Consider the following 57,671-nt stretch of genomic DNA (forward strand, 5'->3'; position numbering starts at 1 on the left):
CGCGTCGGCAATACCCACAGCCTGGAACGGAGCTTGAAGCGGTGCGGCCTATCGCCGGTGATTACGTCCGATCCTGCCGTGATCGAGCAGGCGGACGGGGTGCTGATGCCCGGCGTCGGCGCCTTTGGGCCCGCCATGGAATCGCTGATGGAAACCGGGGCATCGGCGGCGATCCGGCGGTTTGTCGACTCTGGCCGCCCGGTTCTTGCGATATGCCTCGGCATGCAATTGTTGGCCGATGAAGGCGAGGAAGGCGGACATCACCGCGGATTGAGCATTATTCCCGGCCGGGTCCGACGGTTGGCACCGCCCCAGGAACATTCGAAGATTCCGCAAATCGCCTGGAACGAAATCATGCCGGTCGCGGATGATTGGCGGGAAACCGTGTTGGACGGTTTGCAAGGACGTCAAATGTATTTCTTGCATTCCTACGTAGTCGACCCGGCCCGCCCGGAAGACCGGGTCGCCGAAACCGATTATATGGGCGATTGCTTTTGTGCGGCGTATCGCTCCGCCAATGTTCACGGCGTGCAGTTCCACCCGGAACTCAGCGCGGAAGCGGGGCAAGCGGTGTTCCGCAATTTCGTTCGGTTGATCGACGAAACCGCACAAAAGAACGATATCTGAGGAGCCGAAGAAATGGCATTGAACCTCGACAAACAAATGCCCGACCTGCCGAAGGAGGTCGTGTATTGCAAGAATTGTGTGACGTCGAACCAAAGACCGCGCATCCGCTTCAACGAACAGGGTGTGTGCTCCGCTTGCGAATACGCCTATGAGAAAGACCATGTCATAGACTGGGCGGCGCGCGAACGTGAACTTCAGGAACTTTGCGACCGTCATCGCAGTAAGGACGGCTCCTACGATGTCGTCGTTCCGGGCAGCGGTGGGAAAGACAGCGCTTTCGTCGCCCACCAGCTCAAAACGCGGTATGGGATGCACCCGCTGTGTGTGACCTGGGCCCCGTTCGAACATACCGATATCGGATGGTACAATCTTCAGGCCTTCGTGCGCACCGGGTTCCCGAACATCATGGCCATGCCGGACGGTGCCGTGCACAGAAAGCTCTGCCGTTTGGCTTTCGAACTGATCGGCGATCCGTTTCTGCCGTTTATCTTCGGCCAAAAGGCTTACGCCTATCACGTCGCCCTTCAGCATGACATCAAGCTGATGTTCTACGGCGAAAACGGTGAAGTCGAATATGGCGGTTCGGAAAAGTACAAATACGTACCCAAAGAGGGCCCCGACGACTGGGAGGCGCAGTATTTCAAAGGAACTTCCGTCGACGAATTGATGAAAGTCGGTATTGAGCGGGGTATCTTCTCGCCGGACGAAGTCTCCCCGAAGTCATTGTGGTGGTATAAGCCGCCGCATCCGGACTTGATTAAGGACGCCGGTTTGGAAATGCACTGGATGTCCTATTATCAAAAATGGATTCCGCAGGAAAATTTCTACTACGCCTCTACGCATACCGGGTTCGTGCCGAACAATGTCGGGCGTTCGGAAGGAACGTATACGCGGCATTCCAGCCTCGACGATAAGGTCGACGGGTTCCACTATTACCTGGCTTTCATCAAATTCGGACTTGGACGGACGACCCGCGACTGCATGACCGATATCTATCGCGGACATTTGACGCGCGACGAGGCCGTGTCCCTTGTGCACCGTTTCGACGGTGAGTTCCCGGCAGAGCATTACGAACACTTCAAAGAATATCTGGGCATCACGGACGAGCAGTTCTGGGAAGTGATCAATGCCTATCGCGCGATCTCCAACGTTTGGGAAGAGGTCGACGGCGAATGGAAGCTGAAGGTTCAGGTATCCTGACCGTGACGACCAAAAACGGCAGTCTCGGCGTCATCGTGGCGCGCGGCGGCTCGAAGCGGGTACCGCGTAAGATTCTGCGTGAGGTCGCCGGCCATCCAGTCATCGCATGGATGGTTCGGGCGGCTTTGAACAGTCGCCTCGACCGCGTGATCGTGTCGACCGAGGATGCCGAGATCGCTGAGATTGCCCGCCGATACGGGGCGGAGGTTCCGTTTTTACGGCCGGTCGAATTGGCCGAGGATACGGTGCGGAACGACGCGGTTTTGCTGCATGCGCTGGGTAGGGCGGAGGAAGTCGGGGGGCGTTACGATACGGTGGTCCTGTTGCAATCCGCCGCGCCGTTTACCCAGCCGGAAGACATTGACCGATGTGTCGAGACCTTGGCGTCGTCGGACGCGAACTGCGTGTTTGCGGTCAGGCCGGTAAAGGAGCAGCCGACATGGATGTTTCGGCGCGGTCCGGACGGGGCGGCGGTTCGGTTCTTGGGCGGGGATTTGATCGGCAAGGAACAGCTTACCCAAGGGAACGAGGCGCTGTTCCTTCCGGCGGGTTCTGTTTGGGCCATTCGGACGGCCGCGCTACGGGCGCACCAAGCCGTCTATGCCGCGCCAGTTCAAATTGTAGAAGTGCCGTTCGAACATGCTGTCGATCTGGACGATGAGATAGATTTTGACGTCGCGACCGCCGTTGCGGCGCGGCACTCCATCGCGTTATGGCCGCTTCCCGGCGCGCGCGGTGACGATCAGGACTAATGGGAGAAGTGTGTGAAACGCGTCAATGATTGCGCCTTTTTGATCTGCGCGGCGGACAGCACGATCCGAGATGCAATTCGGCGGGTCGACGGATCGACGCCGCTGCTGTTCCAAATTGTCGTCGATACGGGCGGCAAAGTCGTTGGGTCCATTACCGATGGCGATATTCGCCGCGGCTTCGCCCGGGGTTTGCGACTGGAGGATTCCGTTCGGAAATGCATGCATACCCCGCCGGTGGTAGGACGTATCGGCGATACGGTTCGGAATGCGGAATTACTGCATGGTCGCCGGTTTCTACCCATATGCGACGCGCGTGGCGTGCTTGACCATGTCATTGTGGAACATATCGGCCCACGCCGTGTCGAGCGGGCGCTTATCATGGCGGGCGGGTTTGGTACGCGTCTCGGCGAGCGCACAAAAACGACGCCGAAGCCGCTTCTGCCTGTCGGGGGAAAGCCCATCCTGGAACATATCCTCGCCCGCCTGGAGGAATATGGAATCCAGAAGGTGGAAATTTCCGTTCACTACTTGGCGGAGCAGATTCAGGATTTCGTCACGAAGCGGAACAACAATTGCGATATCGAACTGGTTCGCGAAACCGAACCGCTGGGCACGGCGGGCAGCCTTTCCCTGATTGGTAAACCGACGATAGAACCGATCCTCGTGATGAATGCGGACGTCCTGACCGACGTTGATTTCGGCGCGATGGTGGAACATCACGCGCGTGTCGATTGTGACGGCACCATCGCGGCGCATCGCTTCGAATATCAGGTTCCTTACGGCGTCCTGCGGTTCGACGACTCCGATATTCTCCAAGGGATCGACGAAAAGCCGACCTACTACCATCTGGTCTCTGCCGGAATCTATTATCTGGACCCGGTGATCGTGGGGATGGTTCCGAAAGGGCGGCGCATGGATGTCCCGGAACTACTGGAACTGGCGACGGCGAGCGGCTGTCGTCTGTCGGTGTTTCCGGTCCACGAATATTGGTCGGATGTAGGCCAACCGAAGGACCTGGATGCCGCCGGCGATCGTCTTCGGCGTCAGGCGGAAGGGACCAAATCCTGATCGCGGTCTATCGGGTGTCGCGCGGACGGATGTTTGCCGGATTATTGAACTAAGTCGGTTCCGTAGGTCTGACATGGACCAGTTTGCGGAGGACGGTCGCGCCCAAAATCAAAATAAAATACGAAGCCTGAAAAAACGTTCAGCAAAATCGTCGAAAGTTACGTTGAGATATGTCCCATAAGCTTTTCGTTCTGTTTAACCGGTCGGAAAGATGGCGCGTTGTCGTCTTGTCGCTGCTGACCCTTATGTTCGCCTGCCTCGAGTTGGCGGGGATCGGTGGCGTTGGGGTGGTGGTCGATCTTGCGATCAATCGGGACAAGATCGATACGATGCCTTATCTGGACACAGTTACCGGTTTGTTCGGTATTGAGGATGCACAGACTAAATTCTTGTTCGTTCTCGTTTCCTTTTTAGCTTTCATTTTGCTGCGAAATTTCTTCGGGGCGATCATTCTTTGGTATCGATTGCGGTTTCTGCACCAAACGAAACGGGATTTGTCCGCCCGTCTGATCAAGGCCGCGATGTCTCAGCCTTACACGTATTTTATTTCCAACAATTCCGCGATGATGTCGAAAACGATTCTCAGCGAAACCAATGAGTTTGTCAGCGGTTACGTGTTTTCGTGGATCATGCTGATCACGGATGCAATCCTGATCAGCGGAATCTTCGCCGTTCTGCTTTACGTCGACATTTGGGTAACCATGGTGGTGACCGCGATGTTTGGCGGCTTCGGTGCCTTGACGTTCCTTTTGTTCAAAAAGCGGTTCCGGGCAATGGGGGCCTTATCGCGTGCGGAACTCGAAAAAATGTACCGCATCACAAACGAAGCATTTTCCGGCATCAAGGAAATCAAGGTTCTCGGATGCGAAAACGTTTTCGTGAACATGTTCTATGGCGCGGCGTCCAAATACGCGCATCTCGTGATCCGATTCATGATTTTGAAGGACATCCCGCGGTTCTTTCTTGAATCCCTTGCGATACTGGTGATCGGATTGGTCGCGTTGGCCTATACTACGGATTCTTTCAATTATCCTATTTCCGTCGGGGTCCTTGGGTCCTTCGTCTTTGCGACCTATCGCCTGCTGCCGATTGTCCACCGTCTCGTCTCGTCGCTTGGTGGGATCAACTTCAATCAGGCCGTTCTCGCGAGTATGATCGAGACGTTGGAATCCGTGAAATCGCTGCCGGACGTGGCCGACACGACGGATGTCAAAGCCATCGACTTCCAGCGGGAGGTGGCGTTACGCGACGTATCCGTGATCTATGAAGAGGCGCATGTTCCGGCCTTGAATTCGGTTTCCCTGACCATTGTAAAAGGTGAATGCCTGGGTATCGTCGGGGCGTCGGGTGCCGGCAAGAGCACCTTGATCGATTGCCTGTTGGGGTTGCTTCCGATGCAGTCTGGGCGGCTGGAAGTCGACGGCAAGCCGGTCGACGATAAGGATATCCCGCGTTGGCAGCGTCATATCGCCTACGTTCCGCAAAGCATCTATCTGATGGACAGCACGATCCGTCAGAATATCGCGCTCGGCGTACCGAAGCGGCAAATTGACGACGATCGTATCGCCGATGCGGTGCAAAATGCGCAGCTGGGCTCCTTCGTCGCATCTCTTCCGAACGGCTTGGAGACGATGGTAGGGGAAGGCGGGGTGCGTGTTTCCGGCGGTCAGAAACAGCGCATTGCCATTGCGCGCGCCTTATACCGCCAAGCCGCTATGCTGGTCTTGGACGAAGCGACATCGGCCTTGGACAATAAAACCGAAGCGGCGGTGCGCGATTCAATTGAGGAGTTGAAGGGGAAGATTACGCAAATCATCGTGGCGCATCGGCTGTCCACCATTCGTGCCTGCGACAGGATCATTGTGATGGATGCCGGTAAAATCGTTGCCGAAGGCACATACGATGCTCTATCCGCCACATCGCCGGAATTTGCGGCAATGCTAAAGGCGGCCGGCGATGCTTGATCGCTCGATAACGTCCTGCGCTGTCGTTTTTGATCGCAGTGACGTCGATGCATTGCGGTCCTTGTCGGAACAATCCGCCGGTGCGTCCTTTTCGGTATTGCCGCTGACGCCGACTGCGGCGCTACAGGCGCGGGGCGACGGTTATGACATTCTGTCCGCGACCGACTATTTCGGCGATGCGGAGCAGCGCCTCGTCGTTCCGAAACTGGTGGAAATTCGGCAAAGCACTGAAGAAGCACTCCAGTCTCTGCCGCAAAGCGAACGCGAAATCGTTCGGGCCCAGTTCGACAGGATGATCTTCAGCCAATTGCGATTGCATGCCACATTGGCATCATTCGAAACATGCACCGTTCGCCATAACGGCACTTGGCACACTCTGCCTGCCGCAGAGGCCGCCGCACTTTTGGAACGGGAATTGATTGCACGACGATGCCCGAATTGGATCGGTTCGATACAGTCTTTCTCGCCACCGCCTTTTCCTGGTCTTTTCCGTATGGTTCAGCGGGCCCTAGCCCGTGTCGTCCGATGGCGAAGCCCCAAAGGGCGTGTGGTGCTGGGCGCATATAAGGATGTCATGGGCGCCGTCCAAGCGATCGAATCTGCAGGCGGTCGTGTCGTCGTCGTGGAGGGAAGCCACGGGTCATTGGGCGACTATTCCGATCTGTTCAAACAATTCTTGAAGGTTCTCCGTAAGCAGTCGCCTATCGTCTTTCGTGTCTTCGGTCGGCAGACCGAAGAGGAAATGGACATGCATAAACGCGTGGCCACGGCGACTGGATATTCGGAAATGCAGGTGGCTGCCGATGGTGCAGACGCCGCTTTCCGGAAAAGTCTGTCAGGGATATCCGGTGCCAAGAGGCAATTGGATACCCTGTTTGGTATTCTCGATCCCACTGCCTTTCTATCCGCGGAAGTATCGCGTGGATCGGACTATCTGGCGGCGGAATGCATCGGTCGACGGGGGGGGCAACGGGTTGTGCTCGGTCGAAACGCACAGGGACCGACATCCGACCCGATGGCTGTGGATTTCAAGCGGCAGTATCTGTTAAGCCGATATCCAGCCGGTATGACCGATGTTGCGTTGTTTTGGGATGCGCGCGGCGTCGAAGCAGGACGCCAGTTCCTGGATGACGGCGTCAGCATCGGGCGTGTCGCCACGGCATCTTCCCTGCCGGGCGATAGCAAAGGAAAGCCGGTGCGCGCCGACGGAAAGCGTGCGGTATTGGTCGCTGATTCCTTCGGCTCCTGGTGGACCCGTCACTGGTGGGCGCTGCAAACGTCGGACGAGTATGTCGACGGTCTGACTGAACTCGTAAACGCGTTGAAATCCGTTCCCAACGTTCATCTGACTATCCGGGGCAAGGAAAAAAGCGAGTTGAGGGTCGCGGAACTGGCCGAACTTTTCGCCGATGAACCGCATGTTACCGTCGAAGGTCGCGAACGCCCGTTTAGTGAAACGCTGTTGGAGGCGGATCTATTGGTTAGCTTCTTTTCGACCACCATTCAGGAAGCGCGGCAGGTCGGTTGTCCGGTTCTGGTCTATGGCGGTACGCAGCGTCATATGTATGCCGAGGAGGCGCAGCGCACTCTTGCAGAGTCGAAGGACGAGGCGGCCATTTTCGGGTATGATGGCTCGGTAAACCTGTCCGACCTGATCGAATCTGTCTTGAACGCAAAGAAGGCAGCATTTGACGATATTACACAGCCTCGAATCCCCCAATTGTCGATTGCAGAGCTCGGTACGCGCCTAGCGCGAGGGGTGCCGGTAATCGATACGATCGGCACTTGAGCACAATATTCGCGACCTCCATACAGCAGGAACAAACCTTATGGCCAAGAATGCTGCAGCGAAGCCCGTACCGAAGGAAACGTCCTACGAATACGGCGCGAAATCCCAGGAAAAGATGCTGAAAAAGTATCTCAATCGGGCGAACAATCATTGGAGTGAGCGCATTCAATGCGCAAAGGATTTGTTGGAAAGCTATGCGCGGCCGCATTTGGGTGGACGCGAAAACGCTGACATTTTCGTCGTTGACGTCGGATGTAGCGTCGGGACATTCGCGCTGGAATTCTCTCGAGACGGGTTCAGGACCGTTGGTGTCGATTTCGATAAAGCCGCCGTTGCGATCGCCGAGGACCTCGCAAAGCAGGACTCTCTCGGGGCGACGTTCCGTTGTATGGATCTGGCCGATTGGCAGGGTAACGATCTTCCGGCCATCGATGTCGCCGTTTGCTTCGATATCTTCGAACATTTGCACGATGACGAGATCGGCGCGTTAATGCTGTCGCTGCGTCGCGCGATGGCGCCAAACGGACGGATGATCTTTTCGACAACCCCGACGCAGTACAGCTATCTGTGGTCCGGCGCGGGCATGCGCGTGAAGGTCACTCGTTTCCTAGCGTACAGTATGCGGTGGCTGTCTCGCGGTGCATATGAAAAGTGGATCATGTTGCTGGATGCCTTGGTGAATATCGCGATGATCCTGAAATATGGAAAGACACGGACGCAGCTTCTCAAGCGCGATAAGCATTGTAATACGCTTACGCTAGAACGGGTCCGGGACATCCTGTTACGGGCGAATTGGCAGGTCGACGCCATTGAGACATGCAACCTGCATCGGGAACGGTTCCACCATTTGAAAAAGCTCGAACGTCATCCGATCACCCACACCCATATCCTGGGAGCTGCGACCCCGAAATGAACGCAAAGAGTCACAGCGCATCCGGCGCCGTGAGCCACGGCATTTCGGTCGAAGCGGCGCAATGGGCGTCTGTTGTGAAACAGGCGGTTCGATCTGTGATCGGCGATCCGTCAGGAGCCCCGATCGCCTTGCACGAGCCGGAATTCGGCGAGGCGGAGCGTCGATATGTCGATGATTGTGTGACCAGCGGTTGGGTGTCGTCCGTCGGCTCCTATGTCGATCGGTTCGAGGCGATGCTGCGCGAGATGACCGGGGCGGCGGGCGCTGTGGCCGTCGTCAACGGGACCGCGGCATTGCATGTCTGTCTTCGCTTGGTCGGCGTGCAAGCGGGGGACGAGGTATTGGTGCCGTCCCTGACCTTCATCGCCACGGCGAATGCCGTTGCCTACCAAGGCGCGATTCCACATTTCGTCGATTCCGATCCCGAACGGTTGGCGGTCGACCCGGTCAAACTGTCTGCGCATCTGGCGCGGGTCGGGGTCCGGAAACCGGACGGCCTGTACAACCGCGAAACGGGCCGTCGCGTCGCGGCATTGATGGTAATGCATGTCTTCGGTCTGCCCGCGGATATGGATGCGCTACAGGCGGTTGCGGACGATTTCGGAATTCCGTTGGTAGAAGATGCGGCGGAATCGCTGGGGTCGACGTATAAAGGCCGGGATTGTGGAACCTTCGGTCGAATTGCGGGATTGAGCTTCAACGGCAATAAGATCGCGACGACCGGCGGCGGTGGCGCGATCCTGACCATGGACTCCGACCTCGCGGCGCGGGCAAAGCATCTGACGACGACGGCACGGGTGCCTGCGGGTTGGGACTTCGTCCATGACGAGATCGGCTACAATTACCGCATGCCCAATCTGAATGCCGCGCTCGGTTGTGCGCAAATGGAACGCGTTCCGGGCTTTGTCGAAGAAAAGAGGCGGCTTGCCGAGAACTATCGGCGGGCCTTCGCGGATACCGGCGTTCAGGTTTTGTGGGAACCTTCGGATGCGACAAGCAATTATTGGCTCAACACGATATTCCTGCCGGATCGGGAAAGTCGCGATGCGGTGCTGACAGCGACGAACGATGCCGGTTTCATGACGCGCCCCTGTTGGACTCCGATGCATCGACTTCCCATGTTTGCGGATTGCCCGCGGGACGATTTGTCGGTGGTGGAGGATGCCGTGGCACGGATCGTCAATCTGCCGAGTTCTCCGAAGCTGGCCCGGATTTAACCGGGACGAAGGCGTATGACTGTTCGGGTTCGATATGGCGGCGAACTGCCCGAAGGCGCGGACCCCCTTGCACGCGAGACGCGCTCTTGGGACTCGCGCGACCTTGGCTTTTCACATGGACGTGCGGCGTTTGCCTGGATTCTTGCCCAGGAACCGGAAATCGCTTGGGTCGCGCATTGCGCCTATACCTGCCCCACCGTTCCGGCATTTTTCGATTCGCTCGGCGTGGCCTCGGTCGCTTTCGATGTGGGGGCATCGGCGGCGTCGATCCTGAACGGGATTAGGGATCGATCCGGGCGCGGCCTTGTCCTGATACCCGCCCTGTTCGGGCGCATGCCGTGGCTGAGCGATGCCGACATCGCACTGTTATCGGATGCAGGTCATACAGTTGTGATCGATGCGGCACAAACGGGCTTCGGCCATGAGGATATAGCGGTTCCCACAAGTGGTGCCGTTCTGTCCTGCCCGCGGAAGGCCTGCGCCTTGGGGGGTGGGGCAATTTTACGGTTGGGCGGTCCGATGTCCGGCGAGGAAATTGAGAAATTCATGGCGCTACCCGTCGAATTGGACGCGAGTACCGCGAAAAGAAGGGCGCGGCATTTGTTCGCATTGGGAAAAGAAGCGCCGGAAATGGAAGCGCTGACCTTTGTGCGGCAGTCTGAGGCCGGATGGCCCGCCCATGCCTGCCGTATGGACGACACCGACTGCAAGGCATTCCTGGCGCTGGACGCTGTCGAACACCGCCGCAGACGAATTGCGAATGCTGCACATCTGTCGGATCGCCTGAAGGACAGCGGCTTCGTCTTTCCGGATCGGCGAGCGGGGCAGGGCGGCGTGCCGTTCAATTTCCCGCTGTTGATGCCGTCCGGGACAAACCGGGCGGCTTTATTGGGCCGGTTGCGCGATCGGCGTGTCTTTGCAACGGCTCTTTGGTCGGATGCGGTAATCGATCGGCGGCGGCATCCCTTGGCCGATGCCTATAAGACAGATCTGGTGGCGCTTCCGTTGGACCAGCGTTTCGGGCCGGAGGATATGGACGAGATCGCGGACAGGTTCCTGGCATGCATATAGGTTTAACGCTCTATGGTGCGACCCCTGAAGACGTCATGCAGGACGTCTATTTCCGGGAAGACTTCGCTGCGTTGCATGCCTATCCCGACGGAATCGATTCCTTGACCGTGGACGGCTTCCGATGCGTATCCGCGGTGCGGAGTATCGAAGGCACACCGTATGAGGATATGGAAACGCCATGGGGATATGGCGGGCCGGTCGCGACCTCGGAAGGGGCGTTTTGGCGGGGTCTCGGCATGTGGCGGCAGCGTCAGGCGGATCATGGACGGGTTGCGGAATTCGTCCGGCTGCATCCGTTTTTAAATCCGGCGGCGCTGCGGGGATCGTTGGATCAAATCCGTTTTGACCGGCTGACGGTGCTGGTGGATCTGACCGAACCGGCGGAACAGCGCCGCGCCCGGTACAACAAGGGGACACGCTATTCGTTGCGCAAGGCGGAACGGCAGCTTGAAATCCGTCAGATGGGCGCCGAAGACGGATCGCTTTTTCGCCGTCTGTATGATGTGGGCCTGACGCGGAATGCGGCGCTCGACGGATATTACTTCTCGGACGATTATTTTACCCGCCTTCTTTCCGCGGATTGGGCGACGACATGGGTCGCCAGTCTGGACGGCGAACCGTGTGCGGTTGCCTGTTTCCTGCGCGGCGGGCCGTTTGCGCATTATCACCTGTCCGGTGGTACCGATGCCGCGCGTGACAGTTTCGCGCATTATCTCTTGCTCGAAACGGCGTTCCGGCATTTCGCGGAGCGCGGTTGTCGTTGGATGCATCTGGGCGGCGGTCGGACCGCCGCACCGGACGACCAATTGCTTCATTTCAAGTCGAAGTTCTCTCCGATCCTGATCCCTTTCTATACCGGCGGGATCGTCTTCGATCGCGCGACCTATACCGCCTTGTCGACCGGTGCGACCGAGCGGTTCTTGAGTTATCGGTTCACAAAACCGCAGGCGGCGCCGGAATTGCAGCCCAGCCTGCGGGTCGCCCGTCCCGAGGACTTTCAGGACTTCTTCCGGCTGAAATGCGATGTCGACAATGTCGTATGGTCGGGTGCCGTGAAACCGCCGGACTATACATTCATGGCGGATTGGTTCGCCCATGCGGTCGGCCCGGACAACAACCGCACGATCCTGATCGCGGAAAGTCGTGGATCGGTCGTGGGATATGCCTATGTCGACGACACGGAAGACGGGGTCGTCGTCACGGTCGGCCTCGCGGCATCGGAAGCACAGCGCCAGGCGTTTCGACCGATCCTACGGCTGGTACTGGATTGGGTGTCGACGGAACGCGCCGGCCAGGATGTTCTTACTTGGCTTTACGATTCGAACCGGTTCCTGACCTCCGCTTTCGAAGCGGAGGGTTTTCAAGTCGATGCCGGTGTTCCAAAGCTGGACGTCTTCACGGCGGCCACGGGCGATAACGAAAGTCAGCGGCGTTGGCGGCGTCCCGCCGAAGTAAGCTGATCGTGGGGAGAGTATGGCAATGCATGTTTGTTTCGTGACGGGAACGCGCGCGGATTACGGGCTATTGCAGCCTGTGATCGAAGCGACGCATCGTGATCCTTTCTTCCGCACATCCATCGTCGCGTCTTGCATGCATCTTTCCCCTGAATTCGGAATGACGGTTCAGGAGATCGAAGCGGACGGGTATACGGTTGATGCCCGCGTCGATATGTTGTTGTCGGGCGATAGTCGGATCGCCGTGGCAAAGTCGATGGGGATCGGAGTGCTCGGTTTCGCCGATGCCTTCGACCGGTTGAAGCCGGACTTGATCGTCCTGCTCGGCGATCGGTTCGAGGCTCTGGCGGCGGCGGAAACCGCGCTGATATGCGGCATCCCGGTTGCGCATGTTTCCGGCGGCGACGTCACTTATGGCGCTTTTGACGATTCAATTCGCCATGCCATTACGAAGATGGCGCATTTGCATTTTGTCGCGTCTGAGGATGCGGCGGCGCGGGTGCGGCAGTTGGGGGAAGCCGACGACAGCGTCTTTGCCTATGGCGATCCCGGCCTGGACCGCATGATGACGATGCAGCGGATGGGCCGGGACGAACTGGCCGAAAATCTGGGGATCGTCTTTCGCAAACACATGCTGCTTTTTACCTTTCATCCCGTGACCGTGGATGCGATGCCGTCGCGCGACCAATTGGATGTCGTCCTGGGGGCCTTGGACGACCTGGGCGATGACTATGGGATCGTCATCACCATGCCGAACGCCGACCCCGAGGGCCGGGAATTGGCGAACAGGTTGCGGGACTATACGAGCAGCCGGGAAAACGTGGCGTGTTTCGCGTCGCTGGGCAGCAAGCGATATATCAGCCTGATGGCGGAAAGCGACGCGGTCGTGGGCAACTCGTCCAGCGGCCTGCTGGAAGCGCCGAGCTTCGGTAAGCCAACCGTGAATATCGGGGAACGGCAGGCCGGTCGTTTGCGCGCTGCTTCGGTGATCGACTGCCCGGTGGATCGGACCGCCATCGCAACCGCGATCCGGGGCGCGGTCGGTCGGGATTTCAAAGGGGTCGACAATCCCTATGGCGACGGCCATACAGCGGAAAAGATTATAGCCGAGTTGAAGCGGATCGACGACCCGCGTCGGCTGCTCAAGAAGATATTCGTGGATCGCGGACGCTAACCGGGAAAGCCGAGACATGACCGAAACATGCTTTGTAATTGCCGAAGCCGGTGTGAATCACAATGGCTCGTTCGAGCGAGCGGCGGAACTCGTCGTCCAGGCGGCAAAGGCCGGTGCCGACGCGGTAAAGTTCCAGACGTTCAAGTCGGAATCCGTTGTCACGGCGAATGCGCGTAAGGCGGAGTATCAAATCGCCAACACGCATGAAGAAGGCAATCAGATCGATATGATCCGTAAGCTCGAACTCAGCTTCGACGATTTCCGGCGTCTTGCCGCGCTGTCGGCGGACCATGGGATCGAATTCATGTCCACCGCCTTCGATCCGGATAGTCTGAATTTTCTGGTCACGGATATCGGCGTCAAGCGGTTGAAAATTCCGTCGGGCGAAATGACGAACGGGCCGTATCTTCTGTCCTGTGCACGTCACCGCCTGCCGATGATCGTTTCGACCGGGATGTGCAACCTGCAAGAGGTAGAGGCGGCACTGGACGTGATCGCCTATGGCCTGACATGCGACGACATGCCGGACGGGATCGCGGCGGTTGCCGGCGCGTCGAAAACGACGGACGGCAAGGCGGCGTTGCAGCGTCTGGTCACGCTGCTTCATTGCACGACGGAATATCCGGCCCCGGTCGCTGACGTGAATTTGCGCGCGATGGATACCATGGCAGCCCATTTTGGCTTGCCCGCCGGTTATTCGGATCATACGCAGGGGATCGTCATTCCGGTGGCGGCCGTGGCCCGCGGTGCGGTCATGATCGAAAAGCACTTCACCCTGGATAGATCACTGCCGGGACCGGATCACGCGGCGTCCTTGGAACCGAGTGAATTGGGCGAGATGGTAGCGGCGATCCGCATGGTAAATCTGTCTCTGGGCGATGGCCGGAAAGCGCCTGCGGAGTCCGAAAGAAAGAACATTCCGATTGCGCGCCGGTCTCTCGTCGCGGCGCGGCAAATCCGCAAGGGCGATGTCTTCACCGAAGACATGTTGTTTGCGAAACGTCCGGCGACGGGGCGCAGCCCGATGGTCTTTTGGGACGTCGTCGGCACGACGAGCAACCGGGATTATGACCCGGACGACCAGATCGACGGATGATTTCTGCGATGCGTCGCGACCTCCCCATCATCCTGCTCGGCGCAGGCGGCCATGCCGGCGTTGTGTTGGATGCGCTACGCCTTTCAGGGTTCGATGTCGTCGGCGTCTGCGATCCTGTGCTGACGCCCGGCGATGCGGCGGGCCTCGGCCTGCCGGTTTTCGACGACGCCTCCCTGCCGACGCGATTCCCGGCGGAGGCCTGCCTGCTGGCGAACGGTGTCGGTAAAATGCCGGACCAGACGCGCCGTCGCGATCTCGCCGAGCGTATGGCCGGTCTCGGCTATTCCTTCGCGGCGGTTGTCCATCCCTCTGCCGTGATCGCCGGTACGGTGCGACTTGGTGACGGGGCACAGGTCATGGCCGGCGCGATCATTCAGAATGGCGCCGAGCTTGGCGACCACGCGATCGTGAATACCGGTGCGCGGATCGATCACGGCTGTAAAATCGGTCGTTATGTCCATATTTGCCCCGGTGCTATTTTGTCGGGCGATGTCGTGGTCGGCGACGACGGATTCGTCGGTGCGGGGGCGGTGCTCGTTAACGGCGTCACTATCGGCGCGGGGGCGGTAATCGGGGCTGGCGCCGTCATCACGGCCGATGTTCCCGCTGGCGCGCGAATTGTTACCCCGAGCAGCCGAGATTTGGCCAAATGAGCGTATCTAGCGGGCAAGCAGGCGATGCGATCGTGGTCGGCTTCGGGTCCATTGGGGCCCGGCATGCCGATGTGCTAGGCGGTCTCGGTTTCAATGTTTCCGTGGTCAGCCGCCGTTCGATATCGGAGTATCCGCGCTATTCGGATATCCGCAGCGCCATTGCCGATTATCCCGGTGCTTATATCGTCATCGCGACGGAAACGTCGGCTCATGGGGACGCGATCGCGGATCTTCAGGGGGCGGGCCACACGGGACGCGTTATGATCGAAAAGCCATTGTTCGGGGCTTTGTCAGACCTGCGTGGGGACGTGTCCGACGATCTGCGCAAACGGATAGCGGTCGGCTATAATCTGCGTTTTCATCCGCTGGTCGGGGCTTTGAAGGAACGATTGACCGGTCGCGCCGTGTTCCTCATCGAAGCGGCCGTTGGACAATACCTTCCCGATTGGCGTCCGCAACGCGACTATCGGTCCGGATATTCGGCACGTCGCGCTGGCGGCGGCGGGGTCTTGCGCGATTTGAGTCACGAGATCGACTATCTGCTGTGGCTGTTCGGCCCGTGGCGGCGCGTCGCCGCGCTGACGGGGACGACGGGTCAATTGGAAATCGATTCCGAGGATTATGCCTCAATTCTTGTAAAAGGTCGCGATTTTCCGGCGGCGACATTGGCGCTGGACTACCTGGATCGCGCGGTGCGGCGTTACGTGACGGTCCAACATGATGGTGGGACGACATGTCTGGACTTTGTCGCGGGGACGCTCACGGAAAACGGCGCCGTCGTGGCAGAGGCAAAGCCGGGCCGGAATGAAACCTATATCCGCCTCCATGAGGCGATGCGGCGCGGCGAGGAATCGGCGTTGTGTTCCTTCGATGAAGGGATGGATGTCTTGCGTATTATCGAAGCGGTGGAACGTGCCGCATCCACGGAGAGTTGGGCGACGGTATGAAGCGGTTGTGTACGATTTGCGCCCGGGGAGGGTCGAAGGGCGTGCCCGGCAAGAATGTGCGGATGCTCCTGGGTAAACCGCTGATCGCGCATACTGTCGAACAGGCACGGGAAAGCGGGTTGTTCGACCATATAGCGGTCAGCAGCGATTCGGATGCGATCCTAAACGCGGCCCGCGATGCGGGTGCGGACATACTGGTTCGGCGTCCGGACGAAATGGCTCTGGATACCTCCGCGAAGCTCCCGGCGATCCAGCATTGCGCGAAATCCGCGGAGGCGGAGACAGGGATCGCCTACGACATTTTCTGTGACCTGGATGCCACCAGTCCGCTGCGCGATATCGCCGATATTCGTGGCGCGGTCGAGATGATGGAAGCCGGCGGTTGCGATAACGTCATTACCGGTGCCCCGGCCCATCGCTCCCCCTATTTCAACTTGGTGGAGCGCGGATCCGACGGATTTGTCGGTGTCTGCAAGAAGCTGGACCGGGAATTGGTCCGCCGTCAGGACGCCCCGGCTTGCTTCGATTGCAACGCGTCGATCTATGTTTGGACGCGTCACAGCTTGTTTGAGGAGCCAAGCGTCCTGGGCGACCGAACCGCATTGTTCGAGATGCCGGAATCGCGATCGCGCGATATCGACAGCGAGTTGGACTTCGAAATCGTGGAATTTCTTATGCGCCGAAAGGAACGGTCATGACCTTTTCCTATAAGGATCAGTTCGACCTAACGGGGAAGGTTGCGGTCGTCACCGGGGCGTGCGGCACTTTGGGGCCCGGCATGTGTGAAGGGCTGGCGGAACAAGGCGCCCATGTCGTGTTGAGCGATATCAAGGCAAAGGCGGCAACCGAATTGGCGGCGGCGCTGACCGACCGCTTCGGTGTGCAATGCATCGGCGTGGAATGCGATGTAGCGGACGAAGCCTCGGTCGAGGCGATGACACGGGAGGCGGTCTCCGCATTCGGGCATGTCGATATCCTGCTGAACAATGCAGCGAACGCCACCCCCGATTTGGAAGCGTATTTCGCGCCGTTCGAAGCCTATTCGCTGGACGAATGGCGGCGAAACCTGACCGTCGATTTAGACGGAATGTTCCTGGTTGCGAAGCATGTGGGGGCGGAGATTGCGAAGACCGGCCGCGGCGGATCGATCATTCAAACGGCCTCCATCTACGCCGCCTATGGGTCCGACAACCGGATTTACGAAGGCGCGGAATACAAAGGCACCGCGATCAACAACCCCGCCGTCTATTCTTCCGGAAAGGCCGGGGTTCTGGGGCTGACGCGATGGCTTGCGACGCATTGGGCGAAAGACGGCGTGCGCGTCAACGCGCTGGTGCCGGGGGGTGTGCAAAGCGGTCAGAACGAGGAATTCGTGCGTCGATACGCGAACCGGGTGCCGATGGCGCGCATGGGGCGTAAGGAGGAAGTCGTCGGTCCGATGCTGTGGCTGGCTTCCGATGCGTCGAGTTACGTGACCGGCCAGTTCATTTTCGTGGATGGTGGTCTCAGCGCATGGTGAAGGCCGCGGCCCAAAAACTTGATACCGACCGCGCCGTATTCTGGTATTTGGCGGAAGACGCCTCCGGCGAACCCGGATGGCGCGACCGGCTCAGTTGGCCCGTGACGCCGACCCGGTTGCGGGAATTGGGCGAAGAAGCGTGTTTGCGGGTCCTCGACCTCGTTCGCGCGGAATCGGATCCGTTGCACCGCCAAATTCTCTCGGTCGGCTCGGGTCAGTTGATCAACGGGTTCATGGTGCTGACGGAATTGGCCTATGTCGCGTCGGCGGCGCGGTCGACCGGGGCGTCCGTGCGCACGCCACCGCCGGAATATGATGCGTTCTTCACCACCGGCGACGTCGCGTCGGTTACGGCGGATGCTTACCGTAACAAGGGCGTTCAGGATGTTGCCGCGTCCAACTGGCCGTGGTTACGGTCCGTCGCCCGAACGCGCAGTTGGTCGGGGGCGGCGGGACTGCCTGCCGCCTTGCTTGGCGGGGACGGCATCGTGCTCAGCCACAATCGTATGGTTATCGACCATCTGCGCCGGAACGGTGTGAAAGCCCGTTTCCAGAACGCGGCGAATATCGTTGTCACGTGCCGCCGGGCCGGTGCCGGAGAACCGTGCCGGGACACGATACCCGTGTTGACGCAGGCGGTCGCGGCGCTGTGCGACCTGTGCACGGAATTGGACGACGCCACGCGCGTCCGGCTGGGAGAAATCCTGTTGGCACGTTTGCGGCAAAGTTTCGAAACAATTGCATCGGACGTGGCCGCCGTCCGGGCGCGGACATCCCTGCCTAAGACTGTTTGGTCGGGAACGAACGGGTCGTATGCAACGCGCCTGATCGCTTCCGAGGTCCGTCGTCGTGGGGGGCGGGTCTATGTCTTCGATCATGGCGGTGTGACCGGCATATCCCAGATACTGCCCTTGACCGCGATCGTCGAAGGGATGTTTGCCACTACCTTCCATGTCGGTACGGATGCCTGGTGCGATCTGTTGCGTCGATCCGGTTTCGAAGCGCTTGTCGCGGGCATCAACGACGGGTTGGAGATTCGCGCCGGGGCAGGGGAGCCGACATTCCGACAGGCTTGTCTCGACCTGCCGCCGCCGCGAAAAGGCGCGCGCCGCCGGGCGATTTATGTCAGCCATCCCTATTATGGGCATCGGCAATTCGCCATCGCCGGCATGCGCGATCCGATCTATATGGACTTTCAGATCGATTTGATCGAACGGTTGAAGGCTCACGATATCGATCTGATGTTGAAACCGCATCCAGAAGGCCATTTCGGGGACGATACCTACCCGTTGCAACATATGGCTGAAACCAGCTTCCGGCGGTTCGAAACGCATCTGCGCGATGCGGATGTCTTCATTTTCGACGCCCCGACATCGACGACGTTTTGCGAGGCGCTTTGTACGAACCGTCCCGTAATTTTGATCGACCGCACGCAATATCCGACCAATCCGGTACTCGATGAACAGGTCGCGGCCCGCTGCCTCGTGGTCCGAACCGACTATGACGGCAATAACCGTCTCCGCGTCGATGCGCAGGGTCTTGATCGGACCATCGCGGCGCTGCCCGACGCTGCCGATCCGTCGTTCTTCCGAAATCTTTTGGTTGGGCACTAGCGGCAAACCATGCAGACAGTCATTCACATCGGCTTTCCCAAAACGGCGACGAGCACGCTGCAGGAAGTATTCTTCCCGCATGTACCGGAAATCGGGTATCTCGCCGATCATGGGACCGCGGCCGGCAGCCTGGAGGACAATGCCCGGATTGCCGGTTTCGATGTGTTGCGGAAAGACGGCATCGATTTCGACCCGTCGGCCGTGTCCGCGGCATATGCGGCCTACCTCGATAAACTCGCCGCGGCGGGAAAACGGGTGGCGTTGTTGTCGCAGGAACGGTTCGCGGCGCCGGGGGCGGTGAACTGGCCGGGCGACCGTGCCGTGATCGCGGGACGCCTCCATGATCTGTTTCCCAATGCGAAGATTTTCATTTCGATCCGAAATCAACGGTCGATGTTGCATTCCCAATATGTGAACCGAAACGCAAAGGGGATGATGTATCGAGAGTTGGAGGATTGGCTGCACAGCATGTTCGAGGACCCGCAGATCGGATATGCGTCGGAATTCCGCTATGACGGACTGATTGCCGCGTACCGCGCTTTGTTCGGCGCGGAAAACGTCCATGTCGCGTTGTTTGAGGAATTCGTGCAAGAGCGATCGGCCTACCTGGACGCCTTGTCCCGTTTCCTGGGGATCCCCGAAGAACGGTTTCGGGCTCTTAATACAGAAAATAAGGATTCAAATCCGTCGAAGAGCGCACGAAGCTTACACTATGCGAAGTTCCGCAATCGTTTTTTCCCGGCGGTTGCGTTATCGTCGGTCGTGCCGGGACCTGTGGCGGACGCAGTTCGCAGGTTTATACAAGGCGGCGCCCGCGCGAAGGTTGAGTTCCCCGACGTCTGGCAGCAAAAAATCGCGGAATACTATGCGCCCGGCAATACCCGGTTGGCGTCCATGATCGGGGAAGATCGATTGCGGCGATATGGCTATCCGATGCAGAACGACGGAGAGGCTGCCGTGAAATGACGACAGGCGTCGGCACGTTTGATCGTCCGGGAAGTGGCTGGCGTTCCGTTTCAGTGGGTGCCGGAACGGTTTGGTATTGTGGCGCGATACACCAAGATCGCGTGCGCGCCGTATTCGGCGCCCTTATGGACGGGGCTAGTTCGGCAAGCTTTGCCGCATCGGTTGCAAAACTGTCGGGCAGCTTCGCCATTGTCGCGCTGTTTCCTGGCTGGTGCGGGGCGGCAGTCGATCGGGTTCGCGCAATCCCGCTCGTCTGGCGTATTGTCAAGGCCGGACAAATGCATTTCGCACAGGAAGGCCGCGACCTTACCCTGCCGTCGGATCGACCGACGGGGATTGATCGCAACCAGGCCCTGGCGGTCGCGCTGTCCGGTTACACGGTGGGGGCCGCGACCCTATACGAAGAAATCGGTGTGTTGACGCCCGGAAACACCGTCTTCCGCGATGGCAACGCGCCGCCGGTCGTGACCTCGTATCATCGGTTTCAACCCTGGCTCGCGGATCAGGCGCCGGGCGACGACGATGCGGAACGAAAGCGTCTGTGCGATCTGACGTTGGAAATTCTTCAAGATCTGATCGACGACGCGGATGGCCGTACGATTTCCGTTCCGCTCAGCGCCGGGTTGGATTCTCGGCTCATCGCTGCCGGTCTACGGCATCTGGGATATGAAAACGTCGTCTGCTTCGCCTATGGCTTGAAAGGCAACCACGAAGCCGAAACCAGTAAGGCGATCGCGGCGAGGCTCGGTTATCCATGGCGCTTCGTACCGTATAGCAACCGGTCCATGGCCCGCGTCTATGCGTCGGAGTCCTACCAAGCGTACCGCCATTATGCCGACAGCCTGACCGGCGTGCATTTTCCGCAGGATTTCGCCGCGCTCGTGCCGTTACTGGAAGATGGATATCTGCCACGAGATTGTATCCTCGTGAATGGGCAGTCCGGCGACTTTATCACCGGCAACCACGTTCCGGCGGCGCTGGCTGGTCCGGCCGACACATCGGATAGGGATGCGCGTATCGACCGTGTGATCGACGCACTGATCGCGAAGCACTACAAGCAATGGCGTTTCCTGATGCGCGGCGATTTATTGGCGACCGTGCGCGCGCTCATAAAGGCGGAAATTCTGCATCTGACGGAAGGCCGTCTGCCGGACGATTCCAGCGCCGATTACGGCATTTACGAAGCCTGCGAATTCGTTGACCGTCAGTCGAAATACGTCGTCAACGGCCAGCGTATTTACGAATTTCTGGGAATGGATTGGCGGCTGCCGTTATGGGACGATCGCTATCTGGATTATTGGGCCCAGCGACCGGCGGCGCAAAAGCTCGGTCAACGGCTGTATCGCGAGATGCTGATCGCCGAAAACTGGGGCGGTGTCTGGACCGATATTCCGGTGAACAAGAAGCGAATACGCCCGCGATGGATCATACCTTTCCGGCTTGCCTGTAAGGTCGCCCACGCGCCGCTGGGGGCGGCGAGGTGGCACCGGTTTGAACGGCGGGTCTTCGAATATGCCATGACATCTTTGTGTTCCTATGCCGTGCGGGGCTGGTCCGATATCGCATTCGACAGTCGCGGTCCCTGGACGGCAATCAGTCCACATATTGAGGACTATTTGGCCGATCACGGTGTCTCGCTGGAAAGTCTTTCGCGATGACAGGGAACGCGCCGGATTTTACGCAGCCGGATTTTACCCGGGCGGCCTATCGCGATTTGTTAAGCGCGCTACTGGCGCGCGGATATCGCGGGACGTCCTTTAGCGGCGTCGTGCCGTCCCGGTCGGATTTGCTGCTGCGGCACGACATCGATCTTTGGCCGGAAATCGCCCTGGAACTGGCGCGAATCGAGTCCGATCTCGGTCTCTCGGCGGAATACTTCTTTTTGATGAACAGTCCGCTATACGATCCGCAAGCGTCGGCGATTCGACAGGTGATGGTCGAACTGCGCGCGATGGGGCACGGCGTCGGCCTGCATTTCGATGCGGCGCTTTACGACGACGATCCTGATGTCCTGGATCGTGAGGCCGCGCGGGAATGCCGGGACCTTGAAGCGTATAGCGAAGGGCCGGTCACGCTTGTCAGTTTTCATCGCCCGGCGCCGTCACTGCTGGGCCGACCGGAACCGATCGCCGGGCGGGCGCACAGCTATCAACCGCTGTATTTTTCCGACATCGGATATTGCAGCGACTCCCGCGGTGCCTGGCGACACGGTCACCCGTTGGATCATCCCGCTGTGGCGAAGGGACGCGCCATACAGCTCTTGACGCACCCGGTTTGGTGGGCGACCGACTGCGGCGGAGATCGCGATGCCGCGCTTGCCGCCTTTGTGGCCGCGCGCGGCGAATGGGTTAAGCCCGCCATTGCCGAAACGGTTACGGGCTATTCCGCCGAAATCGGCCGTATTATTGAAATCGAAGGTGAAAAATGACCGTCAGAAGCGCCGTTGTTGGTACGGGATACTGGGGTAAAAACCTGTTGAGGAACTTGAACGGGTTGGGCGCGCTGTATGCGTTCTGCGATGCGGATAGCAAGGCATTGGCGACCTTCGCGGCGGAATATCCCGATGCGACGCCGTATCAAGACTATGAAGCGATGATTGCCGATCCCAAAATCGATGCCGTCGTTATCGCAACGCCTGCCGCGACCCATGGGGTGCTGGCGGAAAAGGCGCTGAACGCCGGAAAGCACGTCTTCGTCGAAAAACCTCTCTGCCTCGACGTCGATGAAGCGCGCCGCTTGGACGCCCTTGCCGGGGAACGCGAGTTGATCCTGATGGTCGGGCATCTGCTTTTGTATCACCCGGCCTTTGTCGCCCTGAAGGCTGCGGTCGGATCCGGCTTGCTGGGCGACTTGCGTTACATCCATTCGACCCGGGCGAGTCTGGGTAAGATTCGGATGGAAGAAAACGCGCTCTGGTCCTTCGCGCCGCACGATATTTCTATGATCCTGTCCCTGGCCGGACGTCTGCCGAAACGTGTGACCTGCAACGGCGAAGCCTGGTTGAACAAGGAAGTCGCGGATTTGACGCTCAGTCATCTGGATTTCGGTTCGGGGTTGCAGGCGCATATCTTTGTGTCCTGGCTGCATCCCTATAAGGATCACCGCCTTGTCGTAATCGGCGAAAGGGGGATGATCGTGTTCAACGATACCGTGCCGGGAGAGGAGAAGTTGATGCATTACCCCCATTCGGTTGGATGGGACGGAAATTTGCCCGTGCTCGACAAGGCGGAGGCCGTCCCTCTGCCTTATGGTACGGAAGAACCCCTTAAGTCCGAATGTGCGCATTTCCTGGATTGCGTCGGTACCGGGGTGACCCCGCGGTCGGACGCGAAGGAAGGCACGGCAGTGCTGTCCGTTCTGGATTGGTGCCAGCAGGCGTTGACGGCGAAACAGCCGGTCGTCCTTGAAGATTGAGATACCGTAGATGAGCCAAACCTATATTCACCCGACCGCCCTCGTCGACGAGGGTGTCGAGATCGGGGAAGGATCGAAAATATGGCATTTCGTCCATGTCCTGGCCGGAACGAAGGTCGGTCGTGGCGTGGTGATGGGCCAGAATGTCATGGCGGGGCCGTCGGTGACGATCGGCGATCGCTGCAAGATCCAGAACAACGTGTCGCTCTATAAAGGGGTGACGTTGGAAGACGATGTGTTTTGCGGGCCGTCCTGTGTATTCACCAATGTGTTGACCCCGCGCGCCTTCGTCGAGCGGAAGGATGAATTCGCGGACACCTTGGTCAAGAAAGGCGCCACGATCGGGGCCAACGCGACCGTCGTTTGCGGAAACACGATCGGTGCTTATGCGATGATCGGCGCGGGCGCCGTCGTCACCAAAGACGTTCCCGATCATGCGCTGGTGGTCGGAAATCCGTCGCGCCGGATTGGCTGGGTCAGCCGTTCCGGCGACCGGCTTGGCGACGATCTGGTGTGCCCGCGAACCGGCGAAACCTATACCGAAACAGCAACCGGACTGGTGTTGAACGAAAATGGCAATTGAAGCTTCTTCTCCCGCGCCCTTGGCTTTCGTCGATCTTCAGGCGCAGTACGCGTCTTACAAGGATGAAATCGACGCCGCTATTCATCGCGTTCTCGACCATGGCAAATTCATCATGGGGCCGGAAGTCGGTGAACTCGAATCCGCTCTGGCGGACTTTTCGGGGGCGAAACATGTCGTCGGTTGTTCCAGTGGGACCGATGCCTTGCTGATGATCCTGATGGCTGAAGGGATCGGTGCGGGTGACGCGGTCTTCGTCCCCAGTTTCACTTTCACCGCGACGGCGGAAGTCCTGTTGCTGTTGGGCGCGCAGCCGGTCTTCGTTGATGTCGACCCGGACGATTTCAACCTGTGCCTCGAAGATCTCGAACGTCGCATAGATGCGGTGAAGGCTTCGGGCGTCTATACGCCTCGCGGAATTCTGGCCGTCGACCTGTTCGGTCTGCCGGTAGATTATGCCGGGTTACAGGCCCTGGCGGACATGCATGGCCTTAAAGTTTGGGGGGATGCGGCGCAGAGTTTCGGCGGTTCCATCGGCGATCGAAAGGTCGGTGCGCTGGCCCGGGCGACGGCAACCAGCTTTTTTCCGGCGAAACCTTTCGGCTGCTATGGCGACGGCGGTGCGGTCTTCACCGACGACGATGTTATGGCGGACGTCATGCGGTCGATCCGCGCGCACGGAAAGGGCGGCGATAAATACGACATTATCCGTGTCGGTCTGAACGCGCGTCTGGACACGATCCAGGCGGCGATCCTTCTGGCGAAGCTGCCGCATTTCGCTGGCGAGGTGGATCGGCGGGAGGCCGTGGCGCAGAAATATGATGCGCTGTTGTCGGGCAAGGTGCGGACACCGGTTCGCCGCCAGGGTCGGTCCAGCGCCTGGGCGCAATACACGATCAAAGTGCCCGCGGATCGTCGCGACGCGATAAGCGCGGCCTTGAAACAATCCGGCGTGCCGTCGGCGGTGTACTATCCCCTGCCGATGCATTTGCAGACGGCCTATCGCGCGATGGGGGACGGTAAAGGCTCCCTCCCGGTCAGCGAGGCGTTGTCCGGCGAGGTTCTAAGCCTGCCGATGCATCCGTTCCTGACGGACGATCAGATTGCGCAGGTCGCGGAGGCCCTTATCGGCGCGGTGTAGCTCATAAACCGGAATGATTGAGGCATCCCTATAGGCATGCGCTTTCACTTGTATACGACCGACGTTTCGGGGTTGACCTTGGCACGCAATCTGCCGGGCCCGGACAGCGTTGCCGCGGTCGTGGTTCCCGCCAACCGGATCGGGTCAGAGAAGGTCGAGGCAGTCTATCGGGACAGCCCGTGGCCGGTGCTTCTGCACAAGCCAGGGGAACTGTTGCCCGAAACCGCCGATGCATTCGTTTCCTGGCTTTATTCGCAGATCATTTCCGTCGACCAACTGAGCCGGTATTCGAAAGGTGGACTTAACATGCATGGTGGCCGGATTCCGGCCTATCGTGGCGCGAATGTTTTGAATTGGGCCATCGCGAATGGGGAATCCGAACTGGGCGTTACCTGGCATGAAGTCGTAGAGGAAGTCGATGCCGGAGGCATTCTTGCGGAATCCGCGATACCGATCGCCCCCGACGCGACGGCGATCGGTATGCGCGATGCAATGATCGCGGAAGGCATTCGTCTGTTCCCGGAGGCAGTAGAGCGTTTCCTGGGGGGCGGTCCGCCGGTACGGGTGCCTGATCTTTCCGAAGGAACGGTATGGCCGTCCAGACGCCCGGAGCACGGTCGAATTGAGCCGGGGTGGAGCCTTGATCGCGTGAAGGCGATGATCCGGGCGCAAACCGGCCCCTGGCCCGACGCTACGGTGCTTCATGAGGGAGTATGGTGCCCGGTGCGCGGTGTCAGCCTTTCGCGCGTTGCGAAGAGTGTTCCCTATACGACCGACGACGGACGGGAAATTTATCTTCTGATCGGGGAAAACGGTCTGTGATCGTCGGTATTCATCAACCCAACTATTTTCCCTGGCTCGGCTATTTTCGGAAAATCGCGCGGTCCGATCATTTCGTGTTCCTGGACGATACCGCGTTTTCCAAGGGAAGCGTCACGAACCGGGTGAAGATTTTGGACGGTGGTAAAGAATCCTGGTTAACGGTGCCCGCGAAACCGTCCCTAGGCACGGCGATATGCGATGTCACGACCGGCGACGAGGATTGGCCCGTCAAGCATTTAAGCCGCCTGCGTAACGCGTATCGGAAGCGGCCGTTCTTTAAATCGGTATGGCCGGAACTGGAAGTACTGTTCAGTACCTTGCCATCGGCAAACCTGTCGGCAGCAAACCGGGCCATTATCGAATTTCTATGCCGCCGATTGGAATTGAATACAGTCCTGCATTCATCGGCGTCGATGGGGGTCTCGACGGATTTGCCGGCGGACGATCGTTTGATCGCGATTATTCGCGAAATACCGGGCGGCGAGGTATATCTGTCAGGACGCGGCGGGAAAAAATATCAAGACGAAGGCAAGTTCGCATCGGCGGGCATTCACCTGCAATACAACGACTATCAACCGCAACCTTACGATCAAGGTGCGGGCATCGACGGTTTCATTCCCGGCCTATCCGTTGCGGATGCTTTGTTTAACGTCGGTTGGCAAGGTACAGCCACGCTTGTTCGCGAACATGGGGTGGACGGCGCATGAAGGTTCTGTGCCTCGACATCGAAGGGGGACACGGCGGTTCGTCGCGAAGCCTGTACCAACTTCTGTCTGCGGTGGACCGGGATGTCGTCAGCCCTACTGTCTGGTGCCGCCTCGGTGGCGCGATAGAGGACGCGTATTCAAGCGTGGATATTCCCGTTGAGGTTCATCCGCAAATGCCGCGATTCACCGTGCTGGAACGTCCCAGCCGCAATCTGATCGATTTGGCCCGCTTCTTTATGAATCGATGGCCGAAATCGCGCTCCTTCCGGAAAGGTCTGCTGGCGGTTTGTGATCATGTTGATCTAGTTCATCTCAACCATATTTCTCTTTTTTGGGTGGCGCGCTGGTTGCGGAAGCGCCGCCCGAATTTGCCGATCACGATGCATATCCGAACCCGTCCACCGAAGAACGTCTTCGGACGCTGGCAAGCCCGCGTGGCATCCGCGTCCTGTGATAGCTTTGTGCATATCAGCGAAAACGAAGGCGATTGGTTTCGGTCCCTAGCAGCGGGGCGATGTGTTTCGGGGCGCGTTGTGCTAAACCCTGTGCATGTACTGGTCCACGAAGATGGGCCATCGGCACGGAATCAGGAAACTCTAATGGTGCTTTGCCTGTCGAATTATTCCTTCCCCAGGGGGATAGATAGGCTGATCGACGTTGCCGCCTGCCTCGACGCTATGGGTGATCGGGCCGTTCGTTTTGTGGTGGCGGGTGATATGCACCTTCCGGCCGGGTTGACGGGCGATTTGGGCGACGTCGCACGGCGCGGCGGTACATTGGCGGATGTCGCGGCGCGACGGGGCGTTGCGGATCGGTTCGATTTCCTGGGCCACGTATCGAAACCGGAGCAATGGTTGGGGCAGGCGGACGTTTTGGTGAAGCCGACACGCGAAGACAATCCCTGGGGACGCGACATCATTGAAGCGCTTGGGCACGGCGTACCGGTCGCGTCGGTCGGTACTTATGACAAATTTGTCGAGTCGCACCGGACCGGATTGTTGCAGAAGACATTCGACGCGGCGGAGCTGGCGGCATGGTTATGTGAACTTGCGGCCGACCGTGGGCGTTTGGATGTCATGCGTAAGGCTGCGGCCGAGCGGATCGCCGAGCTGTGCAATCCGGTCCGGCAAGCGGCGTCCGTCGTCGATCTCTGGCGGGACACAGTAGAGGCACGTCGGAGATGAGCGCGAAAAAGCTGGCTCTGATACTTCCCGACTTCAATGGTGGGGGGGCGGAACGCGTAATGCTGACGATCGCGCGTAATGTCGATCGTGCGCGGTTCAAGCCTGTCCTGATCGTCTTGCAGGAAAGGGGCGCGCTGCGCGACCTCGTACCGGACGATGTGACGATCATCTGTCTGAAGACCCGGCGGTTGCGCCGTACCCTGCCGATGTTGATAGCCGCGCTGCGCCGGGAACGACCTGACATCGTCTTGTCCACGATGGCTTATATGAATTTCGCGGTTTGCTTCTCGACACGCCTGGCTCTTGGAAAAAAGTGCCGTCTGGTTCTACGGGAGGCGAACATGCCATCGGCGACCATCGCCCGAGTGAAACCGGCATGGTTGGTGCGCGTGTTGTATCGTCTGTTGTATCCTTGGGCGGATACGGTCGTGTGCAATGCCCGTCCCGTCGCGGACGAACTGCGGCAGGTCGGCGTCCCCGATTGGACTATCCATATCCTGCCGAACCCTGTCGATACGGACAGAATCCGGTTCGTCGCCGAGGTCGGCGAATGCGGCGATTTGGTACAAGTCCAGGATGGCGGACGCCTTTTCGTGGGTATCGGCCGGTTGATTGAACAAAAAGGTTTCGACCGCCTGATCGAATGGTTTACGGCGATGCCCGCCTCTGATCGCCTTGTCATTTTTGGCGAGGGGCCGCTTCGCCGTATGTTGAACGATTCCATTATTCGTCTCGGTTTGAAGGATCGTGTCCTGCTTGCGGGATTCGTGAAGTCACCCTGGGCGTGTCTGAAGCAGGCCGATGCATTCGTTATGCCGTCCCGATGGGAAGGGCTTCCCAATGCGGCATTGGAGGCCTTGGCGCTCGGCACTCCGGTTATTGCGACATCGAATACCGGTGGACTGCCGGATATCGTGAACGAAGTTCGGAATGGTATGCTGGTGATTGCGGACGGAAAGGATGAGTTTGTATCCGCGATGGGCGCCGTTCGACCGCTAGGCGCCGATGGTTCGCGGGTGTCCGCTTTGCCGCACCGGTTTGCCGTTTCATCGGTCGTAATGGAATACGAATCCGTGCTGGATGGTGTCGACGGTTAAATGACGCGAATCAACTCCGCGGCGGTGATCGTGCTGGTGGCATTCGCACTGCGTGTCGCCTATGATCTTGTTTGCTATTCCCTGTTGGGGCCGGCTGGGCTTATGGGGCCGGATTCAGCAGCGTTTCTGCTCAATGCCCAATATCTGAGCGACGGCGGCAGCCTGATGACGGTGGCGGATAACGGTAAGTCCGGTTTCGCCTTGGATCTGATGCCGATTTCTCTGTTGCTGATGGCTGCCACTTTGACCCCGGGACAACCGGCGGATCCGATTGGCTATGTTCTCGTCCAAGCGGGAATGGATGCGGTGACCTGTCTTCTGATCGGTCGCTTGGCGGAATTTCTGGAGCCCCGGTTGTTCGTTCCGGCGGCACTGCTGGCTGCGGTGAATCCAACGCAAATTGTTGTCGCCGGACTCGTGTATACGGACACGCCGTTTCTCTTCTTTTGTTGTCTCGGCCTCGTCTTGTTCTTGGAATGGCAGCGCACTGGGGCGCTGGCGATGGCGGTGCTTTCCGGTCTCGCTTGGGGCGGTGCGCTAATGACGCGTCAGTTTATTCAGTATTGGCTGTTCCTGCTGCCGGTGCTGGGGATGCTGGCTGCCGCATCGTCGCGTCCCTCGGTGCGGGACCTGTTCCGGCGGGCCTGTCACTTGGCCGTCATGGGGGGGCTGATTATCGCATTCGCCGCACCGATCGCGCTGCGCAACATGGATCAATTTGGTTCCCCGCGGTTAAGCGCACAGTCCGGGTCGCATTTCCTGTTTTGGGTCGTGCCGTTGGTTCGCGAATTCAACGATGGAACGCCGCGTTCGGACAGCAAGGCGCGCGGCGATATGCTTTTCCAAACCTGGCAGGGAGAACCGCCGCCGGTGAATCCGTTCGACAGTTCCGATCGGATGATGGAAATCGCAAAACAGGAATTGCTGGATTTGGGGCCGGGGGCGGTCGTGGCGGCCTGGGTAAAGGGGGCTGCGTTGAATCTGGTGGCTCCGGCATCGACCATATCGCCGTTGGTATCTTCGCTGCCGCATGACGGGTTTTATGCAACGGCCGGTGATGGGTTGGGGCAGAAAATTTGGAACTTCCTGGTCCATAACAGTGGGAAAACGTTCGTTCTGATCCTTGTCGTTTCGGGCATTGGGATGCCGATATGGCTCGGACTGGGGATTACCGGTTTTGTGCGCGCGATCCGCCGTCCGGAATTTGCATGCGTCGTATTGTTTTTATGGGTGGGCTTCGTTCTGGCGCTGAATGGGCCGGTGGTCAGCCCAAAGTACCGTTTGCCGCTGGAACCGGCTTGGATCGCCTTCGCCGCGTTGGGCTGGAACACGGTGCGGCATCGCGTGAGGGTCGGCTTGTGATAACGGTTGATAAGCGTCATAACCGCCCCGTTGTTCGGGTCGGAAGACCGGATTGAATTGGTATATGGCCGCTGGGAGGCATGATGACTGACTATTCCGGAAAGCGCGTTCTTGTCACCGGAGCCGAAGGATTTATCGGGTCGCATCTGACCACCGATCTCGTTCGGCGCGGGGCACGGGTTACGGCCCTCAGCCAATACAATTCGTTCGGAACCCTGGGTTGGTTGGACGACCTGCCCGACGATATTTTCCGGGAACTGAAAATCGTATCCGGCGACGTACGCGATCCGCATTTTGTCCGTCAGTTGACCGAAGAGCTTGATGTCGTGTTCCATCTCGCGGCGTTGATCGCCATTCCTTATTCCTATGTGGCGCCGCAATCTTATGTCGACGTCAATGTCACCGGGACCCTGAATATTCTGGAAGCGTGCCGCTCCGGTAGCGTGGGGCGGATGATTCATACGTCGACTTCCGAAGTCTATGGGACCGCGTTGTTCACGCCGATTACGGAACAGCATCCGCTGCAAGGGCAATCGCCATATTCCGCGAGCAAAATTGCGGCGGATCATATGGTCGAAGCCTATTGCCGATCCTTTGAGGTTCCGGCAGTCATTTTGCGCCCGTTCAATACATTCGGCCCAAGACAGAGCGAACGGGCGGTCATTCCGACCGTGATTCGGCAAATGCTCGATCCGGCCTGCGACGACGTACGGATCGGCGATCTCGCGCCGGTGCGGGATTTCAACTATGTCGAGGATATTGCCGATGCCTTCTGTCGGATCGGATTGGCGGATTCGCCGGAATTCGGGCGCGCATATAATGCCGGTTCCGGCCGCGCGGTGACGATCGGTGAGATGATCGATATCGTGCGCGGGATCGTCGGGTCGAACAAAGCGATCGTTGAGGAATCCCACCGCCGCCGTCCGTCCAAATCGGAAGTATTCGAACTGATTGCCGCCGCTGCTCGTATTGAAGAGGCGTGCAGTTGGAAATCTTCGGTCGGACTTGAGGCAGGATTGGCGCGGACCGTCGAGTGGTGGCGCGCGCGTCTCGCCGCCGGTCAAGTGCGCCGTGACGCCGGATATCAGGTCTAATCGACCTGGACCGCGTCTGGGCGCGCACTGCATAGATCGAAGGCTTCCCGCATGAAATCTGGAAGCGGTGCTTCGACCCGCACCGGTTCTTTGTGAGGGTAAATCGGCAATTCGATCGCCCTGGCGTGCAGATGTAACGGCACTTCACTATCGGGCAGCCTGTCTTCCGCCGTGCCGTACCAAGGATCACCGTAAAGCGGAAAACCGCTTTGTGCGCAATGGACCCGGATTTGATGGGTCCTGCCTGTTTTCGGCCAGAGAGCCAACCAGGAGAGACCGTTCTCCCCGGTCCCCATCACCATATAATCGGTGATCGACTCCTGACCGTCCGGCGCGACGATCATGCGCCATCCCCCAGCCTTCGTGGATACTTTCTTCAGTGGAAAATCGATCCGCCCGCGTTCTGCGGGCGGCAGACCGCGAACGATTGCCCAATAGGTTTTCTTCGCGCGCCCTTCTTGGAACAGTTTCCCCAATCGGCGCAGCGCCTTCGCATGTCGGCCCAGGACCAGGCATCCCGACGTATCCCTGTCCAGCCGATGCGCCAGGGACGGCGGTTTCGGCAGACCGAACCGCAATGCATCGAATGTGTCTTCCAACGAGGCGCCGCCGGACGGTCCGGCATGAACCGGGACACCGGCAGGCTTGTTGACTACGAGGATCAGCCCATCGCGATAAAGGATGTCCGGCACGGCAACCGCGTCAGAAGTCTGTCGGGATTTCGTCATCTACCCGTATCTCCGAAAGGCCGATCTCGGTGATCGGCCCGAAACCGGAAAATACGGGTGTGACTGCGCCGGTACAACAAATGTTGAGAATATTTTAACCTTGAAGGTTTATATTCTTCCCTTGGTGGTATTAATCTGCGCGCATCACAGCCTCAGCCTAATCTCGAATGGCGGGGCGCGTCATTCGTGTTGGGTGTTTGGGGAGGTCACAGGAAGTCGTCATGTTCATGCTCAAGAATATCCGAATTTCAACAAAGGTTTATGGCGGCTTCGGGGCCGTCATAGGGTTTCTGCTAATTATCAGCGCGACCGCGTGGTGGAGCCTGAACGGCGCGGACAATAACAGTCAGCGCTATCGCATTCTCGCCGCCCAAACAACCGAGGTTGGAAAAGTAGAAAAGGCACTTCTGGAAACCGAGCTTCAGGTGAAAACGTTTCTGGGCAGCCCCAGTCCGGAAGTCGTTGCGCAGGTTGAGGCGTCCCGTAAGAACGTAACGCAACGTCTTCAGGCCCTGGCCGAGCTGCCACTGGATGACGCGGAACGCGCGACCTTGGATACGATTTCGACAGATATCGCGGCCTATTTCGATGCATTTTCGGAAGTCAGCCGCTTGGAAGATCAGCGATCGGCAATCATCCGGGATGAGCTGACCGTCACCGGTCAAGCGATGGAAGACAATCTGACGAAGCTTATGCGCTCCGCCTTTGAAGAATACCTCGCCGACGTCGCCTATTTGGGCGGGGAAGTGATGCGCAGCGTTCTTCTGATGCGGATCGACGCCAACAAGTTTTATCTGAAGCCGGATCAAGCGGCGTTCGACGCACTAGTCGCGGAAAGCGCCGTTATGGACGAAAACCACGCGCGTCTGGTGGATTCTGTCTATGACGGCGGTCGGGTCGACCAGTCCAATGCGGTCATTGAGCTACACAAGACCTATTTGGACGCCGCCAAGCGCTTGTTCGATACGGTAAAGTCGCGGAACACCCTGGTTGACGAAACGCTGATGCAACTGGGGGCGAAAATCCTGTCGGATACGACGGCGCTGGCTCAGGAAAACGCTGAAAAGCAGCGGGTGCTCGGCGAACAGACGACATCGTCCAATCGGATTGCGATGACCATTGCCATGGTCGTTGCGGCGGTTAGCGTTGTCCTGGGCATTGCTCTTGCTTTCCTGATCGGAACGGGTATTTCGCGACCGATCCAGGCGATCACGCAGGCCATGACGGCGCTTGCGGGCGGCGACAAGCAAACGGAGATTCCCGGGCAGGATCACAAGGACGAGATCGGCGACATGGCTGCCGCCGTTCAGGTCTTCAAGGAAAACATGATAAAGGCCGATGAACTGACGGCCCAACAGTTGGAAGACACGCGTGTCCGCGAGGAGCGCGCGAAAAAGATTGAAAGCTTGACCCAGGATTTCGACCGGAAGGTTGCCGAATTGCTGGATGCGTTCGGGGAATCCGCGACGGAAACGGAATCGACGTCAACGGCGATGAACCGCATCGCGGAAGAAACCAACCATCGCGCGACGACGGTCGCCGCTGCGGCGGAACAGGCGACTGCCAATGTGCAGAGCGTCGCCGCCGCGACGGAAGAATTGTCCAACTCGTCGACCGAAATCGGCCGGCAGGTGACTCAATCCTCTGAAATCGCGTCCCGCGCTGTGGATCAGGCCCAGGATACAAACCGCACGGTTCAAGGCCTTGCTGAGGCGGCGAAGGAAATCGACGAGGTCGTCCAACTCATTTCCGATATTGCGGAGCAGACGAACCTGTTGGCGCTCAACGCTACCATCGAGGCGGCGCGGGCGGGCGATGCGGGTAAGGGCTTTGCGGTCGTCGCGAACGAGGTGAAAAGCCTGGCGACCCAAACCGCCCAGGCGACGGAAGATATCGGACGCCGTATCTCGGCGATTCAGGGCGAAACCGGGGCCGCCGTCGGCGCGATCCAGTCCATCGCAAAGACGGTGAACGAAATCAACGAGATCACCGCGGCGATCGCGGCGGCGGTCGAAGAACAGGTCGCCACGACGGGCGAAATCACGCGGAATATCGAACAAGCCGCCGCCGGGGCACAGGAAGTTTCCTCGAACATTGTCGAGGTCACTAAAGCGGCCGGAGAAACCGGTGCCGCGGCAGGTCAGATGACGACAGTATCCAGCCAGATGAAAACAAAGGCGGACGATCTGCGTCACGAAGTGGAAAACTTCCTGAAAGGTGTGCGCGTCGCGTAAGCTTGACAGGATCACGCCAAACACTAGCCTTCCGCCGCGCGCCAAAGTTCTTGGCGCGCGGTTTTTCTTAACGAAACCGTACATTCCAGATGTTTCGAAAGTAGAGCTATGGCTTGGACCGATATCAAAAAATCCTATTTGGCTATGAAGTCCGCGCTTGAGCGAGGAGAGTCCCCCAGCGATGTCTGGCTGGAATTCAAAGCGGTCGTAGAATCGGAACATAAAAAAAGCCCGCCCTATCATCTGATTCCCGTTCTTACGCAGATTGAACGCATGTCAGAAGGAAAGGCACGTTCCGAAATAGCGATTTTGGATCACGGTTGCGGTAGTGCCTTGACGTTATTGTATCTGGCTGCCGTGGGATATACCGATATTTGGGGCGTCGATATCGAGACGTCGGATTGTGAAATTTGGAATGCGCTGACAGGGCAGTGTTTCGGCCATGAGGGCCAACGCTTCTTCGCTTATGACGGGATGACGTTGCCTATAGCGGACGATACGATCGATTTCGTGATCAGCCAGGAAGTCTTGGAGCATGTTACCGCCGCGTGCCTCGATGCCTATTACGGCGAGGAAGCCCGCGTAATGCGACGGGGCGCCGCCGTTCTACACAGTGTTCCGCACCGTCTGGTGCCATATGAATCGCATACCAAGACCTGGCTGCTGCATATGGTGCTGCCACATTCGGTCTGGATCGCTCTCTTGAAGCTGTTCGGTCGCAGCAACAACACCGCAGAAAATTACCTTTTTCTGCGGTGGCCATGGGACCATCGCCGAATGCTCAATCGGTATTTTACCGGCGCCGAGGACTTGACGCTCGAACGGTTGCGCGGTCTCGACGTGTCGGAATATTACGACGGGTCGTCTCGGCTGAGGCAAATCGTCTCCACGTTGTCACGGTATCCATTGATCGGACCGTTGCTGAGCAATTTCGTCATGGCGGACACGTTGGCCTACAAAGCCTGATACGCGTCGCCTTGCGTCGGCTAATAGCCCCGGTCGGGATCGAACAGCCCCCCCGGAGTGTCGCCGTCCAGCAATTTCCGGATCGATTCGGCCAAGGCCGCCGTACCGGATTCAACCCGCGTAATACTGCCGACATGGGGATAAACGGTTACCTTCGGATGCGTCCAGAATGGATGGTCGTCCGGCAGGGGCTCAACCCGGAACACATCCAACACCGCCCGCGACAGATGTCCGCGATCCAGGGCATTGATCAGATCCCCGTCGACGATGTGCTGACCGCGCCCGACATTGACCAGCGCTGCGCCTGCCCGCATTTTCGCGAAACTGGCGGCGTTCAGGATGTTTTCCGTCACCGGGGTGAGGGGCAGCAGGTTCACTAGTATTTCGCTGCGCGCCAGAATCTCGTCGAACCCGTCCGGCCCGGACAAGCAGTCGACGCCGTCGATCGACTTCCGGCTGCGTGCCCAGCCCAGAACGGGGAAGCCCGCTCGAACCAGCCCCTTGGCGACATTGCCGCCCATTTCGCCCAGCCCCAGAATGCCAACCGTTCGATCCCCCACCAGAGGTTCCAAACCGTAAGGCCCACGCATGGCATTGTTCCAGACTCGTCGCCGCGCATTATCCAGGAAGTCGTAATTCCCCAGATGCAGGTTCAGCACCTGTGACAAGACGAATTCAACCATGCCTAGGGTCAAACCGGGCTCTACCATGCGATAGATCGGGATATGGCGCGGCCAATCAGGGTCACAGGTTATGTGATCCACCCCGGCCCAGAGCGACAGGATCGCTTTCAGATTGGGCAGGGATGCCAGCAGCCCCGGCGGCGGTTTGGCGACAACGGCGTATTCGACCGCATCGGGATCGCCCATATCCGGCCAGACCTTCAATTGGAGCGGCAGGTCGTATTCACCAAGGGCTGCGGCCCAGTCTTTCGCGGAATCGGCGGTGCTGGCGAAAAGGATCGACATGGATACTCCAAGAAAAAACCGGGCGGAAACGCCGAAGGCTACCCGCCCGCCATTTTAGGCAGGATGAAGACCTCGCTATCCGGATCGATGGTCTTGAACCGGTCGAGGCGATAGAGCGTGCCGTCGATGGAGACGGTCACGCCCTTGTCCAGGATGGGTTTGAGCTTCGGCGCTTCGGACCCCAGGGCCGCCAGCATCCGACCGATATCGGGCGCGTCGATATCGAATTCCTTGCGCCCGTCGGCCAGACGGCTGAGCGATCCCCAGAGTACGACCTTGGCCATGCGCTCCTATTCAGCCGCCAGCGGCTGATCCTTCATCAGTTTCAGCAGGCGCGGCGGCGACACCGGCAGCTCCTGCGGGCGGGTTCCCGTCGCCGCAGCCACGGCATTGGCGACCGCGCCCAACGGCGGCACGATGGACGTTTCGCCGACACCGCGCACGCCGTAGGGGTGGCCCGGATTGGGGACCTCCACGATCTGTGTGTCGATCATCGGCAGGTCCGACGCGACCGGGATGCGGTAATCCAGGAAGCCCGGATTTTCCAACAGTCCCTTATCGTTGTAGATATATTCTTCGTTCAGCGCCCAGCCGATGCCCTGCACGGCGCCGCCCTGCATCTGGCCTTCGACATAGGTTGGGCTGACCGCCTTGCCCGCGTCCTGAACGATCAGATAGCGCAGGATGGTGATCCGGCCGGTTTCGCGGTCGACTTCGGCATCCACGATATGGGTGGCGAAGCTGGGACCCGCGCCATCGGCGCTGATCTCGTAGTGACCGGCGATCGGCCCGCCCGTTTCCCCGGCTTGGGCGGCCAGTTCCTTGATCGATAGCGGCGGAAATTCGCCGGCATTCGGTCCGGCGGGAATGGCGCAGCCGTCTTCCCATTTCACCGCGTCTTCCGGGATGCCCCAGATTTTGGCGGCGCGTGCGCACAGCACCTTCTTGGCGTTGCGGGCCGCCTCGATCGTCGCCAGACCGCTGGCGAAGGTCACGCGGCTGCCGTCGGTGACGTCATTATAACCCAGGGACCCGGTATCGGCGATGATCGTCTGGACGTTCTCATACGGGATACCCAGTTCTTCCGCCGCCATGGCGCACATGGACGCGCGGCTGCCGCCGATATCAGGCGTGCCGACCGACAGGGCGACCGACCCGTCGATATTGACGTTCAGCGACACCGCCGTCTGACCGCCGAAGTTGAACCAGAAGCCCGACGCCACGCCACGGCCCTGATTGGGGCCCAGCGGGATCGAATAGTTCGGATGCGCCTTCGCCGCTTCCAGGGTTTCGACCAGACCGATATCGCTATAGGTCGGGCCGTAGGAAGATCGGCTGCCGGAGGTCGCGGCGTTTTTCAGGCGGAAGTCGATCGGGTCCATGCCAATCTTGGCCGCCAGTTCCGACACCACGCTTTCCACCGCGAAGGCCGCCATCGGCGCGCCCGGCGCGCGATAGGCCGCCTGTTTCGGACGGTTGGTGACGACGTCCCAGCCCAGGGCTTTCACTGCCTTCGGCTGATAGCAGGCAAAGGCCGTCATCGCGCCCATATCGGACGGGGCACCGGGGAAGGCGCCGCCCTGATAGTGCAGTTCCGCGTAGGCGGCGGTGATCACGCCGTCCTTGGTGCAGCCCATCTTGATATGGGTGGAACTGGACGCCGTCGGCCCGGTCGCCCGGAAGACTTCGTCGCGGGTCATGACCAGTTTCACCGGACGGCCCGTCTTGCGGGACAGGGCCAGCGCGACCGGTTCGATAAAGATGGTCGTCTTGCCGCCGAAGCCGCCGCCGATTTCCGACGCGGTCACGCGCAGCTTGGACACTTCCATGCCGCAAATCTGGGCACAGAAATCCCGGACCATGAAATGGCCCTGGGTGCAGCACCAGATTTCGCCCGACCCGTCGCCGGACACGTTGGCAAGACAGGCATGCGGTTCGATATAGCCCTGGTGGGCCGCACCGGCGGTAAAGGTGCGTTCGACGATAAAATCGGCTTCCTTGAACCCGGCATCGATATCGCCGTGACCGATTTCAATGGTCCGCGCCACGTTCGTCGGCTCATCGCCTTCGCCATTGGTGCGCAGATCTTCGTGCAGAATCGGGGCGCCCGGCGCCATGGCCAGTTCGACGTCGACGACATGGGGCAGGACCTCATAGTCGACCTCGATCAGCTTCAACGCCTGCCGGGCGACACGCGGATTCACCGCCGCGACCGCGGCCACGGCGTGCCCGTCATACAGCACCTTGCCACGCGCCATGACGTTGTAGCGGATATTGACCAGTTCTTCATTCGCCAGCAGGTCCGGATTGTCCGGGAAATCCGCGGCGGTGACGACGGCCTTCACGCCGGGCAGGGCTTCCGCCTTCGACGTGTCGATGGACTTGATGCGGGCATGGGCGTGCGGGCTGCGCAGGATTTTGGCGTGCAGCATGCCCGGTGCGAACATGTCGGCGCCGAATTTCGCGCGACCGGTTACCTTGTCGACACCGTCGGGACGGGTTTTGACATGGCCGACGACCTTGAAGTCCTTTTTGTCGGGATTGTGATCAAGCGGCATTGCTTTCCCCTCGCATTTCGGCGGCGGCGTTTTGGACCGCGCGGATGATCTTGTCGTAACCGGTGCAACGGCACAGGTTTCCGGCCAACCAGTAGCGAATTTCGGTTTCGCTGGGATTCGGGTTCTTTTCCAAAAGCGCCCGGGCGGCGACCAGGATGCCCGGGGTGCAGATACCGCATTGCAGGGCGGCGCCTTCCAGGAAATGACGTTGCAGGGGGTGCAGTTCCTCCCCCTTCGCCATGCCTTCGATGGTGCGGATCGACCGGCCGTCGGCTTCCGCGCCCAGGACCAGACAGGAACAGACGATGCGTCCGTCCATTTCGACCGTACAGGCTCCGCAGTCGCCGGTGCCGCAGCCTTCTTTGGCGCCCGTCATGCCCAGCCGGTCGCGCAGCACGTCCAGTAGGGTTTCCTCCGCATCGCAAAGGTAGTCGACGGTATCGCCGTTGATTGTTGTGGTGACGTGGGAATGGGTCATGTCGTCCCCCTTAATTCTGTTGCGCGCGGGCCAGCGCGATCTTTGCGGCGCGACGCGCCAGCGTGCCTGCGATTTCGACGCGGAATTCGATCGTGCCGCGCTTGTCGTTGATCGGCGAGGCGGCGGCGGAACAGGCGGCGGCCAACGCGTCCAGTGCCGCGTCGTCCACTTTCGTCCCGATCAGGGCCTTGGCGGCGTCTTCGACCAGCAACACCGTCGCGGCCACCGCACCCAACCCGACCCGGGCATCAGTGCAAATGCCGCTGTCGTCCAAGGTCAGGGAGATACCGACACCGACGACGGCGATGTCCATTTCCGTGCGCGGAATGAAACGCAGATAGGCCTCGCCGCTATGCGCCGGTTTGGTCGGTAGCAGGACGGATTCGATGATTTCGCCCTTCTTCAACGATGTACGGCCCGGCGCGGTCGGGATTTCCTCGACAGGGACGTCACGGGTGCCGTTCGGCCCGACGACCCGGGCAATAGCGCCGGCGGCGACCAAGGCCGGGACGCTGTCCGCGGCGGGGGACGCGTTACAGAGGTTGCCGACCATCGTACAGCGACCCTGAACCTGGGTGGACCCGATCAGGCCCGTGGCTTCACAGACGCCCGGCCAACCGGCCAGCGCATCGGCATGTTCGTTCAGTTCCGCGCTGGGCACCGCGGCACCGACGCGAAGGCCGTCCGCTTCCTGCACGATCATGTGCAGGGCGTCGATGCGCTTCAGATCCACGATCAGGTCGGGTTCGACGAATCCGGACCGCAATCGGACCAAAAGGTCCGTGCCGCCGGCCATCGGATAGACCGTTCCGGTCGCTTCGTTCAAAAGGGTGACGGCTTCAGCAACCGTCGCCGGGCTTTCAAATCGCATTGGCTACCCCTGTTACGATTTTTGTGATCACATCCGGGACAGACGTTCACGGATCGCGCGCCGCTTGTCAATTCACGGCGGACATTATTCTCGTATCCTTAACACGGCGATGCTTTTCCTTTCGCGACGGGTTTTTGCACTTGCAAGCAAAAATCCCACTTTTCAGGTCAAATTCTATGCGGGATGGCATTGAAAGAATCTGGAGTACCGCAACCGGCTTCGACGGACTTTGGTTCGTTGGCGCGACACGACGTCATCGGGCACTGGAAATATTCCGGCGCCGGTGCCAGTGTACCGCCATGTACCGCGCTCGTTTGTTTGCCGTCATCATTATTGCGTCGATTTCGTCGTGGGGCGGGTCCGTATCCGCCGCCGAAAAGATACGGCTCGTCTGCAACGAATTTCCTCCTCAAAAGATGGAGGCGTCGGAAGACGGAAAACCGGGCTTCGACATAGAATATCTGCAAGAGGCTTTTAGCCGTTTGGACATTGCCTTGGAAATCGAGTTCAGACCCTGGCGCCGGGCCATGGAGGGGGTCGAGAATGGGGATTTCGAAGGGTTCTGTTCCTGTTCGCGCCGCGTGGAGCGTGACGACTGGCTGGCCTATTCGGACCCGATGGGAACCGTCGGGATCGGCGTCTTCCTGCGCAACGGTCCCAACCCGGCTAGCGTCACGACGTTGGAGGACCTGAAATCCGTTACCACCGCCGTCGTGCGCGCCTATACCCTGCATGATGAACTGGTGGAGGCGGGTGTGTCCGCAATCCCCGTAACCGATGATTCCAAGGGGCTGCGGATGTTGCTGAACGGCAGGGTGCAGGCGTTTGTCACCTTCCGGGAAACGGGGTTCTATTTGTTGTCTCAATTGGGGCCGACCCGCGACGTCGACTACGTAGAATTCCGCGCGTCCCCGTATTTCATGTGCCTGCGGCGAAGCTATCCAGGCTATGAAGCATTGCTGGACCGGTTCAACAAAGTCTTCGCGGAAATGAAAGACGACGGTACGGTTGAAAGAATTTCCAGCCGCTACCGGTGACAAACCGTATGTTAACGTCTTACTAATCTATTTCGGTTTTTAGTTGTATGGCTCGAAGGCGCGGCGGGTCCAGAGAGAGTGATGAAGCAAGGGAACACCAAGGTTACGTCCGGAATTGCCCGGCAACTTATTGCTGCGACCCTGCTTTTTGGGGTTGTGGCAACGGTTCTCGTCGCGGGCATCCTGTTGAAACTGGACTATGATCGGGCGATCCGGGCCATCGATCACACGATCGAACAGATCAAGACCGGACATCTGGAAGGGATCGCCAGCGCTGTTTGGGTTTATGAACAGGAACTCGTCCAGCTTCAGTTGAACGGCCTGCAGCAGATTCCGGAAATAGAATATCTGGAAGTACGGACCCGGGACGGCGATGTCTGGTCGGCGGGGGAGGCGGTCTCCAAGAATGCGATCACGTTCGAAACGCCGCTGATCTATTCCTACAACAACAAGGATACCCAGATCGGTACGTTTTCGCTGCGCGCCAGTTTGGATGTCGTATACGACCGCCTGTTCGAAACCGCCCAGACGATGCTGGTTTATGTCGGGTTATGGATGTTCCTGGTCATCGGGTTCCTGTTCCTGATCTTCCAAAGCCTCGTCACGCGCCATTTGCATACGGTCGCGCAATATGCCGGTGATATGTCGTTGGATATCGGTGCGCCGCCGTTGAAATTGAACCGGCAGAAATGGCGCGAAGATCGCGTCGACGAATTGGACCTTGTCGTCCAGGCATTGAACACGATGCGCGATGAACTGGCCGGTACGCTGGACGAGGTTCGTAACAACGAACGCCGGTTCAAGGGCTTGTTCGATAACGCGGAAATCTCGATCTGGGATCAGGACTGGTCCGCGATCGCCAACGAACTCAGCTTGTTTAAGGATGCCGGCATTACGGATATCCGCACCTATGTGAGGGAACGCCCGGCCCTATTGCGGCAGCTATTTTCCAGACTTCGCTTTAACGGGGTCAATGAATCGTCGATCCGCCGCTTCGGGGCGAAAGACGAGCAGGAGTTGATCGACCATCTGCAGTCCTTCTTCCAGTCCGATAATTGCGCGCGCATGGACGGCGTCATCTTCGCCATATGGGACGGGGCGAAAGACTATCGCGGCGAAATCTCGTTCCCGACGGTACAGGGCGAACAGCTGACCGTGATCGTCACCTTCCAAATTCCCGATACGGCGGAAGATTTCAAAAGCATCCCGATCAGCGTTATCGACATTACCGAACGCAAGCATGCGGAAGAGGCGTTGCAGCGCGCATTGTGGGATCTGGAGCGTGCGAACCAGGCCAAATCCGAATTCATGGCGACGATGAGCCACGAATTCCGAACGCCGCTTAACGCCATCCTGGGATTCAGCGAGATGCTTAAGACCCAGATTTTCGGGCCGTTGGGGGTCGATAATTACCGGGAATATGCGAACGACATCCACCAAAGCGGCGAACTGATGTTGGATCTGGTCAACGATATTCTGGATATCTCAGCGATTGAGGCGGGACAGCGGCAAATGTCGAAGGAAGCGATCGACATGCGGGACATGCTTGCAAAATGTATCCGCAATGTCCGCAAGGCGGCGGATGACGGCGGTGTCGCGATCCGATTGACCGCGTCGGACGACATTCCGTTGCTTCATGCCGATCGGCGATCGGTGACGCAGATTTTCCACAATTTGCTGTCGAATGCGGTGAAGTTCACGCGATCCGGCGGCAAGGTCATGGTTGATGTCGATCGGCATGCCGGATCGCTGCGGGTCCGGGTCGCGGATACCGGTATCGGTATCCCCGCGGACAAGATCGAACAGGTGACGGAACCGTTCATGCAAACACAGACGGATCCGCATATTGCGCAAAAGGGAACCGGCTTGGGCCTATCCATCGTCAAGTCCCTTGTGGAAGTTCATGAGGGGACATTGTCCATTGAAAGCGAGCTTGGTGTGGGCACGACCGTAACGGTCACCCTGCCACTGGCCGAAGAATTGGAAAGTGCGGTGCCGCGCTAAAGAGGGCCGATACGCAGATTTATCGGACTAGCCCTGCCCGTCGTCGCCGGTGCTATCGTTACCTTGTTTCTGCTGTCGTGCCTGGCGCCATCGGGGGAACGGTCTCGGCAGCCGTTATCGTCTCTATCTTCACGCTTCCAAAGGCGCAGGGCGGGGGTCAATGAACGCATCCCAGGCTTCCCAGCTTTCCGCGGAATAGTAACGGTGGGGGCCGTCTGCGGCGACGGCGTGAATCCTGTCAGCCACACCATAGGCCCGATAGATTTTGGATGCGCCACCGACGACTTTCTCGACGCCGGAAAACGGATAAATGTGGTCCTGTCGACCGCTGAGCCCGACGAATCGGCGCGGTGCGATCAAGCCGATCAGATCTTTCGTATCCAGCCATTTCAGGAGGCCCGGGACGATGCCGTCGCCACCCGATGCGCCGCGCATGCCGATGGATTCGCGAATGGGACCGACAGACCCGCTGGCCATGGCCCCCTGAATCCGGTCATCCAGGGCTGCCGCATATTGTGCCAGTGTCCCCCCGGCCGAATGCCCGAACAGAAACAGCCGCGAAGGGTCGATCGAAACGGGGGCATCCTGACTGAGAATCCAGTCGATTGCCGAAGAAACATCGCTGGCGCTGTCGCCCATCAGTGTTCGACCTTGCAACAGCAGGTGGTTCGCGAGGTCTATCGTTCGATTCGGCGATTTCTTGCGCAGATGCCGTTCGGCGCGTTCTCCGTATCCGGCTTGTTCGATGGCGACGGCCAGATAACCGCGTCGGGCCGCTTGCCGCGCCATATCCGCCCCGATGGACAGGCGTTGATGATCGATCGGGACACGGGCCGCGCCCCAGCCGAGATGCACCCCCGACGTCGATCCCGCGAGATGGAGAAAGACCGGCAGGGGGCCTGTGGCGTCGCGGTGGTGGATCAGATGAACCGGTAGATCGGTATCCGGTCGTATTTTCAGATAGAAGCTCCGTTTAACGATCGGGTCGTCAGAGCCGGTCCCGACGGATTCTGCCGCTCGTGACGCCGTCACCATTGGGGCGTCGCGATTCGTGTGATATCCGGTGATCTCGACCAGCTTTGCGTGGCCCCTGGCCCGCCATGTCGCGGGATCCGTGTCCGCGGCGGGGTCAAAGGAAAGTGCCGGGCGGCAGGCGTCGAAACCGGCGAGAGATCCCTGCGACGGGCTTAATGTCGTTCCGTCCGGGCGTGGTGGATAGGGGTCGTCGTTCACCCCCAGGGCACGCTTTATCTTTGCGAAAAGCGCGCTGCGATAGACTGAAAAAGGAATGCTCGGCATTTCCGCTCCGACCCGACGGTTTCGTGCCGGTAGGCTAGACGCTGGGTTTGGAAGGTCAATGCGGGAAAGAGGCCGCGTCGCATGCAGGCAGCGGCAACCGGATCACGAAACATCCCCCGTCATGGTCGGATCGGTCGATTCCGATGCTGCCCCCGAAGGTTGAGGCGACGATTTTGCGGCTGATCGCGAGACCTTGGCCGGAGCCGACTCCAACCGGTTTGGTCGTGAAGAACGGGTCGAAAATCTGGCTTTCGATCTCGACCGGGATGCCGGGTCCATTGTCGATCACCCGGATCGTCAGGCTATCGTTCTCGACGGCGGCGTTGACTTCGATCCGACCGTCGCCGGGAGGTAAGTAGCCGCTGGCGACTTTTTCCTCGATGGCCTGCGCGGCGTTGACGATCAAATTGATCAGCACCTGGTTCAACTCGTTTGTCCGGCCTGTCACCTTCGGCAGGTTCTCAGGCACGTCCGATGTGACGGTCGCGACATGCTTGGTCTGGCTCGTCGTCAGGATCAGCGCGTTTTTGATTTCGCCGACAACATCGACCGGAACCTCACTGCCATCCTCGGTATGGGCGAAGTGGCGGATCGCCTTCACGATCTCCCCGATTCGACGCATGCCTTCGACCGACTGAGTCAGGGCGGCGGGCACTTCCTCGCGGTAATATCGGGTGTCTTCGTCATCCGCTTGCGTCGGATCGCTATCCTTCGGTTGAAGCGTATGGTCGAAGGCTTCGCGCAGGAATTCCAGGTTGGACATAACGAATTGGGCCGGGGTATTGATTTCGTGCGCGACGCCCCCGGCCAAAGTCCCCAACGCCTGCAGTTTGTTACGTTCCGCTGTTTCTTCCAGGAACCGCCGTTCGCGTTCTTCCTGTTCCGCCTTGTAGTCGGATCGGTAAGCCTTCAGCATCTGTTGGAAGGCGAAGGTGAAGGCAACCATCACGATCGTGACGTTCAGGATAAAGAGCGCCTCCATCCAGTTCAGCATCTGGGTGATTTTGGCATTGCGGCTCGTATTCCGGTTCGACGCGAAATGCAGCGTCGCGACGGATACCTGCTGCAGGCGCTCTTCGAATGGTGCCAGATCTTGGATTAGGCTTGCCGCAAGGGTCTGGGCATCCATATCGGGTTTGGCCGCAAGTTCCTTGTCAAGGCCCGCAATGGTTTCCATCAACTGGCCGATGGTTTCGGAAAACACCGCGATGTCGCGAAGGTCTTCGAACCCGGCGCCACGGTGGACCAAATCGATACGGCTGACGAAAATTTCGTAGGAAATTTCCAGATCGTCCATATGCACCAACTGCCCCGCCAAGGCCTTATCGGACAGTCGCAACGTGGTTTGCAGTTCCTTTTGTATCTGGAAAACAGCCCATAGCATGTTTTCGCGGAATTCGACGGCTTCCTGCTCCATCTGGTTCCGAAACCAGGTTGAAAAAGCCAGATATCCGCCGGCGAGCAGCACTACGACGACCAGCAAGACAATGCGCAGGCGGGGCATGAACTGGGCGGCGGCGGACATGATTGGACTGTTCCTGATTTCGGTAATGGGCGCTGGGTTATTCGATTGTAATCGATTTAACCTGCCAGACGGAAACCGACCAATAGGTTTCGGTGCGCAGGGCTTCGTCCGTGTTGAACGGGAAGATCACCCACAGCGGCCCCTTATCGCGAATGGACAGGCGTTCGCCGTTCATCTCATAGGCCAGAATCGCATGGGCGTCGGTCAGCAGCGAGGCTTCGGTCGTGGCGGCGTAATCGTTCAGCGCGGTGATCGTCAGGGTCTTGCCTTTCGCACCGACCGCGTGAAGCAGCGCGGTGATCGGAACACCCTGGAAGGTCACATTGCCTTCGGTCCAGGGCGTGTTCGTCGTGATGGTTGTCGGGGCGATCGACTTCAGCATGTCGAGGTCGAACATGGCCTGACCAGCGTTATTCGAATGTTCTATCGTGCCGGAAACGGTCAGGATCGCGCGGCCGGTCGGCATCGGCAATTCACCGGCAAGGGTGGGGGTGCCTTGGCCGATTACGGCGACGACGGTGAGGCAGGCGACTGCTGCCAGAGAACGGAAAAAGGTCATGGGGGCCTCCTTGATTTCAACTTTATAGTGTTATAACCGGTAAAAAGCGGTATCGAAGTCCTCATTTGAGGGTGATTTAACCGAAGTACCGCGTGACGGGAACTGTGCCGGACAGTTCGGGGTATTTCGGGTCGTGCCGCAGTTTCACGATGTGGAATTCCGACAATTCGCTTCCGGCAGATAGCAGTAGCGAGCCGTCCGGTGCCGTCAGATCTTCCTCCAGAATGTCGCCGGGCAGCAAACGCCCAACCTGAACCTCGATCACCGTGACCGGCTCCTGCAAATCCGTTTCCCGGAATTCCTCCAGGACGCTGCGGGTCATCATCAGGACGACCGGATCGTAGACCCTTTCCGACTTTTCCATCTTCTCCAATTGGGCGAGGGAAGGGCGGCGGGTCCGGTCCATCGGCGTCGCCGCGTTCAGAACCTTCAAGATACGACTGCCCAAGGGGATGTCTTCTTCGGCAAGAGCAATGCTCTCCGGCGCACCGGTACCGTCGAAGTTCTTGTTCTGGAAACGGATGATCCTGGCGACGCCTTCCAGTCGGGGAACTGACTTGATCAGTTCGTAGGCGACTTCCGGCTGACGATCGACAAGGATTTGTTCCTCCGGGCCCAAGGGGCGGTGACGGAACAGTTTTTCCAGGATCACTTCCGGGACGCTCATCCATCCGATGGCGGCCAGCATGGTTGCGATCTTGATTTCCCAGATATTGGGCGCGCCCAGGTCGGCGGCGATCCGAGCGGCCAGCGGCTGTAGCAGGTTGCTGCGGCTGTAGGCGATCGGATTGATCACGCGCAAGACGTCCAACAGGACCTTCACGCTGCCCGCCAGGGTCTTTTCCAAAAGGTCGCGTTCCATGCTGCGCAGTTTGAATTGAGTCAACGCGTTGTCGATGGCCGCAGTCATTACGGTGGTTTCACAGGGTTTGTTCAGGAAATTAAAGACGTGGCCGCGGTTTACCGCGTCGATTGCCGTTTTCTGATCCGTATTCCCGGTCAGCATGATTCGGATCGCGTCCGGATGTTCCTGGGCGACGGTGGACAGAAATTCCACGCCGTCCATTTCCGGCATGCGCATATCGGACACGACGACGGCAAACGGACCGGCCGAGTGCAGCTTTTCCAGGGCGGCCTTGCCGCCGCCGGCAAAGTCGATGTCATAGCGTCGTTGGAACTGACGCCGGATACCGGCCAGAAGATTAGGGTCATCGTCGACGAAAAGGACTTTACCCATTGGTCATCTCCCTGAAGTCAGTAGGATTTTCGTCGGCGATGGTGCCATCAAATGGCCGCGTTCCTCCATCCAACCGATGTAAGTTTCGGGTGCCAGCGGTTTGGCAAACAGGTAGCCTTGCATTTCATCGATGCCGACGGTCCGGACCAAGTCGTGGTGGCGGTCGTTTTCGATCCCCTCCGCGACGGTTTTCATGCCCAGTTCCCGCGCAAGGTTCCAAACGGCGGATAGGATCGCACGGTCACGGTCGTTGTCCGGCGCGTTGGTCACGAAGGATCTGTCAATCTTCACGCAATCGACGTCCAGGGATTGCAGATAGTTCATGGAGGCGAAACCGGTGCCGAAATCGTCGATCGACAATTTCACACCCAGGCTCCGAAGACCTTCCAGCGTTTCGCGAACCAGATGGCCGTCCTTCATTTCCAGGCCTTCGGTGATTTCCAGTTCCAGGCGCGACGGGTCCATCCCAGTGCGGGACAGGGCGCTGCGCACCATGCCGACAAGGTTCCCCTTTTCGAACAGGGCGGGGGAAATGTTCACCGACAGCGACAGGTCCAGGTTCCGGTCGTGTTTCCACGTTGTCCAGTTCCGGCAGGTCTTCAGCAGGACCCAGTTGGTGATTTCACGGATCGAGCCGTCGGCTTCCGCGGCGGGAATAAAATCGATCGGGGAAATAAGGCCGCGATCCGGATGCGTCCAACGGATCAGGGCTTCGGCGGCATGGGGGAAACCGGTCAGCGTATCGACGCGCGGTTGGTAATGCACCGCGAATTCCGCATCGAAATCCGCCAGCGCTAGGGCGGCCTTGGTCCAATTCATTTCCGATCCATCGGCATTCGCCGTCTGGAGCGCCACATTGTAGGCGATCGCACAATCGTCGAGACAGTTCATGAAATCGCGCGCGGAAGTCGGCTTTTGCAGGAACCGGAAAACCGATGCTCGGTTTATCGCCGATGTTGCGGTGTCGGCACAGGCATAGCCGGTGAACATCACGCGCGGTGTTTGCGGCGCGACGTGCCGCGCCTGCTCCAGGAAATCCAAACCGCTCATGCCCTGCATGTTCAAATCGCTGACAACGGCCATGAACGGTCCCTGCTCCCGAAGGCGCGTCAGGCCTTCTTCACCGCTGGACGCTACGACGACATCGTATCGGGAGCCGAGGATTCGGCGGATGCCTTCAAGCATGAACGGGTCGTCATCGACCACTAGAACGCGGCGCATGGAAGCTCTCTCTTTCTCGAACTGTGCTTCCTCTGCTATATGTCGAAAGCGATCGGGGGCTCTATCCGCATTTGAGGACAATTTGCGGAGCGGTTTGTTTTTTCGGAGGCCCCTTTGACCTCATCCAAGTCCATTGTTTTCGTCGATGACGAACCCCAGATGCTCGCCGCGTTGAAGCGTAGTTTGCGGTCGGCCGCCGCCGATTGGGATATGGCATTTTACGATGATCCGCTGGAGGCATTGAAAGCCATCGCCGCCAATCCACCGGATGTCGCCGTCATGGATATCCGCATGCCGAAGATGAGCGGTGTCGAACTCGCCCGCGCGATCAAGGCGGAAGTGCCGGAGGTCGTGTGTATGGTGCTGTCCGGGTCGACCGATTTCGAAGTCGCCGTCGATTCCATCAACAGCGGCCATGTCTTCCGCTATTTCGTGAAACCCTGCGCGACGGAAACCCTGGTTCAGGGGATTCAGGACGCGCTGGTCCTGCGCGCGGAATGGGACGATGCTGTGGCGACCAAACATGCCGCGGCCCCCTCGCTGGCCGCTTTGGAGGTCATACCCTATGGCGTGGTCGTCGTAGGGGAAGACGGCCGCGCGCAATTCACCAATGCACGCGCAGGCGCCATGCTCGCCGCACCGGGCGGGCTGTCGCTCGATTCCGGGGGAATCTGTCGGGCCGTGAGGTTGGACGAAACCGAGAAGCTTCAATTGGCAATCGCCAGCGCAAGAGAAACGGGCGAGACGTCGGCGTTGAGCCTATCCGCGGAATCGGACCTGCCGATACGGGTCACGGTACAGCCGTATCGTGTTGAAGGGCAGGATAAGACGCAATCCGTGTGTCTATTCCTGTTTTCGGATGAAATGGCGCGGGCCTTGAACCCGAAACTGCTGAATAGCATGTTCGGTCTGACCGTTGCGGAATCCCGGCTGGCGGCTGCCTTGGCGCAAGGTCTGTCCCTAGACGAGGCAGCCCAGGAATGCGGCGTTACGAAAAGTTCCGCGCGCACGTATCTGAAGAATATCTTTTCCAAGCTGGGCGTGACGCGTCAGGCGGAATTGGTGCGTACCATTCTGACGTCATTGGCGTGAGCTAGCCGTCTTCTTGGGCCTGCCCCAATTCCGCCCGTAACGGATCGCCCAGGCCGAGGGCATCCAGATAGTCCCAGTCCAGGACCGGTTCGTGGCCGTGATGCACGAACAGGGCGGCGTCTTCGCCGCCCGTGTCTGCCCCGGCCATAGCCTGCGCGACATGGACCGCGCAGAGGGCGCCGCGTTCCGGCGGCCCCGCCTTGGCCGGGTGGTGATGAAAGGCGATCGCTTCCACCACCGGGTCGGCAAATCCCCAGACGGCGACCAGATAGGCGCTCAATTCACTGTGCGTCGCCCCGAACATCGCGCGTTCGACGGCGCCGACGGACGTATCGTGCTGATCCAGATAGCGCATGGCGCGGGCATAACTGTTCGGTTCGTTGACCTGCAGAACGAGGCTGCCGATATGGGACAGCAACCCGGCGGTGGCGGCATGGGTGACAATGTCCGGGTCCATACCGTGCCGTTGCGCGAATTTGCGGGCATACCCGCCGATACGCATCGATCGTTCCGCAAGTTTCTTACATTCGTCCGCCAGGGCCGAGGATAGCGGCGTCAGCAGGAAGAATTCGGCGACGGTCAACAGTGCCCGGATGGATTCCATGCCCAGCATCTCGACCGCTTCCTGGGCGCGCGTCAGGCGTTTCGGCAGACCGAAATAGGCCGAATTGGAAAGGCGGAGGATTTGCGTGGTCAGGCCCAGATCTTCTTCCAGAACGGCCCCGACGGATTTGGCGGAAGCTGTCGGTGAATCCAATTGCTGCAATAGCGCGTAATAGGTATCCGACGGGACCGGCACGCTTTTCAGGCGTCCCATCAATTCGCGTAATGCTTCGGTCGGCAGCATGGTGCGCAGGGTCAGCGCTTTTTCGATGCTGGCCGCGATTTCGGCGGCGTCGCAGGGTTTGGCGAAAAACCTTTGGGCCGGACCCAGGGCCCGTAGAAGGTATTCCTTGTCGGCATATCCGGTCAGGATGTAGCGCAGGCTTTCCGGATGTTCGGTAGCCGCGGCCTCCAGCACTGCCGCGCCGTCGACATCCGGCATGCGCATGTCGGACACGATTACGTCGAACGGTCCGGCAGCGATGCGGTCCAGCGCGGCCTTGCCGCCTTCGATAAATTCCATATTCCAGAGGTTGCGGCGATGCCGCAGCGTCCGCCGCAGGCCGTCCAGAATGAACGGTTCGTCATCCACGAACAGAACCGTTGGGCGTGGCACCGATTCCGACGGAGCCGTGGCCGCGTCTGTGGTCTCATCGTTTCCGTCGGTTTGATCGCTCATCACATGAGTCCCATTGCCTCTATCTCAGTGTCGGCCCAAATGCCCGACTGCCGCAACCCTAACGCTATTTTCGTCAATTCGGGAACGGACACGGGGTCGTGTTCCCTCCTGGGGGATCAATCGCCAATGCCTTCAGGCTATCCCAATCGGCGTCTTGGGCGGGGACGATGGCGCTAATGCCCAATTCGCCCACCAAGTCCGGGGAATTGCTGTCGACCGATCCTAGAATATCGGATAGGCCGTTTTCCAGGTTGTCCGGCAGGGCTTTGTGAACGGCGAAGGCGTTTGGAGCCACATCCTGCGTCCTATACAGCACCCGCAACGCCGCGCGTGTCGATTCATCCAGGGCCGCGAAGGAATCCGGCGTGCCGCCGCCGACCGCGACACCGCCTTGTGCGACGGCGTTATAAACCGCTGCCTGAGACTGGAAATAGACAGGGGAAATTCGGACACCGGCGGTGCCGATCGCCGACCGCACCAGGATGCTGTCGGCGAAGGAATACAGTGTGGAGAACGCGGCGGTCCGACCGTTCAAATCGTCCAGCCTATGGATTTGGCTGTCATGGCGGACGACCAGCAGACCGCCGACCCGCGCCGTATCATCGCGTGCGATCGCCCGATAGCCGTCTCGACTGTGTGCGGTGACATAGCGAAAGGGGTTCAAATAGACGATGTCGTAGAAACCCGATGCCAGGCAAGCGTCGAAGGATTGGATGTCCTGGACCGTTGCCAGTCGGATCGGAAGCCCCAGTTGCACGGATAAATGTTCGAGCAACGGCAGCCACACCATCGTCAGATCGCGTTCGGATCGGGTCGGCTCGACTCCAAAAATCAACTCATGCCGCGAGTCTCGGTCGGCGGCGGCCTCCGTGGTGGCCGCTGTCGTGGCGACCGTAATTGTGAGGCATAACACCCCCGCCACCCTGGCTAGGATAGAACAACCGCGCATGCGAACAGCTCCCGACAGTCCAATGAATGGGAGCACGCTACGGCGGAGACGCTTTCGTCTCTATCCCCATATAGGGGTGATTTACTGTCGCGACGGGGATGGGCGCGTCAGCGGGCGTCCGGCAGCGATGGGCTGAACTGGATCAGGCTCAAGATTTCGAACAGCATCTGCGCGCCGGCATGGGCGGTGTTCGTGGTTGCGTCATAGGACGGGGCGACTTCCACCACATCGCCGCCGATGAAATTCAGACCCTTCAGGCCCCGGATGATGGCCATCGCTTCCCGCGTCGTCAGGCCGCCGATTTCCGGTGTACCCGTTCCCGGTGCGAAAGCCGGGTCCAACCCGTCGATATCGAAAGTAAAATAGGTCGGACCGTCGCCCAGCACTTCACGCGCCTTCGCGACAATGCCGTCCGTTCCCAGCGTGGCGACGTCTTTCGCTTCGATTACCGTCATGCCGGAAACTTCGGAAAATTCCCAGATATAGCCGGCGGCCCCCCGGATACCGATCTGAATACAGCGTTCGGGGTCGAGCACGCCGTCCATCACCGCGTTGCGGAAGGGACCGCCGTGATGGAATTTTTCTTCCTCATACGCGCCGCCCGTATCGCAATGGGCGTCGATATGGATCATGCCGACGGGGCGATCCTTGCCCAGGGCGCGCATGACGGCATGGGTCACGGAATGGTCGCCGCCGACGCCCATCGGAATGACGCCCGCCGCCGCGATCTTCGTGACATAGGCTTCGATGTCTTCCAGGCTTTTGTGCAAGTCGAAACGGCTGCGGAATGGGACGTCGCCGATATCTGCGACGGCCATCTGATGCAGCGGCGCGGTCTGATGGAAATCGTTATAGGGGCCGACGCGTTCCATCGTGCGCAGGGCGCGCGGCCCGAACCGCGCGCCGGTTCGATTGGTGACGCCCAGGTCCATCGGCATGCCGTACAGCGCGACCTGGAGCCCATCCAGATCGTCGGTGCCGGACCGCGCCGGGGCGTCCAACAGGGTCGGGTGCCCGGCATAGGGCGCGGGGCGATTGCCGCCCTGGGAGAAGATGTAATCCGCGACTTCCTGATATTTCGGATTGACCATGTCGCCCCCGGTCATGCTGTCGAATTTGGCGCGCAGGGCGTCGAGTTTTTCCTTATTCCAGGCCATCCGGGGATACTCCAATATCAAGATTGCGGTGCCGCATTCTGCTGACCGGGAGCGGGGAGATCAAATCAGATTTCCGATCGGTACCTGTTATCCCAAGTCACGAATTGCGGTGGGGCAACCGATCCCGCGTGTCGGGCGGTCCGTCGTCATGTCGGCGGCGCGGACAGCTTGTCCCGTAGGAAGTCCATGGTCAGGTCATAGGCTTCATCGGCTGACAATTGAGTCTGCGGCTGCGCCAGTTCGATCCAAAGACCGTCCACCAGCGCCACTATGCCTCGTGCGATGGTTTGGGCTTTTTCTTTCGGATGTAGTTTTTTCAATTCGTGGACGAGGTTCTGTTTGAAACGACGTCGGTTGATCTGCTCCAACCGGGCAAGGGCCGGATCGTGCGGCGCTTGTGCCCAGAAATGCAGCCAAGTGAGGCAGATTTCGGGGCGGAAGACGGCGGGGTCGAAATTGCTGCGCAGGATCGCGGCGATCCGGTCCGCGGGCAATGCCGATGTCGTCAGGTTCGTTACCATGGTGCTGCGGATTTGCCGCAGCAGGCTGCGCATCGCTTCTTCCAGGAGGTTCTGCTTTCCCCCGAAATAGTAATGAATATTCCCGGTGGACAGGCCCGCTTCCGCACAGATTCGCGCAACCGTTGTTTCCTGATACCCGTATTGGTGAATGCATTTCAGGGTCGCGTCGACGATCTTCTGCCGCCTGTCCGCATCTATCGGTTTTCTACCCATGTTCGGTCCACTGCCAATCGTCCGCTCAACCAATCGAACGTGCCTATAGCACAGTTCGCAGGATCGCATGATAACACCGCGTTAGAATTTATTGCATGGTTATGCAAACTTTATAATTGCACAAGTATGCAATGACGATATCGTGCGATACGTCTTCACGGGTATAGGAACAAACGACATGCGTATCGGCTTTATCGGGTTGGGCACGATGGGCGGTCCCGCCTCCTTGAATTTGATCAAGGGCGGGCATGAATTGACGGTTTGCGATTTGGATCGCGGCCGGGCGGAAAAGCATTTGGCCCTGGGGGCGAAATGGGCATCCACACCGGCGGAAGCAGTACAGGGCGCCGACGTGATTTACACCATGGTTTTCGGTCCGAAGCAGATCGATGCGGTGCTGCGTGGTGAGAACGGGGTTCTGTCGGCCATCGGTCCCGGACAGGTTTGGATCGATATGACGACGAACGAACCCGCCCTGACCCGCGCCCTGGCGGCGGATGTCCGTGCGAAAGGGGCGGAAGCGATCGATGCCCCGGTCACCGGGGCGGTGGACGGTGCGCGCAATGGCAACATGACGCAATTCGCCGGTGGCGATGAGGCGACGGTGGAACGGCTGCGCCCGATGATGGAGCTGATGGGGGCTGTTCATTATATGGGGCCGACCGGTACCGGGGTGATCACCAAATTGGCCAGCAACCAGCTTTGGGCCATCCACGCGACGGCGATGGGGGAGGCGCTGGTCATGGCGGTGAAATCCGGCGTCGAACTACCCCGCGCCTGGGAAGCGTTGAAGATCGGCGCGGCGGAAAGCTGGTGCATGCATCACGACGCCCCGTCCGTGTTTCAGGGGCATTACGATCCGTCTTTCACGCTGGACCTGTGCATGAAGGATTTGGGTCTGATTGTCGGTGCCTGCGATGCGGCGGGTACGGAATCCAGTGTCACGCGTCTTGTTCGGGACCGATTCCAAAAAGCGCATGAAACCTATGGCGGCGACAAGGGCGAGTTGCATGTCGTTAGGTTGGAAGAGGATGCGGCGGGCGTATCCCTGCGCATGGACGGCGACTGGGTGCCGCATTGGGAAAAATAGATAGCGGTCGGGTGGGGCCGTTGGCGGGTCGGAACCGGATCGTAAGTCGGTTTCGGCCCGCCCCTTTGGCCTGATCACGCAGGCGACATCAGTTGCGTGTCGATATAGTTGGTGCAGCACGCAATCGCTTCCTCGCGGGAGCTTAATTTCTCGTAAATCGACAGGGACAGCCAGTAGCCGTCGATCATGGTGATCAGGCCCATGGCGGCCTGCCGGGCGTCGAGGCTGATACCTCGTTCCGCTGCGGCGGCGGCGAATAGTCTTTCTGTGTTTTCCAGATAGTTTCCGTAAACCTGCTGGTTCGCCTTACGGACCAGCGGGTTGAAACGGATTTCGTGCCAGAAGGTCAGAAAGGCGTTCCGATTCTGGGGCGTGTTCACCTTCGCGGAAAACACGGCGTTGGGGAGGGCGTGCAACTGGTCGACCGGGTCGTCCCCGGCCTGCGTCTGTTTCTTTGCAACATGGGATGCGACGGTTTGGTACAGGTGCCGGAACGCGATTTCCAGCAAGTGTTCCTTGCTGTCGAAATAATGGTTCATCAAGCCGCGCGAACTGTTCGCCTCCGAACAGATGGATCGGACGGTCGTGCCCGCAACGCCATGCTCCGCCAAAGACCGAATGGTGCCTTCGATCAGGGTCTTGCGGCGGAACTCATTTATTTCCGGATGGGTCCGGGGCCGTTCGACGACCGCTTTCTTTCGCAGCATGAAACCCGCCTTAGCAACCAATACGATTGCCGCAACTTTTCAAGAACCGGGACAATTGTCAAAGTTTTTCAATAATTTCAGCGAATGATAGTGGTTCAAAAGCGCTGTTTCAGCGGAAGTCTCTCACTACGAAACGCTTGAGGGTTCTACGGATATGTCAGGGTTTACCGGGAAATTTATTTTTGCACGCTTGTTTAAATTTGTTGAACATCCGTCAAATTTTTTGTTAGCGTTCTTTCCGGGATAGACACTGAGAGAGGGAGGTTTCGATGAAAAACGGACTTGAACGCTGGTTGGTTGAGGAACTGGAATGTGGGCGCATCGACCGCCGCCGGTTGTTGAAGATGATGGGCGCCGCCGGTGTCGGCATGGCGGCGACCACATGGTCGGCCAGCGCTTTGGCGGAAAACAATCTGACGATCCTGTCCTGGTCGGGCTACGACATTCCGGAAATGGCACCGGCCTATTTCGATGCGCATCCCGCGCCCGATTTCACGCTGATGGGCTCGGACGAAGAAGGGTTCCAGAAAGTTCATGCGGGCTTCCGACCCGATCTGGGCCATCACACCAGTTTTATCGTCGGAAAGTACCGGGATGCCGGTCTGTTGAAGCCGATCGACCGGTCACGGCTGACCCATATCGACGACTTCTTCCCGGAATTGGAACAGATCGTCACCACCGACGGAAAATTGTGGGAAGCACCGCTCAGTTGGGGCAACTCGTCGGTGATCTATCGCCGCGACCAAGTGGAAGTGACGGACAGTTCCTGGGGCTTGCTGTGGGACGAACGCTATAAGGGGCGGATCGCGTCGCGCGATTCCCTGGAAGGCCTGTTGATCGTCGGCGGTCTTTATACCGGCGCGGCCGATCCGTGGGAAATGACGGATGCCGAACTGGAAAAGGCGAAAGACGCCTTGATCGCCCAGAAACCGCTGCTGCGGTTCTACTGGTCCAGCCAGACGGATCTGGAACAGGCCTTCGCGAATGGTGAAATCGTCGCCGCCTATGGCTGGAATGCATCGGTTGCGATGCTGCGCAAGCAAGGCATCGATATGGCCCTGATGAAATGCAAGGAAGGCATCGTCACCTGGACGGACGGGTTGGTGATGATGTCCGGCGGCAGCGCCTCCGACGACCTCGCCTATGAATTTATCAACGCATACATGTCGCCGGAAGTCGGCGCCTTCCTGATCAATTCCTACGGCTATGGCAGCGGGAATGCGAAGGCCTACGAATCGGTGACCGACGACCGCCTTGCCGAACTGGGGATCACGGATCCGGATGTCGTGATTTCGACCTCCAAGTTCCAACGCGAAATATCCGCGGAAACCCGGCAGCGGTATCAGGCCGTCTTCGACGAGGTGAAACTGTCGTGACGTTCGGTCGACGGTAGTTTCCGGCCGCGTCGGCTCGGTCTCCCTCTCCCTGTTCCGGGAGGCGGGGCCGTCGCGGTCCATCGCTTGATATCTGAAACGGTTCGGGTCAAGGGGCGGTCGTGTACCCGGCCGTTCTCCCCGACCCCTGTCTTGACGCCACTATTTTTTGGAGAGG

General features: G+C 59.2%; 52 protein-coding genes (1 of these 52 cut by a window edge). 36 read left to right on the top strand and 16 right to left on the bottom strand.

Annotated features, from left to right (window positions below; translation table 11 throughout):
• The 29 genes from hisH to HH303_RS14005 all read left to right on the top strand — a co-directional run.
• Positions 1 to 627 carry the 3' portion of an imidazole glycerol phosphate synthase subunit HisH gene (gene hisH / locus HH303_RS13865; RefSeq protein WP_169625965.1) on the top strand. 36 nt of this gene lie to the left of the window's left edge, so only the last 627 of its 663 coding nucleotides appear in the window; its start codon lies beyond the left edge, outside the window; its stop codon occupies positions 625 to 627.
• A gap of 12 nt (positions 628 to 639) precedes the next feature.
• Complete coding sequence (locus HH303_RS13870; RefSeq protein WP_169625966.1) at positions 640 to 1,827, top strand: N-acetyl sugar amidotransferase; 1,188 nt, start codon at positions 640 to 642, stop codon at positions 1,825 to 1,827.
• On the top strand, positions 1,800 to 2,579 hold the full coding sequence (locus HH303_RS13875) for an acylneuraminate cytidylyltransferase family protein (protein ID WP_169625967.1): 780 nt from the start codon (positions 1,800 to 1,802) through the stop codon (positions 2,577 to 2,579). The genes HH303_RS13870 and HH303_RS13875 overlap by 28 nt, the downstream gene beginning before the upstream one ends.
• 12 nt (positions 2,580 to 2,591) lie before the next feature.
• Positions 2,592 to 3,647 (top strand): nucleotidyltransferase family protein, encoded by a 1,056-nt coding sequence (locus HH303_RS13880; RefSeq protein WP_169625968.1) that lies wholly within the window; start codon positions 2,592 to 2,594, stop codon positions 3,645 to 3,647.
• Positions 3,648 to 3,817: 170 nt separating this feature from the next.
• A complete protein-coding gene (locus HH303_RS13885) occupies positions 3,818 to 5,611 on the top strand; it encodes an ABC transporter ATP-binding protein (RefSeq protein WP_169625969.1) in 1,794 nt (597 codons plus the stop codon).
• Positions 5,604 to 7,400: a hypothetical protein gene (locus tag HH303_RS13890; RefSeq protein ID WP_169625970.1), complete on the top strand. Its 1,797-nt coding sequence runs from the start codon at positions 5,604 to 5,606 to the stop codon at positions 7,398 to 7,400. Before HH303_RS13885 ends, HH303_RS13890 begins: the two co-directional genes overlap by 8 nt.
• Positions 7,401 to 7,440: 40 nt before the next feature.
• Positions 7,441 to 8,313 (top strand): class I SAM-dependent methyltransferase, encoded by an 873-nt coding sequence (locus HH303_RS13895; protein WP_169625971.1) that lies wholly within the window; start codon positions 7,441 to 7,443, stop codon positions 8,311 to 8,313.
• Complete coding sequence (locus HH303_RS13900; RefSeq protein ID WP_169625972.1) at positions 8,310 to 9,530, top strand: LegC family aminotransferase; 1,221 nt, start codon at positions 8,310 to 8,312, stop codon at positions 9,528 to 9,530. The genes HH303_RS13895 and HH303_RS13900 overlap by 4 nt, the downstream gene beginning before the upstream one ends.
• Positions 9,531 to 9,545: 15 nt before the next feature.
• A complete protein-coding gene (locus HH303_RS13905; RefSeq protein WP_169625973.1) occupies positions 9,546 to 10,601 on the top strand; it encodes an aspartate aminotransferase family protein in 1,056 nt (351 codons plus the stop codon).
• A complete protein-coding gene (locus tag HH303_RS13910; RefSeq protein WP_169625974.1) occupies positions 10,592 to 12,061 on the top strand; it encodes a GNAT family N-acetyltransferase in 1,470 nt (489 codons plus the stop codon). Before HH303_RS13905 ends, HH303_RS13910 begins: the two co-directional genes overlap by 10 nt.
• 19 nt (positions 12,062 to 12,080) lie before the next feature.
• Positions 12,081 to 13,229: a UDP-N-acetylglucosamine 2-epimerase gene (gene neuC / locus HH303_RS13915; protein ID WP_227421830.1), complete on the top strand. Its 1,149-nt coding sequence runs from the start codon at positions 12,081 to 12,083 to the stop codon at positions 13,227 to 13,229.
• Positions 13,230 to 13,245: 16 nt separating this feature from the next.
• Positions 13,246 to 14,325: an N-acetylneuraminate synthase gene (neuB, locus tag HH303_RS13920; RefSeq protein WP_169625976.1), complete on the top strand. Its 1,080-nt coding sequence runs from the start codon at positions 13,246 to 13,248 to the stop codon at positions 14,323 to 14,325.
• 8 nt (positions 14,326 to 14,333) lie between these two features.
• Positions 14,334 to 14,978, top strand: coding sequence for a NeuD/PglB/VioB family sugar acetyltransferase (locus tag HH303_RS13925; RefSeq protein WP_169625977.1), 645 nt, complete (start codon positions 14,334 to 14,336; stop codon positions 14,976 to 14,978).
• Entirely contained in the window at positions 14,975 to 15,925 is a 951-nt protein-coding gene (locus HH303_RS13930; RefSeq protein WP_169625978.1) for a Gfo/Idh/MocA family protein, read from the top strand. Before HH303_RS13925 ends, HH303_RS13930 begins: the two co-directional genes overlap by 4 nt.
• A complete protein-coding gene (locus HH303_RS13935) occupies positions 15,922 to 16,623 on the top strand; it encodes an acylneuraminate cytidylyltransferase family protein (RefSeq protein ID WP_169625979.1) in 702 nt (233 codons plus the stop codon). Before HH303_RS13930 ends, HH303_RS13935 begins: the two co-directional genes overlap by 4 nt.
• Positions 16,620 to 17,444: an SDR family oxidoreductase gene (locus HH303_RS13940; protein WP_169625980.1), complete on the top strand. Its 825-nt coding sequence runs from the start codon at positions 16,620 to 16,622 to the stop codon at positions 17,442 to 17,444. Before HH303_RS13935 ends, HH303_RS13940 begins: the two co-directional genes overlap by 4 nt.
• On the top strand, positions 17,438 to 19,057 hold the full coding sequence (locus HH303_RS13945; protein WP_169625981.1) for a hypothetical protein: 1,620 nt from the start codon (positions 17,438 to 17,440) through the stop codon (positions 19,055 to 19,057). The genes HH303_RS13940 and HH303_RS13945 overlap by 7 nt, the downstream gene beginning before the upstream one ends.
• A gap of 9 nt (positions 19,058 to 19,066) precedes the next feature.
• On the top strand, positions 19,067 to 20,023 hold the full coding sequence (locus tag HH303_RS13950) for a sulfotransferase (RefSeq protein WP_169625982.1): 957 nt from the start codon (positions 19,067 to 19,069) through the stop codon (positions 20,021 to 20,023).
• Between the two features lie 125 nt (positions 20,024 to 20,148).
• A complete protein-coding gene (locus HH303_RS13955; RefSeq protein WP_169625983.1) occupies positions 20,149 to 21,681 on the top strand; it encodes an asparagine synthase-related protein in 1,533 nt (510 codons plus the stop codon).
• Complete coding sequence (locus HH303_RS13960; RefSeq protein ID WP_169625984.1) at positions 21,678 to 22,451, top strand: polysaccharide deacetylase family protein; 774 nt, start codon at positions 21,678 to 21,680, stop codon at positions 22,449 to 22,451. The genes HH303_RS13955 and HH303_RS13960 overlap by 4 nt, the downstream gene beginning before the upstream one ends.
• On the top strand, positions 22,448 to 23,437 hold the full coding sequence (locus HH303_RS13965) for a Gfo/Idh/MocA family protein (protein WP_169625985.1): 990 nt from the start codon (positions 22,448 to 22,450) through the stop codon (positions 23,435 to 23,437). Before HH303_RS13960 ends, HH303_RS13965 begins: the two co-directional genes overlap by 4 nt.
• A 10-nt stretch (positions 23,438 to 23,447) precedes the next feature.
• Positions 23,448 to 24,020 carry an acyltransferase gene (locus HH303_RS13970; RefSeq protein ID WP_169625986.1) on the top strand — a complete coding sequence of 191 codons (573 nt, stop codon included), beginning with the start codon at positions 23,448 to 23,450 and terminating at the stop codon, positions 24,018 to 24,020.
• Positions 24,010 to 25,158, top strand: coding sequence for a DegT/DnrJ/EryC1/StrS family aminotransferase (locus HH303_RS13975; RefSeq protein ID WP_169625987.1), 1,149 nt, complete (start codon positions 24,010 to 24,012; stop codon positions 25,156 to 25,158). The genes HH303_RS13970 and HH303_RS13975 overlap by 11 nt, the downstream gene beginning before the upstream one ends.
• A 36-nt stretch (positions 25,159 to 25,194) precedes the next feature.
• Positions 25,195 to 25,980 (top strand): formyltransferase family protein, encoded by a 786-nt coding sequence (locus HH303_RS13980; RefSeq protein ID WP_169625988.1) that lies wholly within the window; start codon positions 25,195 to 25,197, stop codon positions 25,978 to 25,980.
• On the top strand, positions 25,872 to 26,687 hold the full coding sequence (locus tag HH303_RS13985; protein ID WP_227421831.1) for a WbqC family protein: 816 nt from the start codon (positions 25,872 to 25,874) through the stop codon (positions 26,685 to 26,687). The genes HH303_RS13980 and HH303_RS13985 overlap by 109 nt, the downstream gene beginning before the upstream one ends.
• Positions 26,684 to 27,871 carry a glycosyltransferase family 4 protein gene (locus HH303_RS13990; RefSeq protein ID WP_169625990.1) on the top strand — a complete coding sequence of 396 codons (1,188 nt, stop codon included), beginning with the start codon at positions 26,684 to 26,686 and terminating at the stop codon, positions 27,869 to 27,871. The genes HH303_RS13985 and HH303_RS13990 overlap by 4 nt, the downstream gene beginning before the upstream one ends.
• Positions 27,868 to 28,968: a glycosyltransferase gene (locus HH303_RS13995; protein ID WP_169625991.1), complete on the top strand. Its 1,101-nt coding sequence runs from the start codon at positions 27,868 to 27,870 to the stop codon at positions 28,966 to 28,968. Before HH303_RS13990 ends, HH303_RS13995 begins: the two co-directional genes overlap by 4 nt.
• Positions 28,969 to 30,330: an ArnT family glycosyltransferase gene (locus HH303_RS14000; protein WP_169625992.1), complete on the top strand. Its 1,362-nt coding sequence runs from the start codon at positions 28,969 to 28,971 to the stop codon at positions 30,328 to 30,330.
• 83 nt (positions 30,331 to 30,413) lie between these two features.
• Entirely contained in the window at positions 30,414 to 31,424 is a 1,011-nt protein-coding gene (locus tag HH303_RS14005) for an SDR family NAD(P)-dependent oxidoreductase (RefSeq protein ID WP_169625993.1), read from the top strand.
• Here the strand turns inward: HH303_RS14005 and HH303_RS14010 are convergent.
• Positions 31,421 to 32,152 carry an RluA family pseudouridine synthase gene (locus HH303_RS14010; RefSeq protein WP_169625994.1) on the bottom strand — a complete coding sequence of 244 codons (732 nt, stop codon included), beginning with the start codon at positions 32,150 to 32,152 and terminating at the stop codon, positions 31,421 to 31,423. The genes HH303_RS14005 and HH303_RS14010 overlap by 4 nt on opposite strands.
• Before the next feature lie 221 nt (positions 32,153 to 32,373).
• On the opposite strand from HH303_RS14010, the gene HH303_RS14015 reads away from it, so the two are divergent.
• On the top strand, positions 32,374 to 34,386 hold the full coding sequence (locus tag HH303_RS14015) for a HAMP domain-containing methyl-accepting chemotaxis protein (protein ID WP_169625995.1): 2,013 nt from the start codon (positions 32,374 to 32,376) through the stop codon (positions 34,384 to 34,386).
• Between the two features lie 108 nt (positions 34,387 to 34,494).
• Positions 34,495 to 35,352, top strand: a complete 858-nt coding sequence (locus HH303_RS14020) for a class I SAM-dependent methyltransferase (protein WP_169625996.1) — start codon at positions 34,495 to 34,497, stop codon at positions 35,350 to 35,352.
• 20 nt (positions 35,353 to 35,372) lie between these two features.
• Here HH303_RS14020 and HH303_RS14025 read toward each other — a convergent pair whose 3' ends face one another.
• The 5 genes from HH303_RS14025 to HH303_RS14045 are packed head-to-tail and all read right to left on the bottom strand — an operon-like array spanning position 35,373 to position 40,227.
• Complete coding sequence (locus tag HH303_RS14025; RefSeq protein WP_169625997.1) at positions 35,373 to 36,320, bottom strand: 2-hydroxyacid dehydrogenase; 948 nt, start codon at positions 36,318 to 36,320, stop codon at positions 35,373 to 35,375.
• Positions 36,321 to 36,358: 38 nt separating this feature from the next.
• Positions 36,359 to 36,604, bottom strand: a complete 246-nt coding sequence (locus HH303_RS14030; RefSeq protein ID WP_169625998.1) for a MoaD/ThiS family protein — start codon at positions 36,602 to 36,604, stop codon at positions 36,359 to 36,361.
• Between the two features lie 6 nt (positions 36,605 to 36,610).
• The gene (locus HH303_RS14035) at positions 36,611 to 38,878 is read right to left on the bottom strand and encodes a xanthine dehydrogenase family protein molybdopterin-binding subunit (protein ID WP_169625999.1); all 2,268 of its coding nucleotides are present in this window, start codon (positions 38,876 to 38,878) and stop codon (positions 36,611 to 36,613) included.
• The gene (locus HH303_RS14040) at positions 38,868 to 39,356 is read right to left on the bottom strand and encodes a (2Fe-2S)-binding protein (RefSeq protein ID WP_169626000.1); all 489 of its coding nucleotides are present in this window, start codon (positions 39,354 to 39,356) and stop codon (positions 38,868 to 38,870) included. Before HH303_RS14040 ends, HH303_RS14035 begins: the two co-directional genes overlap by 11 nt.
• 10 nt (positions 39,357 to 39,366) lie before the next feature.
• On the bottom strand, positions 39,367 to 40,227 hold the full coding sequence (locus HH303_RS14045; protein ID WP_169626001.1) for an FAD binding domain-containing protein: 861 nt from the start codon (positions 40,225 to 40,227) through the stop codon (positions 39,367 to 39,369).
• 299 nt (positions 40,228 to 40,526) lie between these two features.
• Here HH303_RS14045 and HH303_RS14050 point away from each other — a divergent pair, with 299 nt between their 5' ends.
• The gene (locus HH303_RS14050; protein WP_169626002.1) at positions 40,527 to 41,264 is read left to right on the top strand and encodes a substrate-binding periplasmic protein; all 738 of its coding nucleotides are present in this window, start codon (positions 40,527 to 40,529) and stop codon (positions 41,262 to 41,264) included.
• Positions 41,265 to 41,345: 81 nt separating this feature from the next.
• Positions 41,346 to 43,268: an ATP-binding protein gene (locus HH303_RS14055; protein WP_169626003.1), complete on the top strand. Its 1,923-nt coding sequence runs from the start codon at positions 41,346 to 41,348 to the stop codon at positions 43,266 to 43,268.
• A gap of 129 nt (positions 43,269 to 43,397) precedes the next feature.
• Here HH303_RS14055 and HH303_RS14060 read toward each other — a convergent pair whose 3' ends face one another.
• From HH303_RS14060 to HH303_RS14080, 5 genes are all read right to left on the bottom strand, one after another.
• Entirely contained in the window at positions 43,398 to 44,567 is a 1,170-nt protein-coding gene (locus HH303_RS14060; RefSeq protein WP_169626004.1) for an alpha/beta hydrolase family protein, read from the bottom strand.
• A gap of 55 nt (positions 44,568 to 44,622) precedes the next feature.
• Complete coding sequence (locus tag HH303_RS14065) at positions 44,623 to 46,092, bottom strand: sensor histidine kinase (protein ID WP_169626005.1); 1,470 nt, start codon at positions 46,090 to 46,092, stop codon at positions 44,623 to 44,625.
• 37 nt (positions 46,093 to 46,129) lie between these two features.
• Entirely contained in the window at positions 46,130 to 46,651 is a 522-nt protein-coding gene (locus tag HH303_RS14070) for a molybdopterin-dependent oxidoreductase (RefSeq protein WP_169626006.1), read from the bottom strand.
• Between the two features lie 76 nt (positions 46,652 to 46,727).
• The gene (locus tag HH303_RS14075) at positions 46,728 to 47,888 is read right to left on the bottom strand and encodes an HD domain-containing phosphohydrolase (RefSeq protein WP_169626007.1); all 1,161 of its coding nucleotides are present in this window, start codon (positions 47,886 to 47,888) and stop codon (positions 46,728 to 46,730) included.
• A 3-nt stretch (positions 47,889 to 47,891) separates the two neighbouring features.
• Positions 47,892 to 49,109: a GGDEF/EAL domain-containing response regulator gene (locus HH303_RS14080; RefSeq protein WP_169626008.1), complete on the bottom strand. Its 1,218-nt coding sequence runs from the start codon at positions 49,107 to 49,109 to the stop codon at positions 47,892 to 47,894.
• Positions 49,110 to 49,223: 114 nt separating this feature from the next.
• On the opposite strand from HH303_RS14080, the gene HH303_RS14085 reads away from it, so the two are divergent.
• The gene (locus tag HH303_RS14085) at positions 49,224 to 50,201 is read left to right on the top strand and encodes a DNA-binding response regulator (protein ID WP_169626009.1); all 978 of its coding nucleotides are present in this window, start codon (positions 49,224 to 49,226) and stop codon (positions 50,199 to 50,201) included.
• Between the two features lies 1 nt (position 50,202).
• Here HH303_RS14085 and HH303_RS14090 read toward each other — a convergent pair whose 3' ends face one another.
• From HH303_RS14090 to betI, 4 genes are all read right to left on the bottom strand, one after another.
• Complete coding sequence (locus HH303_RS14090; RefSeq protein WP_169626010.1) at positions 50,203 to 51,483, bottom strand: HDOD domain-containing protein; 1,281 nt, start codon at positions 51,481 to 51,483, stop codon at positions 50,203 to 50,205.
• Between the two features lie 73 nt (positions 51,484 to 51,556).
• Positions 51,557 to 52,432 carry a PhnD/SsuA/transferrin family substrate-binding protein gene (locus tag HH303_RS14095; protein WP_169626011.1) on the bottom strand — a complete coding sequence of 292 codons (876 nt, stop codon included), beginning with the start codon at positions 52,430 to 52,432 and terminating at the stop codon, positions 51,557 to 51,559.
• Between the two features lie 107 nt (positions 52,433 to 52,539).
• Positions 52,540 to 53,589, bottom strand: a complete 1,050-nt coding sequence (gene speB / locus HH303_RS14100; RefSeq protein ID WP_169626012.1) for an agmatinase — start codon at positions 53,587 to 53,589, stop codon at positions 52,540 to 52,542.
• 146 nt (positions 53,590 to 53,735) lie between these two features.
• Positions 53,736 to 54,323 (bottom strand): choline-binding transcriptional repressor BetI, encoded by a 588-nt coding sequence (gene betI / locus HH303_RS14105; protein ID WP_169626013.1) that lies wholly within the window; start codon positions 54,321 to 54,323, stop codon positions 53,736 to 53,738.
• 178 nt (positions 54,324 to 54,501) lie between these two features.
• Here betI and HH303_RS14110 point away from each other — a divergent pair, with 178 nt between their 5' ends.
• The gene (locus tag HH303_RS14110; RefSeq protein ID WP_169626014.1) at positions 54,502 to 55,413 is read left to right on the top strand and encodes an NAD(P)-dependent oxidoreductase; all 912 of its coding nucleotides are present in this window, start codon (positions 54,502 to 54,504) and stop codon (positions 55,411 to 55,413) included.
• A gap of 74 nt (positions 55,414 to 55,487) precedes the next feature.
• On the opposite strand, the gene HH303_RS14115 is transcribed toward HH303_RS14110, so the two are convergent.
• Entirely contained in the window at positions 55,488 to 56,120 is a 633-nt protein-coding gene (locus HH303_RS14115) for a TetR family transcriptional regulator C-terminal domain-containing protein (protein WP_169626015.1), read from the bottom strand.
• Between the two features lie 269 nt (positions 56,121 to 56,389).
• Between HH303_RS14115 and HH303_RS14120 the strand changes: the two genes are divergently transcribed.
• Positions 56,390 to 57,496, top strand: a complete 1,107-nt coding sequence (locus tag HH303_RS14120; protein WP_169626016.1) for an ABC transporter substrate-binding protein — start codon at positions 56,390 to 56,392, stop codon at positions 57,494 to 57,496.
• Positions 57,497 to 57,671 lie beyond the last annotated feature (175 nt).

The organism is Pacificispira spongiicola (assembly GCF_012926505.1).
Classification (GTDB): Bacteria; Pseudomonadota; Alphaproteobacteria; order UBA8366; family Aestuariispiraceae; genus Pacificispira; species Pacificispira spongiicola.

Coding starts and splice junctions, on each gene's coding strand:
- HH303_RS14005 (WP_169625993.1), top strand. CDS start 30,414: ATGACTGACTATTCCGGAAAGCGCGTTCTTGTCACCGGAGCCGAAGGA.
- HH303_RS14115 (WP_169626015.1), bottom strand. CDS start 56,120: ATGCTGCGAAAGAAAGCGGTCGTCGAACGGCCCCGGACCCATCCGGAA.
- HH303_RS14040 (WP_169626000.1), bottom strand. CDS start 39,356: ATGACCCATTCCCACGTCACCACAACAATCAACGGCGATACCGTCGAC.
- HH303_RS14065 (WP_169626005.1), bottom strand. CDS start 46,092: ATGTCCGCCGCCGCCCAGTTCATGCCCCGCCTGCGCATTGTCTTGCTG.
- HH303_RS13990 (WP_169625990.1), top strand. CDS start 26,684: ATGAAGGTTCTGTGCCTCGACATCGAAGGGGGACACGGCGGTTCGTCG.
- neuC (WP_227421830.1), top strand. CDS start 12,081: ATGCATGTTTGTTTCGTGACGGGAACGCGCGCGGATTACGGGCTATTG.
- HH303_RS14110 (WP_169626014.1), top strand. CDS start 54,502: ATGCGTATCGGCTTTATCGGGTTGGGCACGATGGGCGGTCCCGCCTCC.
- HH303_RS14020 (WP_169625996.1), top strand. CDS start 34,495: ATGGCTTGGACCGATATCAAAAAATCCTATTTGGCTATGAAGTCCGCG.
- HH303_RS13910 (WP_169625974.1), top strand. CDS start 10,592: ATGCATATAGGTTTAACGCTCTATGGTGCGACCCCTGAAGACGTCATG.
- neuB (WP_169625976.1), top strand. CDS start 13,246: ATGACCGAAACATGCTTTGTAATTGCCGAAGCCGGTGTGAATCACAAT.
- HH303_RS13895 (WP_169625971.1), top strand. CDS start 7,441: ATGGCCAAGAATGCTGCAGCGAAGCCCGTACCGAAGGAAACGTCCTAC.
- HH303_RS14030 (WP_169625998.1), bottom strand. CDS start 36,604: ATGGCCAAGGTCGTACTCTGGGGATCGCTCAGCCGTCTGGCCGACGGG.
- HH303_RS13985 (WP_227421831.1), top strand. CDS start 25,872: ATGGTGCCCGGTGCGCGGTGTCAGCCTTTCGCGCGTTGCGAAGAGTGT.
- HH303_RS13905 (WP_169625973.1), top strand. CDS start 9,546: ATGACTGTTCGGGTTCGATATGGCGGCGAACTGCCCGAAGGCGCGGAC.
- HH303_RS13970 (WP_169625986.1), top strand. CDS start 23,448: ATGAGCCAAACCTATATTCACCCGACCGCCCTCGTCGACGAGGGTGTC.
- HH303_RS13955 (WP_169625983.1), top strand. CDS start 20,149: ATGGACGGGGCTAGTTCGGCAAGCTTTGCCGCATCGGTTGCAAAACTG.
- HH303_RS14090 (WP_169626010.1), bottom strand. CDS start 51,483: ATGAGCGATCAAACCGACGGAAACGATGAGACCACAGACGCGGCCACG.
- HH303_RS13960 (WP_169625984.1), top strand. CDS start 21,678: ATGACAGGGAACGCGCCGGATTTTACGCAGCCGGATTTTACCCGGGCG.
- HH303_RS13995 (WP_169625991.1), top strand. CDS start 27,868: ATGAGCGCGAAAAAGCTGGCTCTGATACTTCCCGACTTCAATGGTGGG.
- betI (WP_169626013.1), bottom strand. CDS start 54,323: ATGGGTAGAAAACCGATAGATGCGGACAGGCGGCAGAAGATCGTCGAC.
- HH303_RS14055 (WP_169626003.1), top strand. CDS start 41,346: ATGAAGCAAGGGAACACCAAGGTTACGTCCGGAATTGCCCGGCAACTT.
- HH303_RS14025 (WP_169625997.1), bottom strand. CDS start 36,320: ATGTCGATCCTTTTCGCCAGCACCGCCGATTCCGCGAAAGACTGGGCC.
- HH303_RS14080 (WP_169626008.1), bottom strand. CDS start 49,109: ATGCGCCGCGTTCTAGTGGTCGATGACGACCCGTTCATGCTTGAAGGC.
- HH303_RS13875 (WP_169625967.1), top strand. CDS start 1,800: ATGGAAGCTGAAGGTTCAGGTATCCTGACCGTGACGACCAAAAACGGC.
- HH303_RS13885 (WP_169625969.1), top strand. CDS start 3,818: ATGTCCCATAAGCTTTTCGTTCTGTTTAACCGGTCGGAAAGATGGCGC.
- HH303_RS13945 (WP_169625981.1), top strand. CDS start 17,438: ATGGTGAAGGCCGCGGCCCAAAAACTTGATACCGACCGCGCCGTATTC.
- HH303_RS13890 (WP_169625970.1), top strand. CDS start 5,604: ATGCTTGATCGCTCGATAACGTCCTGCGCTGTCGTTTTTGATCGCAGT.
- HH303_RS13870 (WP_169625966.1), top strand. CDS start 640: ATGGCATTGAACCTCGACAAACAAATGCCCGACCTGCCGAAGGAGGTC.
- HH303_RS13940 (WP_169625980.1), top strand. CDS start 16,620: ATGACCTTTTCCTATAAGGATCAGTTCGACCTAACGGGGAAGGTTGCG.
- HH303_RS13950 (WP_169625982.1), top strand. CDS start 19,067: ATGCAGACAGTCATTCACATCGGCTTTCCCAAAACGGCGACGAGCACG.
- HH303_RS13925 (WP_169625977.1), top strand. CDS start 14,334: ATGCGTCGCGACCTCCCCATCATCCTGCTCGGCGCAGGCGGCCATGCC.
- speB (WP_169626012.1), bottom strand. CDS start 53,589: ATGGCCTGGAATAAGGAAAAACTCGACGCCCTGCGCGCCAAATTCGAC.
- HH303_RS14050 (WP_169626002.1), top strand. CDS start 40,527: ATGTACCGCGCTCGTTTGTTTGCCGTCATCATTATTGCGTCGATTTCG.
- HH303_RS13980 (WP_169625988.1), top strand. CDS start 25,195: ATGCGCTTTCACTTGTATACGACCGACGTTTCGGGGTTGACCTTGGCA.
- HH303_RS14015 (WP_169625995.1), top strand. CDS start 32,374: ATGTTCATGCTCAAGAATATCCGAATTTCAACAAAGGTTTATGGCGGC.
- HH303_RS14075 (WP_169626007.1), bottom strand. CDS start 47,888: ATGGGTAAAGTCCTTTTCGTCGACGATGACCCTAATCTTCTGGCCGGT.
- HH303_RS13975 (WP_169625987.1), top strand. CDS start 24,010: ATGGCAATTGAAGCTTCTTCTCCCGCGCCCTTGGCTTTCGTCGATCTT.
- HH303_RS14070 (WP_169626006.1), bottom strand. CDS start 46,651: ATGACCTTTTTCCGTTCTCTGGCAGCAGTCGCCTGCCTCACCGTCGTC.
- HH303_RS13930 (WP_169625978.1), top strand. CDS start 14,975: ATGAGCGTATCTAGCGGGCAAGCAGGCGATGCGATCGTGGTCGGCTTC.
- HH303_RS13900 (WP_169625972.1), top strand. CDS start 8,310: ATGAACGCAAAGAGTCACAGCGCATCCGGCGCCGTGAGCCACGGCATT.
- HH303_RS13965 (WP_169625985.1), top strand. CDS start 22,448: ATGACCGTCAGAAGCGCCGTTGTTGGTACGGGATACTGGGGTAAAAAC.
- HH303_RS13935 (WP_169625979.1), top strand. CDS start 15,922: ATGAAGCGGTTGTGTACGATTTGCGCCCGGGGAGGGTCGAAGGGCGTG.
- HH303_RS14000 (WP_169625992.1), top strand. CDS start 28,969: ATGACGCGAATCAACTCCGCGGCGGTGATCGTGCTGGTGGCATTCGCA.
- HH303_RS14035 (WP_169625999.1), bottom strand. CDS start 38,878: ATGCCGCTTGATCACAATCCCGACAAAAAGGACTTCAAGGTCGTCGGC.
- HH303_RS14045 (WP_169626001.1), bottom strand. CDS start 40,227: ATGCGATTTGAAAGCCCGGCGACGGTTGCTGAAGCCGTCACCCTTTTG.
- HH303_RS14120 (WP_169626016.1), top strand. CDS start 56,390: ATGAAAAACGGACTTGAACGCTGGTTGGTTGAGGAACTGGAATGTGGG.
- HH303_RS14010 (WP_169625994.1), bottom strand. CDS start 32,152: ATGACGAAATCCCGACAGACTTCTGACGCGGTTGCCGTGCCGGACATC.
- HH303_RS14060 (WP_169626004.1), bottom strand. CDS start 44,567: ATGCCGAGCATTCCTTTTTCAGTCTATCGCAGCGCGCTTTTCGCAAAG.
- HH303_RS14095 (WP_169626011.1), bottom strand. CDS start 52,432: ATGCGCGGTTGTTCTATCCTAGCCAGGGTGGCGGGGGTGTTATGCCTC.